This is a genomic window from Pseudomonas carassii (genome assembly GCF_036324045.1).
GTDB lineage: Bacteria > Pseudomonadota > Gammaproteobacteria > Pseudomonadales > Pseudomonadaceae > Aquipseudomonas > Aquipseudomonas peradeniyensis.
The window spans coordinates 1-55,606 of record NZ_JAZDCT010000036.1; the positions used below are offsets into that span (position 1 = coordinate 1).

The 55,606-nt window shown below is 64.4% G+C and carries 52 protein-coding genes and 1 other RNA gene (1 of these 53 cut by a window edge); 26 read left to right on the plus strand and 27 right to left on the minus strand.

Features of this window, described 5'->3' with window-relative positions:
- Positions 1 to 33: 33 nt before the first annotated feature.
- From V0R62_RS21940 to V0R62_RS21955, 4 genes are all read right to left on the minus strand, one after another.
- Entirely contained in the window at positions 34 to 531 is a 498-nt protein-coding gene (locus V0R62_RS21940; RefSeq protein WP_330105210.1) for a GreA/GreB family elongation factor, read from the minus strand.
- Positions 532 to 600: 69 nt separating this feature from the next.
- Entirely contained in the window at positions 601 to 957 is a 357-nt protein-coding gene (locus V0R62_RS21945; RefSeq protein ID WP_330105239.1) for a hypothetical protein, read from the minus strand.
- 195 nt (positions 958 to 1,152) lie between these two features.
- A complete protein-coding gene (locus V0R62_RS21950; RefSeq protein ID WP_330105211.1) occupies positions 1,153 to 3,006 on the minus strand; it encodes an Lnb N-terminal periplasmic domain-containing protein in 1,854 nt (617 codons plus the stop codon).
- 78 nt (positions 3,007 to 3,084) lie between these two features.
- Positions 3,085 to 3,573, minus strand: a complete 489-nt coding sequence (locus tag V0R62_RS21955; RefSeq protein WP_028691183.1) for a DUF3015 domain-containing protein — start codon at positions 3,571 to 3,573, stop codon at positions 3,085 to 3,087.
- Positions 3,574 to 3,827: 254 nt separating this feature from the next.
- On the opposite strand from V0R62_RS21955, the gene V0R62_RS21960 reads away from it, so the two are divergent.
- From V0R62_RS21960 to V0R62_RS21980, 5 genes are all read left to right on the plus strand, one after another.
- Positions 3,828 to 6,266 (plus strand): Lon protease family protein, encoded by a 2,439-nt coding sequence (locus tag V0R62_RS21960; protein ID WP_330105212.1) that lies wholly within the window; start codon positions 3,828 to 3,830, stop codon positions 6,264 to 6,266.
- Positions 6,267 to 6,429: 163 nt separating this feature from the next.
- Positions 6,430 to 6,768 (plus strand): PA4575 family protein, encoded by a 339-nt coding sequence (locus V0R62_RS21965; RefSeq protein ID WP_023631147.1) that lies wholly within the window; start codon positions 6,430 to 6,432, stop codon positions 6,766 to 6,768.
- 250 nt (positions 6,769 to 7,018) lie between these two features.
- Positions 7,019 to 7,507 carry a TIGR00645 family protein gene (locus V0R62_RS21970; protein WP_023631146.1) on the plus strand — a complete coding sequence of 163 codons (489 nt, stop codon included), beginning with the start codon at positions 7,019 to 7,021 and terminating at the stop codon, positions 7,505 to 7,507.
- Between the two features lie 181 nt (positions 7,508 to 7,688).
- Complete coding sequence (locus V0R62_RS21975; protein WP_330105213.1) at positions 7,689 to 7,994, plus strand: DUF6482 family protein; 306 nt, start codon at positions 7,689 to 7,691, stop codon at positions 7,992 to 7,994.
- An 85-nt stretch (positions 7,995 to 8,079) separates the two neighbouring features.
- The gene (locus tag V0R62_RS21980) at positions 8,080 to 8,697 is read left to right on the plus strand and encodes an FKBP-type peptidyl-prolyl cis-trans isomerase (RefSeq protein ID WP_046857187.1); all 618 of its coding nucleotides are present in this window, start codon (positions 8,080 to 8,082) and stop codon (positions 8,695 to 8,697) included.
- A gap of 75 nt (positions 8,698 to 8,772) precedes the next feature.
- On the opposite strand, the gene V0R62_RS21985 is transcribed toward V0R62_RS21980, so the two are convergent.
- Positions 8,773 to 9,018 (minus strand): PA4570 family protein, encoded by a 246-nt coding sequence (locus V0R62_RS21985; RefSeq protein WP_028691179.1) that lies wholly within the window; start codon positions 9,016 to 9,018, stop codon positions 8,773 to 8,775.
- Positions 9,019 to 9,169: 151 nt separating this feature from the next.
- On the minus strand, positions 9,170 to 9,511 hold the full coding sequence (locus tag V0R62_RS21990) for a zinc ribbon domain-containing protein YjdM (RefSeq protein ID WP_330105214.1): 342 nt from the start codon (positions 9,509 to 9,511) through the stop codon (positions 9,170 to 9,172).
- A 254-nt stretch (positions 9,512 to 9,765) separates the two neighbouring features.
- Between V0R62_RS21990 and ffs the strand changes: the two genes are divergently transcribed.
- From ffs to V0R62_RS22050, 12 genes are all read left to right on the plus strand, one after another.
- An RNA gene (ffs, locus tag V0R62_RS21995) (signal recognition particle sRNA small type) lies at positions 9,766 to 9,862 on the plus strand.
- 1,193 nt (positions 9,863 to 11,055) lie between these two features.
- A complete protein-coding gene (sbnA, locus tag V0R62_RS22000; RefSeq protein ID WP_330105215.1) occupies positions 11,056 to 12,078 on the plus strand; it encodes a 2,3-diaminopropionate biosynthesis protein SbnA in 1,023 nt (340 codons plus the stop codon).
- Entirely contained in the window at positions 12,056 to 13,057 is a 1,002-nt protein-coding gene (gene sbnB / locus V0R62_RS22005) for a 2,3-diaminopropionate biosynthesis protein SbnB (RefSeq protein ID WP_330105216.1), read from the plus strand. The genes sbnA and sbnB overlap by 23 nt, the downstream gene beginning before the upstream one ends.
- A 33-nt stretch (positions 13,058 to 13,090) precedes the next feature.
- Positions 13,091 to 14,329 (plus strand): phenylacetate--CoA ligase family protein, encoded by a 1,239-nt coding sequence (locus V0R62_RS22010; protein ID WP_330105217.1) that lies wholly within the window; start codon positions 13,091 to 13,093, stop codon positions 14,327 to 14,329.
- A 2-nt stretch (positions 14,330 to 14,331) separates the two neighbouring features.
- Positions 14,332 to 16,242 carry an asparagine synthase (glutamine-hydrolyzing) gene (asnB, locus tag V0R62_RS22015; RefSeq protein ID WP_330105218.1) on the plus strand — a complete coding sequence of 637 codons (1,911 nt, stop codon included), beginning with the start codon at positions 14,332 to 14,334 and terminating at the stop codon, positions 16,240 to 16,242.
- A gap of 18 nt (positions 16,243 to 16,260) precedes the next feature.
- The gene (locus tag V0R62_RS22020) at positions 16,261 to 17,268 is read left to right on the plus strand and encodes an aspartyl/asparaginyl beta-hydroxylase domain-containing protein (protein ID WP_330105219.1); all 1,008 of its coding nucleotides are present in this window, start codon (positions 16,261 to 16,263) and stop codon (positions 17,266 to 17,268) included.
- The gene (locus V0R62_RS22025; protein WP_330105220.1) at positions 17,265 to 18,512 is read left to right on the plus strand and encodes a GNAT family N-acetyltransferase; all 1,248 of its coding nucleotides are present in this window, start codon (positions 17,265 to 17,267) and stop codon (positions 18,510 to 18,512) included. The genes V0R62_RS22020 and V0R62_RS22025 overlap by 4 nt, the downstream gene beginning before the upstream one ends.
- A 25-nt stretch (positions 18,513 to 18,537) precedes the next feature.
- The gene (locus V0R62_RS22030; RefSeq protein WP_330105221.1) at positions 18,538 to 19,857 is read left to right on the plus strand and encodes an ATP-grasp domain-containing protein; all 1,320 of its coding nucleotides are present in this window, start codon (positions 18,538 to 18,540) and stop codon (positions 19,855 to 19,857) included.
- Positions 19,854 to 21,038 carry a DUF1015 family protein gene (locus V0R62_RS22035; RefSeq protein WP_330105222.1) on the plus strand — a complete coding sequence of 395 codons (1,185 nt, stop codon included), beginning with the start codon at positions 19,854 to 19,856 and terminating at the stop codon, positions 21,036 to 21,038. The genes V0R62_RS22030 and V0R62_RS22035 overlap by 4 nt, the downstream gene beginning before the upstream one ends.
- Positions 21,039 to 21,087: 49 nt before the next feature.
- Complete coding sequence (locus tag V0R62_RS22040) at positions 21,088 to 22,302, plus strand: MFS transporter (protein ID WP_330105223.1); 1,215 nt, start codon at positions 21,088 to 21,090, stop codon at positions 22,300 to 22,302.
- Between the two features lie 383 nt (positions 22,303 to 22,685).
- Complete coding sequence (locus V0R62_RS22045; protein WP_330105224.1) at positions 22,686 to 23,081, plus strand: hypothetical protein; 396 nt, start codon at positions 22,686 to 22,688, stop codon at positions 23,079 to 23,081.
- 23 nt (positions 23,082 to 23,104) lie between these two features.
- On the plus strand, positions 23,105 to 25,054 hold the full coding sequence (locus V0R62_RS22050) for a hypothetical protein (RefSeq protein WP_330105225.1): 1,950 nt from the start codon (positions 23,105 to 23,107) through the stop codon (positions 25,052 to 25,054).
- Between the two features lie 30 nt (positions 25,055 to 25,084).
- Here the strand turns inward: V0R62_RS22050 and V0R62_RS22055 are convergent, their stop codons facing one another.
- Positions 25,085 to 25,489, minus strand: a complete 405-nt coding sequence (locus tag V0R62_RS22055) for a helix-turn-helix domain-containing protein (protein ID WP_330105226.1) — start codon at positions 25,487 to 25,489, stop codon at positions 25,085 to 25,087.
- A gap of 84 nt (positions 25,490 to 25,573) precedes the next feature.
- On the opposite strand from V0R62_RS22055, the gene V0R62_RS22060 reads away from it, so the two are divergent.
- The 3 genes from V0R62_RS22060 (at position 25,574) to V0R62_RS22070 (ending at position 27,858) form a co-directional block, all read left to right on the plus strand.
- On the plus strand, positions 25,574 to 26,074 hold the full coding sequence (locus V0R62_RS22060; RefSeq protein ID WP_330105240.1) for a DUF2938 domain-containing protein: 501 nt from the start codon (positions 25,574 to 25,576) through the stop codon (positions 26,072 to 26,074).
- A 133-nt stretch (positions 26,075 to 26,207) separates the two neighbouring features.
- Entirely contained in the window at positions 26,208 to 27,125 is a 918-nt protein-coding gene (locus V0R62_RS22065; RefSeq protein WP_330105227.1) for an EamA family transporter, read from the plus strand.
- 34 nt (positions 27,126 to 27,159) lie between these two features.
- Complete coding sequence (locus tag V0R62_RS22070) at positions 27,160 to 27,858, plus strand: hypothetical protein (protein ID WP_330105228.1); 699 nt, start codon at positions 27,160 to 27,162, stop codon at positions 27,856 to 27,858.
- Here the strand turns inward: V0R62_RS22070 and V0R62_RS22075 are convergent.
- The gene (locus V0R62_RS22075) at positions 27,833 to 28,636 is read right to left on the minus strand and encodes a substrate-binding periplasmic protein (RefSeq protein ID WP_330105229.1); all 804 of its coding nucleotides are present in this window, start codon (positions 28,634 to 28,636) and stop codon (positions 27,833 to 27,835) included. The genes V0R62_RS22070 and V0R62_RS22075 overlap by 26 nt on opposite strands.
- Positions 28,637 to 28,767: 131 nt before the next feature.
- Here V0R62_RS22075 and dnaX point away from each other — a divergent pair, with 131 nt between their 5' ends.
- The 3 genes from dnaX (at position 28,768) to recR (ending at position 31,925) form a co-directional block, all read left to right on the plus strand.
- Complete coding sequence (dnaX, locus tag V0R62_RS22080; protein WP_330105230.1) at positions 28,768 to 30,834, plus strand: DNA polymerase III subunit gamma/tau; 2,067 nt, start codon at positions 28,768 to 28,770, stop codon at positions 30,832 to 30,834.
- Between the two features lie 64 nt (positions 30,835 to 30,898).
- Positions 30,899 to 31,234, plus strand: a complete 336-nt coding sequence (locus tag V0R62_RS22085; RefSeq protein WP_028692865.1) for a YbaB/EbfC family nucleoid-associated protein — start codon at positions 30,899 to 30,901, stop codon at positions 31,232 to 31,234.
- Positions 31,235 to 31,322: 88 nt separating this feature from the next.
- Positions 31,323 to 31,925, plus strand: a complete 603-nt coding sequence (recR, locus tag V0R62_RS22090; RefSeq protein WP_330105231.1) for a recombination mediator RecR — start codon at positions 31,323 to 31,325, stop codon at positions 31,923 to 31,925.
- A gap of 246 nt (positions 31,926 to 32,171) precedes the next feature.
- Here recR and V0R62_RS22095 read toward each other — a convergent pair whose 3' ends face one another.
- The 16 genes from V0R62_RS22095 to ccoN (V0R62_RS22170) all read right to left on the minus strand — a co-directional run bounded on the left by V0R62_RS22095 (position 32,172) and on the right by ccoN (V0R62_RS22170) (position 47,739).
- Positions 32,172 to 32,720 carry an adenine phosphoribosyltransferase gene (locus V0R62_RS22095; protein WP_050706580.1) on the minus strand — a complete coding sequence of 183 codons (549 nt, stop codon included), beginning with the start codon at positions 32,718 to 32,720 and terminating at the stop codon, positions 32,172 to 32,174.
- A gap of 52 nt (positions 32,721 to 32,772) precedes the next feature.
- Positions 32,773 to 33,507, minus strand: coding sequence for a Crp/Fnr family transcriptional regulator FnrA (fnrA, locus tag V0R62_RS22100; protein ID WP_011533044.1), 735 nt, complete (start codon positions 33,505 to 33,507; stop codon positions 32,773 to 32,775).
- A 187-nt stretch (positions 33,508 to 33,694) separates the two neighbouring features.
- On the minus strand, positions 33,695 to 35,077 hold the full coding sequence (hemN, locus tag V0R62_RS22105) for an oxygen-independent coproporphyrinogen III oxidase (protein WP_330105232.1): 1,383 nt from the start codon (positions 35,075 to 35,077) through the stop codon (positions 33,695 to 33,697).
- Positions 35,078 to 35,205: 128 nt separating this feature from the next.
- Positions 35,206 to 35,889 (minus strand): sulfite exporter TauE/SafE family protein, encoded by a 684-nt coding sequence (locus V0R62_RS22110; protein WP_279888615.1) that lies wholly within the window; start codon positions 35,887 to 35,889, stop codon positions 35,206 to 35,208.
- The gene (gene ccoS, locus V0R62_RS22115; RefSeq protein ID WP_050706577.1) at positions 35,882 to 36,094 is read right to left on the minus strand and encodes a cbb3-type cytochrome oxidase assembly protein CcoS; all 213 of its coding nucleotides are present in this window, start codon (positions 36,092 to 36,094) and stop codon (positions 35,882 to 35,884) included. Before ccoS ends, V0R62_RS22110 begins: the two co-directional genes overlap by 8 nt.
- Positions 36,076 to 38,547: a heavy metal translocating P-type ATPase gene (locus tag V0R62_RS22120; RefSeq protein ID WP_330105233.1), complete on the minus strand. Its 2,472-nt coding sequence runs from the start codon at positions 38,545 to 38,547 to the stop codon at positions 36,076 to 36,078. The genes ccoS and V0R62_RS22120 overlap by 19 nt, the downstream gene beginning before the upstream one ends.
- A gap of 84 nt (positions 38,548 to 38,631) precedes the next feature.
- Positions 38,632 to 39,162 carry a FixH family protein gene (locus V0R62_RS22125; protein ID WP_186715623.1) on the minus strand — a complete coding sequence of 177 codons (531 nt, stop codon included), beginning with the start codon at positions 39,160 to 39,162 and terminating at the stop codon, positions 38,632 to 38,634.
- 15 nt (positions 39,163 to 39,177) lie between these two features.
- Positions 39,178 to 40,593 carry a cytochrome c oxidase accessory protein CcoG gene (gene ccoG / locus V0R62_RS22130; protein WP_330105234.1) on the minus strand — a complete coding sequence of 472 codons (1,416 nt, stop codon included), beginning with the start codon at positions 40,591 to 40,593 and terminating at the stop codon, positions 39,178 to 39,180.
- 304 nt (positions 40,594 to 40,897) lie between these two features.
- Entirely contained in the window at positions 40,898 to 41,878 is a 981-nt protein-coding gene (gene ccoP, locus V0R62_RS22135; protein WP_330105235.1) for a cytochrome-c oxidase, cbb3-type subunit III, read from the minus strand.
- A complete protein-coding gene (locus V0R62_RS22140; RefSeq protein ID WP_186715629.1) occupies positions 41,875 to 42,066 on the minus strand; it encodes a cbb3-type cytochrome oxidase subunit 3 in 192 nt (63 codons plus the stop codon). Before V0R62_RS22140 ends, ccoP (V0R62_RS22135) begins: the two co-directional genes overlap by 4 nt.
- A 5-nt stretch (positions 42,067 to 42,071) precedes the next feature.
- On the minus strand, positions 42,072 to 42,680 hold the full coding sequence (ccoO, locus tag V0R62_RS22145; protein WP_186715631.1) for a cytochrome-c oxidase, cbb3-type subunit II: 609 nt from the start codon (positions 42,678 to 42,680) through the stop codon (positions 42,072 to 42,074).
- Entirely contained in the window at positions 42,680 to 44,122 is a 1,443-nt protein-coding gene (ccoN, locus tag V0R62_RS22150) for a cytochrome-c oxidase, cbb3-type subunit I (RefSeq protein WP_186715633.1), read from the minus strand. The genes ccoO (V0R62_RS22145) and ccoN (V0R62_RS22150) overlap by 1 nt, the downstream gene beginning before the upstream one ends.
- Positions 44,123 to 44,554: 432 nt before the next feature.
- Positions 44,555 to 45,496: a cytochrome-c oxidase, cbb3-type subunit III gene (ccoP, locus tag V0R62_RS22155; RefSeq protein WP_330105236.1), complete on the minus strand. Its 942-nt coding sequence runs from the start codon at positions 45,494 to 45,496 to the stop codon at positions 44,555 to 44,557.
- Positions 45,493 to 45,687, minus strand: coding sequence for a cbb3-type cytochrome oxidase subunit 3 (locus tag V0R62_RS22160; RefSeq protein WP_011533056.1), 195 nt, complete (start codon positions 45,685 to 45,687; stop codon positions 45,493 to 45,495). The genes ccoP (V0R62_RS22155) and V0R62_RS22160 overlap by 4 nt, the downstream gene beginning before the upstream one ends.
- A 5-nt stretch (positions 45,688 to 45,692) precedes the next feature.
- Complete coding sequence (gene ccoO / locus V0R62_RS22165) at positions 45,693 to 46,301, minus strand: cytochrome-c oxidase, cbb3-type subunit II (protein ID WP_110739384.1); 609 nt, start codon at positions 46,299 to 46,301, stop codon at positions 45,693 to 45,695.
- 13 nt (positions 46,302 to 46,314) lie between these two features.
- Positions 46,315 to 47,739, minus strand: coding sequence for a cytochrome-c oxidase, cbb3-type subunit I (gene ccoN, locus V0R62_RS22170; RefSeq protein WP_186714778.1), 1,425 nt, complete (start codon positions 47,737 to 47,739; stop codon positions 46,315 to 46,317).
- Positions 47,740 to 47,788: 49 nt separating this feature from the next.
- On the opposite strand from ccoN (V0R62_RS22170), the gene V0R62_RS22175 reads away from it, so the two are divergent.
- Complete coding sequence (locus V0R62_RS22175; protein ID WP_330105237.1) at positions 47,789 to 48,481, plus strand: alpha/beta family hydrolase; 693 nt, start codon at positions 47,789 to 47,791, stop codon at positions 48,479 to 48,481.
- A gap of 66 nt (positions 48,482 to 48,547) precedes the next feature.
- Here the strand turns inward: V0R62_RS22175 and ppnP are convergent, their stop codons facing one another.
- The gene (gene ppnP / locus V0R62_RS22180) at positions 48,548 to 48,832 is read right to left on the minus strand and encodes a pyrimidine/purine nucleoside phosphorylase (RefSeq protein ID WP_038705716.1); all 285 of its coding nucleotides are present in this window, start codon (positions 48,830 to 48,832) and stop codon (positions 48,548 to 48,550) included.
- A 73-nt stretch (positions 48,833 to 48,905) separates the two neighbouring features.
- Positions 48,906 to 49,457 carry an exonuclease domain-containing protein gene (locus tag V0R62_RS22185; protein WP_050706567.1) on the minus strand — a complete coding sequence of 184 codons (552 nt, stop codon included), beginning with the start codon at positions 49,455 to 49,457 and terminating at the stop codon, positions 48,906 to 48,908.
- 188 nt (positions 49,458 to 49,645) lie between these two features.
- On the opposite strand from V0R62_RS22185, the gene V0R62_RS22190 reads away from it, so the two are divergent.
- On the plus strand, positions 49,646 to 50,446 hold the full coding sequence (locus V0R62_RS22190; protein ID WP_408005723.1) for a substrate-binding periplasmic protein: 801 nt from the start codon (positions 49,646 to 49,648) through the stop codon (positions 50,444 to 50,446).
- Positions 50,447 to 50,649: 203 nt separating this feature from the next.
- Here V0R62_RS22190 and V0R62_RS22195 read toward each other — a convergent pair whose 3' ends face one another.
- The gene (locus V0R62_RS22195; RefSeq protein WP_028692886.1) at positions 50,650 to 51,177 is read right to left on the minus strand and encodes an RNA polymerase factor sigma-70; all 528 of its coding nucleotides are present in this window, start codon (positions 51,175 to 51,177) and stop codon (positions 50,650 to 50,652) included.
- Between the two features lie 319 nt (positions 51,178 to 51,496).
- Between V0R62_RS22195 and V0R62_RS22200 the strand changes: the two genes are divergently transcribed.
- Positions 51,497 to 55,606, plus strand: partial view of a non-ribosomal peptide synthetase gene (locus tag V0R62_RS22200; RefSeq protein WP_330105238.1) — the start only. It continues 8,838 nt past the right edge of the window; the window shows 4,110 of its 12,948 coding nt (coding positions 1-4,110); the start codon lies at positions 51,497 to 51,499; its stop codon lies beyond the right edge, outside the window.

The window sequence follows — 55,606 nt, forward strand, 5'->3', positions numbered from 1 at the left end:
CCGCGAAAGGGCTGCAAAGCAGCCCCATGGCCCTCAACCGTCAACCTCGATTTCAATAATCTCGATCATCTGATCCCCCACCGGCCTTCGCCACAACACCTCATCCCCAGGCCCCGCCCCCAGCAACGCCCGCCCCAGCGGAGAGCCCCAGTTGATCAGCCCGTGCAGCGCATCTGCCTGGTCTTCGCCCACCAGTTGCACCTGATGCTCCCGGCCATCCTCATCGACGAAACGCACCCGACTGCCAATCTGTACCTTCTCCGTGGACGTGGCCGCAGGCACCACCTGTGCACTCTGCACGCGGGCGTTGAAGTAGCGCAGGTCGCGCTCGGTATCGGCCAATCGCTGTTGGTCGGCCCGCTCGCCCTGCGCCTGCAGTTCGCCGCGCAGCGCATTCAGCGCGGCCAGTCGTTGCTGCAACTGGGCAAGACCGGTGGCGGTGACATAGTTGGGCTGGTCGCTGACCCGTCGCTCCACCGGCTGGCTGGCCTGGGCGGCGGCCTGGTCCTCGTTGACGAATGCTCGGCTCATGCAGGGGCCTCCTTGTGTTGGAGACCATGGTGGCAGGTTGCGGGTTGCAACAGTTGTCCGTTTGCGACGTCACTTGCGGCGATAGGCGCGGGCGGCGTCCTGGTCCTTTTCCTGTTGCCAGTCGCGGTCGCGCTCGTCCCAGTAGCGTTCGCGGTACTCGCGCAGGTCTTCGTTGGACTGCATCGCCTGGCACTGGCGGAAGCCGTCGTCCCAGCCGCTTTCGTACTGGCGATTGTGCAGGTAGCGCGGCACATCCTTGCGAAAGTCGCCAGCCATCAGCCCGGCGGCCTGGCGACCGCTGCTGCAGCCATCCTGGAAGCCGTCGGCGTAAGCGGGGGGATAGCCCTGGTTGACCATCTGTTCATGGGTGGTCTCGCATCCCGCCAGCAGTAACACGACGCACAATCCCAACCCGTACCGCAACATGGCCACCAGACCCTCGGAGTGATAGCGCAAAGTCTAGGAGGGGAATTGTCGGCGCGATGTCAAAACACTGTCGAAGGATTGCACCTGGACCGCTTTGCGGTCCTTTCGCGGCGCAAGGCCGCTCCTACAGAAGAATGCACTCCCCTGTAGGAGCGGCCTCGTGCCGCGAAAGGGCTGCGCAGCGGCCCCACGGTTTCAATACTGATACCACTTGAGCTCCAGCATCACCTCGTTCTGCGCCGTGGCCAGGTGACTGAACTGGCGCGAAGCGCTCAACCTCAGCCCCAGGTCCCGGCTGATCTCCCACTGCTGGTTCAGGCTGACGCTACGCCTTACCTCGCCATTGGTGAAGTAGTCGCCCTTGGCTTCCAGCGTCAGGTTGCCCAGCCCATTACGCCATAGCAGCCCGCCATTGAACCCGGCCGCCGGCGAGATGAACTCGGCGAAGTCGTTGTGGTGTTCCACCCGCACTGTGCCCAGGGCGAAGCTCAGCAGGTCGTCGCTCAACTGCCAGGTACCGCCGGCGCCACCGTTGACATGGCTGACCAGCACCTTGTCGTCGTGCTTGCCCGGCACCCGCTCCAGGCCACCGGCGACCTGCCACGACCAGGGCTTGAGCAACTCATTGCGCGGGGTCAGCGAGCGGATGGTGGCCAGGTCCAGGCGCTGCACCTGCCAGTCGTTGCCCTCGTACTGGCGCAGCTTGAGCTGGAGGATCTCGATCTGCGCGCCCAGCGGGAAGCCGTACAGGTTGTCGTTGAGGTCGTGGTAGGCCATGCGCAGGCCGTACTCGGCATAGGCGCGGTCCTCGAGGGTCCCGACGCCCAGTTGCCAGGTGCGCGACTGATGGCCGTCCTCGGGCAGGCCCGGACGCTCGATCGCCAGCGCTGGCGGCGGGTTGCGGTTGATCGCCCTGAGCAGCTCGAAACTGCGTGCGGCCTGGGCCGAGTCGCGTTCCTGGCCGTTGGCCCTGTAGCGCTCCAGGCGGTAGGCGGCATCCTGCACCAGCGCCTGGCGCTCGCGGGGCAGGGCGGTGAAGTCGGGGCTCTGCAGCTGGGCGGTGTCGGCGCTGATGGCCAATACCTGCTGTTTCTCCTCATGGTCCAGCGGCTCGGCGCGGGCCAGCAGCTCGCGCTCGCGGGAGGGGCGGTAGCGTACGTCGGAGACCAACCCCGACTGCTTGACCGCCTTGACCGTGTCGGTGGGGATCGCGGTCAGCGGGAACTGCGAGGTCAGGTCCAGGCTCGGGCGTGCCACCTGCAGCAGTTCCAGCAGGCGGTAGGAGCAGTTCTCGTCGAAGAAGAAGTAGTCGAACTTGACCTGCCTGAGCTCCCACACGTGCTCGACCATGCGCCCGGTTTCCTGCGGCGTCAGGTCCAGCTGGTATTCCCACAGGTCGCGGTTCTCCAGGCTGCGGTACTCGGAGAGTTTCTCCTGGTAGGGCATGATCGCGAACAATCCGGGGTAGCCGCCCATCAGGCCTTTCCAAGCATAGAGGATGCTGTTGTCGCTGCCTTCGATGTAGGCGCCGAAGTTGATCGCGTAGCTCAGCAGCGTGGTGTCGTCGCGGCGGCTGCTGGACTGGTCGATGCGCAGCAGCGTGTGGCCGAACATCGACGACGGGCTGTTGAGGTAGGCCGCCGGGAAGATCAGCGTCGCGCTGTGCGGGTCGATGGACGTGTACCAGGTCTTGAACTCCTGGCAGTCCGGGCTCGGCAGGTCGGTCAGGCCCAGCTGCTCGCTTAGCCAGCGGGTACGCGCGGGAAACACGCACTGGGCATGCTTGTCGCCCAGGCTGGCCGGGGCGTACAGGGCGGCGACCGTGGCCTGCAGCTCCTGGTCTGGATGGTGGGCGCCATCCTCGGCGAGGAAGAAGCGTCGATCGTCCACATAGCTGCGCCAACCGCCGAGCTTGGCAGTCTCGTAGTGCCCGAGGGCGATCCAGTAGGGCGTGGCCGCCAACTGCTGGACGCGGGCCGGGTCGAGCTGGGGTGCGGCATGAAGCGGTGCGCTGACGATCAGCGCCAGGGAAGCGAGGCGTTTGAGCATGTCGGGCAACTACATCCTGATGATGCCGGAAGGTGAAGCGCCAAGCCCGCCCCGCAACCGGGGCGGGAGGCGTGGAACTCAAGCCTCGGTGGCGTACTTGGCCAGTTGCGGGTCGCTCTTGAGCACGGCCAGGGTGTTGGAGTGGACAGTCTCGGCAGTCACGTCGGCGCTGCTGAAGATCTGCTGGAAGTGCTCGTGGGTGACGGCGGCGAAGCGCGCGCGGTCTTCAGGTGCCACACCGAGGACCACGGCATAGGTGGTCAGGGCTTCGCCCTGGCCCTGGGCCATGTCTTCGGAGAGCTCGTTCATCATGCCATTCATGGCGAACCAGGATTTGCCGCCATAGGTGAGCGCGGCCTTGGTCGAGCAGCCGTTGGTGCCCGAGGTCATGCCGAAGGTTGCGTTGCCGGAGGTGCCGTTGGTGGTGGAAGCCAGGAAGTGGGCCGGTGTGCCGCGCTGGCCCTCGAACAGCAGGTTGCCCCAGCCGCAGTTCGGGCCGCCCGGCGCTTCGGCCATGGCGTTGATCGAGACAGCGGCGAACAGAGTACCCAGAAGAATCCGTTTCATAGCGTTGTTCTCTTTCTCAAGTGACGTACCAATGGTCAGGGTTCTGGCAACGCGGTTGCCAGGGCGGGAGGATTTCCATCCCCCTGCGCAGCTTGGAGTTTAGGCACGATCCAAAGGTTGCGTTGTTTATTGCGAAAAATTGCTTGCGCGATCGGCCATGTTGGGCTGTGACATAAAGTCCCAAGGAGCCTTGCCGCTGCGCGCCGGCAGCGCCAGAATGCCTTTCATCCGCCCCGCCGAAGTAAGGAAACCCAATGCCCGATCCTGTCGCCTCGCGCCTGCGTCTCGCGCCCGAAGCCCTGACCCGGCGTTTCTCCGCTGAACAGTTCGCTTTCTCCAACACCGACGACCTGGAGCCGTTTCGTGGCGTCCTGGGCCAGGAACGTGCCGTCGAGGCCCTGCAGTTCGGCGTGGCCATGCCGCGCCCCGGTTACAACGTGTATGTGATGGGCGAGCCCGGCACGGGCCGCTTCTCGTTCGTCAAGCGTTACCTCAAGGCCGAAGGCAAGCGCCAGCACACCCCGGCCGACTGGCTGTACGTCAACAACTTCGAGGACTCCCGCGAGCCTCGCGCCCTCGAGTTGCCGTCCGGCAGCGCCCATGAGTTCATCAACGACATGAACGGGCTGATCGACAACCTGCTGGCCACCTTCCCGGCGGTGTTCGAGCACCCGTCGTACCAGCAGAAGAAGAGCGCCATCGACCGTGCCTTCAACCAGCGCTACGACCGGGCGCTGGACGTGATCGAGCGGGCCTCGCTGGAAAAGGACGTGGCGCTGTACCGCGACAGCAGCAATGTCGCCTTCACCCCCATGGCCGATGGCAAGGCGCTGGACGAGGCCGAATTCGCCCAGTTGCCGGAGGAGGTGCGCGAGCGCTTCCATGAAGACATCGCCGCGCTCGAGGATCGCCTGAACGAGGAGCTGTCCAGCCTGCCGCAGTGGAAGCGTGAGTCGAGCAACCAGTTGCGCCAGCTCAACGAAGAGACCATCACCCTTGCCCTGCAGCCGCTGTTGGCGCCGCTGTCGGAGAAATACGCGGAAAACGCCGCGGTGTGCGCCTACCTGCAATCGATGCAGTTGAACCTGCTGCGCACCGTGGTCGAACAGCTGGTCGACGACAGCAAGACCGACGCCGTGGCGCGCAAGATGCTCGAGGAGCAGTACGCGCCCAACCTGGTGGTCGGCCACCCTGGCAAGGGTGGTGCGCCGGTGGTGTTCGAGCCGCACCCGACCTACGACAACCTGTTTGGCCGCATCGAATACAGCACCGACCAGGGCGCGCTGTACACCTCCTACCGCCAGCTGCGCGCGGGGGCATTGCACCGCGCCAACGGCGGCTTCCTGATCCTGGAAGCGGAGAAGATGCTCGGCGAGCCGTTCGTCTGGGACGCGCTCAAACGCGCCCTGCAATCGCGCAAGCTGAAGATGGAGTCGCCGCTGGGCGAACTGGGCCGCGTCGCCACCGTCAGCCTGACGCCGCAGATGATCCCGCTCAGCGTCAAGCTGGTAATCATCGGCTCGCGCCAGCTGTACTACGCGTTGCAGGACCACGACTCGGACTTCCAGGAGATGTTCCGGGTGCTGGTGGATTTCGACGAAGACATGCCCATGGTCGACGAGAACCTGGAGCAGTTCGCCCAGTTGTTGCGTACCCGTACCAACGAAGAAGGCATGGCGCCGCTGACCAGCGACGCGGTGGCGCGCCTGGCCACCTACAGCGCGCGCCTGGCTGAGAACCAGTCGCGGCTGTCGGCGCGGATCGGCGATTTGTTCCAGCTGGTCAGCGAGGCGGATTTCATCCGCCAGCTGGCCAACGAGGCCATGACCGACGCCGGCCACATCGAGCGCGCGCTCAAGGCCAAGGCCCAGCGCACCGGTCGGGTCTCGCAGCGGGTGCTCGACGACATGCTCGCCGGGATCATCCTGATCGACACCGAAGGCGCGGCAATCGGCAAGTGCAACGGCCTGACCGTGCTCGAGGTCGGAGACTCGGCGTTCGGCATGCCGGCGCGGATTTCCGCCACGGTCTATCCGGGCGGCAGCGGCATCGTCGACATCGAGCGCGAAGTCAACCTCGGGCAGCCGATCCATTCCAAGGGGGTGATGATCCTCACCGGCTACCTGGGCAGCCGCTATGCCCAGGAATTCCCCCTGGCGATCTCGGCGAGCATCGCCCTGGAGCAGTCCTACGGCTACGTCGATGGCGACAGCGCCTCGCTGGGCGAGGCCTGCACGCTGATCTCGGCGCTGTCGCGCACCCCGCTCAAGCAGTGCTTCGCCATCACCGGCTCGATCAACCAGTTCGGCGAGGTGCAGGCGGTCGGCGGAGTCAACGAGAAAATCGAAGGCTTCTTCCGCCTCTGCGAGGCCCGTGGCCTGACCGGCGAACAGGGCGTGATCATCCCGCGGGCCAACGTCGCCACGCTGATGCTCGACGAGCGGGTGGTGCAGGCGGTCGAGGCCGGGCGCTTCCATGTCTACGCCGTCAGCCAGGCCGACGAGGCGCTGAGCCTGCTGGTCGGCGAGGAAGCCGGCGCGGTCGACGACAAGGGCGAATTCGCCGAGGGCAGCGTCAACGCCCGGGTGGTCGAGCGCCTGCGGGTGATCGCCGAGATGATCAGCGAGGAAGAGATCAAGGAGGCCGAGAAGGAGCGCATGGAGGAGGTCATCGCCCAGGCCAAGCCTGCCTGAGTCAATAAACCGGCGTTGGCGGCCATGTGCTACCGTTCAGCGCCGGTTTTCCAACTTTTTCCTCAGCTCGGCTAAAGTGGAACTTAAGGACGTTGTCAGGGTTCAGGATGGAAACAGCCTGAGGGTTTCAGGCTGAACAGGGCTTTACAGAGGGGACGCCGCCATGCGCAACCTCAGCCTCACCCGCCAGTGCCTGGGCCTGGTGACCCGCATCGAATGCAGCATCCGTCCGCTGGCTGGGGACAACGGCATGTGGACCTTGCTGTTCGCCGCCGGCATGGCCGGCGAACAACCCTCGGCGATCAAGGCCCAGGGCCCGTTCCATGGGCCGATGGTGGCCGAGTCGGTGATGAACGCCATCGTCGACAGCCTCACCCTTCATGGTTATCAGGTCGCGGAGGACCCGCAGATCTGGTGCCTGCACCTGCAGGCGCAGTTGCGCCGGATCAACGGTGAGCGTTGCCGCAATCTTGGGGACTATCAGTTCCATCCGGAAACCTGAACGCAGTCCCTGTAGGAGCGGCCTCGTGCCGCGAAAGGGCTGCGCAGCAGCCCCGACGATTTCTGCTTTCATGCTGAGACCCTGGGGCCGCGTTGCGGCCCTTTCCGGCCGGTCCGACGCCTCGGCAAGGCCGCTCCTACAGTAAGGCCGTGGTTCGCGCACAGAACCAGCCGCAGGCTTTTGCTGTCACAGGTGGCTGGCTATACTCGCGCTCGCTTTTCCAGTCACTTCACGAGTCCCCCTACTGTCCATGGAACGTATCCTCGAAAACGCGATGTATGCCTCGCGCTGGCTGCTCGCCCCGATCTATTTCGGCCTCTCGCTGGGCCTGCTGGCATTGGCCCTGAAGTTCTTCCAGGAAATCATCCATGTCCTGCCCAACGTCTTCACCCTCGCCGAAGCCGACCTGATCCTGGTGATCCTGTCGCTGATCGACATGTCGCTGGTCGGCGGCCTGCTGGTGATGGTGATGATCTCCGGCTACGAGAACTTCGTCTCGCAGCTGGACATCGACGAGAGCAAGGAAAAGCTCAACTGGCTGGGCAAGATGGACTCCTCTTCGCTGAAGATGAAAGTCGCCGCCTCCATCGTTGCCATCTCCTCGATCCACTTGTTGCGGGTGTTCATGGATGCGCAGAACATCTCCACCGACTACCTGATGTGGTACGTGATCATCCACATGACCTTCGTCATCTCGGCGTTCGTCATGGGTTACCTGGATCGTATTACCAAGCACTGATTCGTTTGGGCGCCATCGCGGGGCAAGCCCGCTCCCACGCATACCTTGAGGGTTGCGTGGGAGCGGCGGTGCGCCGATGCGACTTGCCCCGCGATCTTTCTGACCGACGGCAGCTTGTGCTTTCGCCGTTGTCGTACAAAAAATGATCACTCATGCGTGGTTCCCGCAGCGAGGTGCGCCCATGAACCTGCATCAGCTCAATACCGAGGCCAGGGCTGGCCATGTCGACGAACTCAACCTGATCGCCATCGAAGGCGGTGACTACCTGCTCGAGGCCCGGGTCAAGGGCCGTGCCCACCCATTGGACGATGCGCGTGGCAAGCGTCTGCGTGTGCACTCGGTCGAGGACGCCCGCCTGCTCCTGCAATCGATTCCCCTGCTGTCGATGAACCTGGTGCATTGGTCCGTGCAGGATGAGATGTGTGGCCTGGGTCTGCACCCGGAAGAAGACCTCAAGGTCCCGATTTCCCAGCGTTCGGCCTGGTAGCTGCTTCGCGCGGCGCCAGTGTGCTAGGCTGCTCGCCCTTTTCATTAGGGCGCGGATGCAGTGCGCCCTTAAGTGGAGCAAGCCAATGTCCGAACTCAACCTGTCCACCGACGAATCCCGCGTCAGCTACGGCATCGGCCGCCAGCTGGGCGGCCAGCTGCGTGACAACCCGCCACCAGGCGTCAACCTGAACGCCATCGTTGCCGGCCTGACCGACGCCTTCAACGGCGCTGACAGCCGCGTCAGCGAAGAAGACCTGTCGGCCGCCTTCAAGGTCATCCGCGAAGTGATGCAGGCCGAAGCCGCTGCCAAGGCCGAAGCCGCCGCTGCCGCCGGCAAGGAATTCCTGGCTGACAACGCCAAGCGTGAAGGCATCGTGACCCTGGCCTCGGGCCTGCAGTACGAAGTGCTGACCGCAGGCGAGGGCGCCAAGCCGTCCCGCGAAGACAACGTGCGTACCCACTACCACGGCACCCTGATCGACGGCACTGTGTTCGACAGCTCCTACGATCGCGGCCAGCCGGCCGAATTCCCGGTCGGTGGCGTGATCGCCGGCTGGACCGAGGCCCTGCAACTGATGAACGCCGGCAGCAAATGGCGTCTGTACGTGCCGAGCGAGCTGGCCTACGGCGCCCAGGGTGTCGGCAGCATCCCGCCGCACAGCACCCTGGTGTTCGACGTCGAGCTGCTCGACGTTCTGTAATGCCCGTTCGCCGGCAAGCCGGCTCTTACAGATAGTGAATGCCTCCTGTAGGAGCCGGCTTGCCGGCGAAGCTGTTCAGTTCCAATCCGTTCCCCCTGGGCGCAACGCCCGCGCATAGCAGAACAGAAACAGATTCCTCACCAGCTCCTTGAGCACCCCGGGTTCACTCGAATTCAGCCCCGTGAGGTCCAGGTCACCCTGGTCACGCAGTTCGTCGAGCGCGTCTTCCTCGAGCACGGCGCACACTTCGCCGGTCTCGCGATGCAGGATGCGCAGGTAGGGGTGGGGGCGGTCGAGCCAGGCGTCGATCAGATAGGTCATGGCTACTCTCCTTGGATAGCGTTTCCAATGAGAATAATTCTTATTATCAAAATAGCAAGGGACTATTGGAAGAATTCTTCCGAATGGTGCAGACGATCCTGTTGCAGGATCTGTCAGGGCCGCCCGCAGGGCAGCCCCGAGGGGCAGGAGATCAGACCTTGCGCACGAACTCGGACTTGAGCTTCATCGCGCCGATGCCGTCGATCTTGCAGTCGATGTCGTGGTCGCCATCGCACAGACGGATGTTCTTGACCTTGGTACCGACCTTGACCACCAGGGACGAACCCTTGACCTTGAGGTCCTTGATCACGGTGACGGTGTCGCCGTCCTGCAGGACGTTGCCGACCGAGTCCTTCTTCACCACGTCGTCGCTGGCGGCATCGGCTTCGCCGCTGGCCGACCACTCGTGGGCGCATTCGGGGCAGATCAGTTGGGTGCCATCCTCATAGGTGTATTCGGAGTTGCATTTGGGGCAGGGTGGCAGAGTGCTCACGGCGTTTCCTTTCAAGTACAGGCGGGTAAAGGCGCACATTGTATAAGGTTTTGGTGCTGGCTGCACAAATGCATCGCGGGGCAAGCCCGCTCCCACCCCCCGGGGGGGGGGGGGGGGGGGGGGGGCCCCGCCCCGCGATAGATTTGCCACAAGTCCTTGAGAAATGATGGTTTTTTCACGATCAAAGGTTGTAACTTCGCTCCGGCGCTGTACAATGGCGCGGCTCGTCAGCTGACGAGCCGTCGTGGTGGCCCCATCGGTCCCCCCGCATTGATTACCCGTTAACCTGGTCAGGCCCGGAAGGGAGCAGCCATAGCGGGAACATCGAGTGCCGGGGTGTGGCTGGTGGGGCCGCCTCCATTTCAGGGGTATGAAAATCTCCTGCCTCTTCTCTCCCCATTTGCTTCGCGAGTGGTGGCTGAAACCTGCTCATTACGCCATTCACTGGCACACCGAGCCATACCAAATCGGCAATCAACTAAAGTTGCTTTGCCCACTCCGACTTGCAGTGTGTTAACTGAACGGTTCGTGAGTTTCCGACCGCTTGAGCCCGCATGTGTCACTTAGACAAGGATGAAAAGCGGTAGGGCTTGCCGTGATGATGACAAGGCCGATGTGAAAATATGTTTTTTTTACGTGGCAAATAAAGGGTTGCAAGTCTTCATCTGGGTCATGGACCAGAACGTACAGCACGCGTTTGCGGGTGGGCTCGATTAAGTTGCCGCTGAACGTTCAGGGCTTGAGCAACGTGTCGATTTCTAATGTTGCCATTGAAGTTTCAATACGGTCGAGTGTGTCGGGTCTTCAAGTGCGTGGATCCGCTCGGATGGTCGTGAGCGTCATGAAAATGAGTAAACGACGGGGGAGTGCGAAGACTATTCGCTTATGAATATCCATATGCGTGGATAGTAGCTATGAAATTTGTTCATCGAAAATAGACATTGGCCGTCCGAACACTAGGCGAGGTTCCCTTGTGTCTGATTGGGTAGCTTTTTTCGAGCGTAATGGCTGTGATAGAGCGGTTTTCGGCAAATTCATTTGACGTTTTAGTTCGTGATCTCGAGGCGTGACTCAACTAAGTCGGGATGAATAGTTTGGCGCTAGGGTTAGAAGAAAAAGTTTGTTGACAGCGGGATTCTCACTTCACTAGTTTGAAAAAACAGACGGGTTGTCTGGCCGGTCACACCGGATTCACGTCACTGAAACAGTTCATTCTTAATCCTCCAGCGCCTGCTGGTGGGTAATGGCGATGAATCAGAAAGTTCAGGGCGATAAAGGGAGTTAGAGAAAATGATTACCCATGCCTCGTGCGCGGTCTGGCGGTATTTTATCGCCTCTTTGCCAGGTTCTGCCCATCGTTTTGATCTCCAATGCCGTGTTCGTCGTCTGGGGCTGATGATTGCCCCGGGTGACACTTGGTTGTGTGGTTAGCACTCCCCGAAAACAACGTGTGATGTTCGGACGACCTGCGACCGATCCGCGCCTTTGTGCACGGCAAGAAAGTGTCTTGTGAAGTACAGGTCCATCTTTCCTGGAGAGATCCAATGATTTACCAACATGCCTATGACATTGTGCTGGATGAAGTATTTCTTGAACTTGACGAACTCACGCCTGGCAGTTCGTTCTTCCTCAAGATTGAGGGACTCAACCCTGCGGGGTCGCTGAAACTCAAGACAGCGGTCAACCTGATCAATGATGCCGAGCGGCGTGGCGTGCTTGAGCCAGGTGGACATTTCATTGAGTCATCTTCCGGTAACCTGGGTATCGCTCTGGCCGTGGTGGCGGCCAGTCGTGGTTACCACTTCACCTGCGTCACCGACCCCAACGCCTTGCGGCACAGCACCGATATCATTCGTGCCTTGGGGGCTGAACTGGTGATGGTGGACTGGCGCGACGCCAACGGTGGTTTCCTGGCCAGTCGCATCGACTACATCCGCCAACGGGTCGAGCGTGAGCCGGGGCTGCTATGGCTCAATCAGTACGCCAATCCGGCCAACCCTGAGGCCCATACCAACCATACCGCCCGTTCGCTGCATCGAGCCCTGGGGCCTCTGGACTATCTCTTCGTCCCTGCAGGCACCACCGGCACGTTGATGGGGTGTGTCGCCTACTTCGAGCAGTACTCGCCGCAGACCCGCATCATCGCAGTCGATGCCCTCGGCTCTGTGACCTTTGGCGCGCCACCAGGCCCACGCTTCATTCCGGGCGTCGGCACCAGCCGTCGCCCGGAAATATTCCAACCCGGTTCGGTGTGGAAGGAGGTGCTGATCGCCGAAGAAGACGCCATCCGTTGCTGCCGCTGGCTGGCCCGCGACCATGGTCTGCTGGCCGGTGGCTCTACCGGCTCGGTCATTGCTGCCGTGCAGCAACTGGCTCCGGAGCTCGACTCCGGCTCGCGTATCGCCGCGCTGTCGCCAGATATCGGTGAACGCTACATCCAGACCATCTTCCGCGACGAATGGGTCGCCCAGCATTTCGATCTGGGTCGTATCGAGGCCCAACCCCGCCCTGCCGTTCAAACACCTGCAATCGAGGAAAGTGCTGATGCCTTCGTTCTACATCATTGATGGCCAGGTCGCTCGCGACGTCATCGAGGCCTCCCATGCCCAGGTCGTCGAGCGCGTGAAGCAGACCTATCTGCTCCACGAGCGTGGTGACACCCTCAACCCGGACAGCTATTTCCTGCGTTTTCCGGACAAACCCGAGGCTCGCATCATCGCTCTACCGGCCTACCTGGGCGGTGAGAGCGGGATCGCCGGCATCAAGTGGATCGCCAGCTTTCCCGGCAACATTGCCCACAACCTGCCGCGTGCCTCGGCAGTGCTGCTGCTCAACGACTACGAGACCGGTTACCCGTTTTCCTGTCTGGAGGCATCGACGATCAGCGCTGCGCGCACTGCGGCTTCGGCTGTGCTTGGTGCCGAACACCTGAACGGTTCGCGCAAGGTTGCGAGTATCGCCATCGTCGGCGCAGGAGTAATCGCCCGGACCATCGCCGATTTCTTTGTCTCCCAGCAGTGGCAGGTGGGTGAGTTCATCATCCATGACCATTCACCCACCTACGCGCAAGCCCTGGTCGACCATTTGCACGGCAAGGACCAGCGCGCACGTAGCGTCACTAACCAGGATGAGGCGCTGGCTGCGCCGCTACTGGTGTTCGCCACTACTGCGGGCACCCCTCATGTGCACGAAGTGAGTGCGTTGCACCCAGGCCAGGTGGTGCTGAACATTTCGCTACGGGATCTGTCGGCCGACATCATCGAGGCTTCGCACAACATCGTCGATGACGTGGAGCATTGCCTGAAATCCAACACCTCGCCGCACCTGGCCGAGCAGAAGCTCGGGCACCGTCGCTTCATCAACGGCACCTTGGCCCAGCTCATCGAGGGCAAGGTTGTTCTGGACGATAGCCGACCGAAGATCTTCTCACCGTTCGGCCTGGGCATCCTCGACCTGGCGGTGGGGTTGCACGTGCACGAGCAGGCCCTGGCCTTGAACCGAGGCCTTGCCATCGACAACTTCTTCGCTGGCGCCCAGCGCTGGTAAACGACTTTGCCTGTGACATTCGAAGGATCGAACATGACCACCGACATTGCGCTCACCGACACCGAAAAACTGGCGGTCGCCCGCCTGGCCAGCCAATACGCCGAATTGTTCCCCTGGTACAAACAGCGCCTGGTCGGCCTGGCCGGCCAGATTCACAGCCTCGATCAGTTACCGCTGATCGATGAGGCGACGCTGATCGACCATTACTACACCGCCAGCCATGACCAGTTGCCGGACAGCTCGGCCTACCTCACCTCCGGCACCGCCACTGGGGCACGCAAGAAGATTCTCTACGCGGTTGACGACGACGAGGCCTATCTGGAGCAGCGCCGTACCCTGTTCGCTGGCTTCCTGCGTGATCTTCCGCCTGGCTCGGTGGCCGTGGCCGACCTGGGCACCGGGCATGCCGCAGCCTCTGCCCGGCGGATCTTCCAGGACCTGCAGTACCAGGCCCACGACATCGATTTCTCGCGACCGATCGAGGAGCACATCGAGGCGCTCAATCGCTGGCAACCAGATGTGTTGTTCACCATGCCGATGATCCTCGATCGCCTGACCCAGGCCGAACAGCCCCTCGACATCCGGCCCAGGAAGATCATCGTGGTGGGCGATGTCGCGCCCATTGCCTGGCGTCGCGAGGTGGCAGGGCGCTTCGGCATCGACACCGACGACGTACTCGACATCCTCGGCTCGATCGAGATCGGCGCCATTGCCCATTACTGCGCCGAAACTGGCCTGTACCACTTCCACGACCACATTCTGCCCGAAGTGCTGAGCCTGGATGTGTTGTTCCCCTATAGCCATGCACAACCCAGTCCGGCCGGTAGCGGCATTCTGTTGCTGACTTCGTTGACGCGCCGCTATTTCCCTGCCCTGCGTTTCGTCACCAACGATGTCATCAGTGGATTGCGGGTCATCGAGTGGCAAGGACGACGCACCTACGCTTTCGATCGCATCGAAGGTCGCCATGGTGGCGAGATCAAGCATGGTGAGCGGATCAGCAGTCATGACCTTTGCGAGGCTGTTGCCCAGGTATTCCCGGGGGCTCCGTTCGAGGTGCGCAACGATGGCCAGCTGGATATCCGGGTAGTAGTGCCGCAGGTCACGGCGAGTCAGCAGGAGCAGGTGCGCGCGCTTTTGGCCGAGGCGGCGCCGGACGTCGCCCAGATGCTTGCTTCCGGGCTGGTCCAGCCGATCACTGTCACCGCCATCGGACTGACTGACTTGAAGTCCACCAACGCCAAGCGGCGCTTCAACCTGAAAGGGGTCTGAGCATGTGCGCAATCGCAGGAGAAATAACCCTTGCACCGACGGCCCTGTCCGCGCACTTCGTGCGTGCGGCCTGCGCCCGGATGCTCCATCGCGGGCCGGATGAGGCGGGCTTTTTCAACAGCCCACAGGCCAGTCTGGGCATGCGGCGTCTCAAGGTCATCGGCCTGAACGGCGGTTCACAACCCAGTCGTAGCCTGGATGGTGACGTGGTCTGCGTGTTCAACGGCGAGATCTACAACCACAAGCGCTTGCGCCAGGTGCTGGCTGAGCGTGGTCGCGTAGTCGAGGGCAGCAGCGATGCCCATGTCATCCCGGCGTTGTATCAGGAGTTCGGCTTGGACTTTGTCCATCAGCTGGAGGGCATGTTCGCCATCGCCCTGTACGACACCGTCAACAAACGCCTGCATCTGTTTACTGATCGCGCCGGAAAGAAACCGATATTCTACAGCCAGGTCGGCAGCGGCCTGGCCTTCGCCTCGGAGTTGCCAGCGCTGATGGCGCATCCGGACATTGATCGCGCCATCGACCCGTTGGCCATCGACCAGTATCTGAGCTATCGCGTGGTGCCGGCCCCTCACACCATCTATGCCCAGGCCCGTAAACTGGAGCCCGGCTCGCGGCTGAGTTTCACTCCAGGCGAGGCACCGCAGGTCGAGCGTTACTGGCGTGCGGACTTCTCGCGTACCGACGACAGCATCGGCATGCAGGAGGCAGTCGACGGTGTCGAACAACGGCTGCTGGCGGCGGTCGAGGATCGGCTGGAGGCCGAGGTACCGCTCGGCGCGATGCTCAGTGGCGGACTGGATTCCAGCTTGGTGGTGGCCATGGCCAAGCGTCTGCGCCCCCAGCCCCTGCACACGTTCTCGGTCGGCTTCCAGCAGGACGCCTTCGACGAATCGCCATTCGCTCGGCGGGTCTCGCGTTTTTGCGGTACCGAGCATCACGAATACCAGATCAGCGCGGATGACGTGCGCGTGGCGGTCGATGCAATCCTGACCCACATGGGCGAACCGTTTGCATTCCCCTCGGCGATCGCCAGCTACTACATGTATCGCCTGGCCCGGCGCGAAGTCACAGTGGTCCTGACCGGAGACGGATCCGATGAAATTTTCGCCGGCTACAACCGCTACAAAATCACTACCCAGCTGCCAGCCCTGAAATTGTCCGACCAGAAGAAGGTCGACCTGCAAGGTCTGGCCCAAGCCAACGGAAGCCTGGCCGAGCAGTACCAGGCAGTGTTGATCGATGGCGTGCGACAAGGCCTCAAGCATTCGCTGTATAGCCAGGCCTTCGCCCAGCGCTTGCCCGAGCCCGCGCCCTTCAACTACCTGAGTGAACGCCTGGCCGCCAGCCAGGGGCAGCCACACCTGCTCAATCGACTGATGCAGATGGACTATGGCTTCTGGTTGCCTGATGCCCAGTTGGTCAAGATCGACCGTATGGCCATGGCCCATTCGGTCGAGCCGCGTAGTCCGATGCTCGACCAGCGCGTGGTGGACTACGTGACCCGCCTGGCCCCGGGCCTGAAGCTGCAGGACGGCAACGAGAAGGCCGTGCTCAAGAAAGTTGCGGCGCGAGGCTACCTGCCCGACGACATCATTCATCGGCGCAAGCAGGAACTGGCCGTGCCCCTGGAACATTGGCTGGCTACTCACCTGCGTGAAGATATCCAGGCGACCTTGACCAGTGAGCGGGCCCTGTCGCGCGGTTACTTCGATGCAGACCGCCTGCAGGCCATGGTCGCTGCCTTCCAGCCCGACCACACCTATGCGTTGTGGACCCTGTACATGCTCGAACGCTGGCACCAGCTGGCGGAGCAGGGGTTTGATCGCCCGGTGCGCCACAGCGAGCAGGAGCAGTTGCAACCGGCCAGCAGCCGCCACGCCACCGAGTCCCTGAGCCACAGCCTCTGAGTCAAGGAGAAAGACCTGATGAATGGAATCCTCAACACCCGGATGCCCAGCGAGGCCGCGCAGTTGGCCTTTACCTTTGACGCCGAGCGCCTGAAGGGCGAACTGGCGGCGTTGCGCCAGCACCAGTGGAGCCTGCAGCGACCCTATGGCAATGATATCGGCACGGTAACCGAAGCCGACTGGCGGTGTCTGTCGATGCGCAGCCCGGGCGGCGATCCGGCCCGAACCGATCCGGGTGGCCCGGGCACCCTGGAGTTTGCCGATACGCCCTGGCTGGAGCGGGCGCCCTATGTGCGCGAAGTGCTGTCCAACATCCCGGCACCGCTACGCTCAGTGCGCTTCATGGCCTTGGGGCCTGGGGCCAAGGGGGTCGAACACAGCGATACCAAGTATGGCCCGCAGTGGGGGGTGGCCCGTCTGCACATCCCGCTGACCACCAATCCAGGCGCAATTCTGGTGCTCGACGGCAAGCGCCACTGGTGGCAGCCGGGGGAATTCTGGTTCGGTGACTTCAGCCGAATGCACTGGGTGGAGAACAGTGGCGAGGAGGTGCGTATACACCTGGTGATCGATGTGCTGTTCGTGCCCGAGTTGGCGGCGATCTTCCCCGAACAGTGGCGTGACTACTTCGCCCGCGGTGATGCGTTGTATGCCCGCAGCGAACAACCCCTGGCCTCTGACCAGCTGAAGTCGTTCAGTGGCCGCTTCCGCGTGCCGGCCTCGTTCCTGGACTGGGAGGAGGAGGATGGGCAATTCCTCCAGCCGCAGCCACAGGTCGATGTCCGCACCTATGTGGAAGACGGCGAGTTGTACCTGGAGGACCAGGGGCAGACCTGTTTTCGTCTCATCCACCTGGGTGGCAACGAGTTCCGCTTTGCCGGCTGGAGCGAGGAGCGCTCCCTGGCCTGGTCCGAGGATCGCCAGTCGATTCACCTGCGCACCCACTATGGCGTCAAACGCCTGGAACGGGACGTGGTGTTTTCGCCACAGACCCAAGCGGTCAATCTGGAGCCCAGTGCAAAATGATCGATCAATACTTCATCGATGTGGGCTGGTCACGCGGCGTTGCAACGCCGCCCGCAGCGTCGGTATCCGACTTGCCGGCAGCCTTTGCCATGGCCACCGGGGCGGTCGAGCCCCGGGTCTGGGATAACCAGTTGGCGCAGGCGCACTTCTATTCGAGCGCCGGCTGGCTGAACTTCTGCCGTCAGGACGTCCAGGGGCTCACCGGTGCGGTGCATGTCGGCAGCAGCCAGGCGCCACTGGCAGCGGTGGCGGTCACTGCGGTCACGGCCGAGACCAATCCGTTCTATCGCTGGGCCGACATCCTCGGATCGCGCAACCTGCCTTCGCCTGCCAGCAGTGGTCTGATGCTTGGCGCCCGGCGCGGTTACCAGACGCACCTGCTTGGGCAGCCGGGTTCCAGTGCCGAGCAGCGGGCACGCCTGCTGCTGCCGCAGGTTCGCGGGTTGGCCGCCGATCTGGCACATGGCCCGCTGACGGTTGCGGGGCAGGGGAGTCCTGCGTGCATCGCCCTGCAACTGGGAGCAGGTGACGTCCAGGCGCTGCGCGCCAGTGGCGTGCGCAGCCCCGCCGTCCTGACCCAGCTCGATGCCTGGATCGAGGTGCCGGAAGGCGGCTGGGAGGGCTATCTGGATAGCCTCGAGTCGAAGGCGCGCATCACCAGCGTGCGCCGGGAGCGCCGACAGTTCGAGGCCAGCGGCCTGACCATCGTCGAGCGCAGCCTGAAGGACACCAGCGAGATCGTCGGGCGTCTGCTGGCACAGACCGAGAACCGCTATGGCAACCCGGTACCGGCCGAGCTGCTGGCCGCTGAGTTTGCCACCCAGGCGCGGCTGATGGATGCGCAGGCCACCGTGCTGTTGTGCCAGGACGAGCAGGGCTACGTCGCCGGATTCTCGTTGCTCTACCATCTGGGCGACACCCTCTACCTGCGTGCGGCAGGTTTCGACTATGAGCGCCTGCGCGGGGCCTACGAGTACTTCAACCTTGTCTATTACAAACCGCTGGAAATTGCCGCCCGGCTCAATGCGCGCTGGATGCATGCCGGTATAGAGGCCGCGGAGGCCAAGGCGGCCCGTGGTGCCCAGTTGCGCGGGCTGTGGTTGCTGGACCTGAGTGAGGACAGCTTGCTGGAGGGCTGCCCGAGCCAGGTGGCCGAGGCCAATCGGCAGTTCCTGGCCGATCACGCGACGCCGTCGAAAACCATTCTGCGGGCCCTGGCCCCGGATGTTCAGGCATGCCTGTAACTTCATTCCAGTCTAGGGGGACATCATGCAAGCCAAACCTTCCAAGTCTCTGATACCCGCGGTACTGATCACCTCTGATCTCACCATCCTGTGCCGTCATCCACTGGTGGTTGAGGAAATTCTCAGTCGCGGCCTGGCCCCGGTAGTTGTTTTCGGTCCCCAGACCGATGCTGCCGAGCTTGCCGATTACCGCAACGATTCGGGCAAGCCGCTGGCCGGTATCCATCACATCGCGCATGTGGCCGACTACCACACCAACACCTTGCTCGAGGTGCTGTTGCGCCTGCAGTCCGAGTTCGACTTCAAGGCCTTGCTCAACTGTGGTGAGCTGTTCGTGGAAAGTGCCGGCCTGGTGGCCGAGAGCCTGGGTTTGCCGGGGCCGGGCACCCGCACTGCGCTGACCTGCCGCAACAAGCTGTTGCAGCGTATCAGCGCCCCGGATCTGGCGCCGGCATGGTCGACGCTGTCGTTGGACAATGTGGCGCAAGCGGTGGCCCGTACGGGGTTCCCGGCGATCATCAAGCCGACCGGTCGTATGTCCAGCTCCGGCGTGCTGCGTGTGGACGACGAGCCCACCTTGCGCCGCGCCCTGGCCGGCTATCAGGCTGACGAGGTGTTGCTGCTGGAGGCGTGCGTCGAGGGACCGGAGTTTTCCATAGAATCGCTGGTCCATGAGGGGCAGGTCGTGTGGTCGGGTATCACGGCCAAGCGCACCAACGAGGGTGACACGCCGTTCTTCACCGAGACCGGACATACCTCCCCGGCACCGGGTCTTGCGACGGCTGACGAGCAGGCGCTGATCGAGGCCAATGCCTATCTGCTGCGCCAGATCGGTTTTCGCAGCGGTATGGCCCATGCCGAGTTCCGCCTGGGGCGTGATGGTCGCGCGGTGTTGATGGAAATCGCCGCACGTCCGCCAGGAGACGCCATCATGATGATGTGGCACCTGGCCTGTGGCCAGTCCCTGGAGCCGGCCCTGGTGGCCCTGGCCTTGGGTGAGTCGCCACAATTGAGCAAGCCTCGGCGTCGCACCTGTCAGCACTATATGGAACACCCCCACGGCATTCTCCAGGATGTCCAGGTCGAAGGACTTGTGCCGGCATGGATCATCAGCGACGTTGCCTGGCCTGAACGCCTGCCGGTGGCGGCCGACGCGCCGGCGAGGTGTTGCGCGGTGCTGGTCAGCCGTCGCCGTGGCGACCTGCTCGGCAAACAGAGCGAGTCGGGACAGCGTTCGGTATCGCTGGTGGTCGACGGTCCGCTGGAAGATGACCTTGACGGGCTGGTGAGGCACTGGAGCCAGGCGATCGAGATTGTCACCGCACACCCGGTGCCGGTGTCATGAAGCCCTTGCATCTGCGAGCCATGAAGCGCGCCTGGCTGGCCAATGGTCCCGTGCCTGGGCCCAATGTCGACGCCTTGGCGGGTGTCGGGCAGATCCGCGAGGCGCTGTCGGGCAGTTGCCAGCCCAGCTTGCTGGCTATCCAGTATCCACAGCATACGGTCGGGGCACGCGAACGTGGCGAAAGCCTGGATCAGGCCATGATCGGTCTGCGCCAGGCTCTGGCCGAACTCGTGCGCGACACCTATGAGGAGGTCAGCGACCTGGTGGTGATCTACCACGTCAGTGGCCACGATGGCGAACTATGGGGCGTCATGTGCCTGGTGGACCCGACCGAGGTGCGTGATGACGGTTTTCGTACGGTGTCGCTGACCGAGGATACCTACGACGACATCGTCGCCGAGCGGGCCGCCGTGCTCCGCGATCTGGAGTGCGCCACCAGTGCCGTGCTACTGACGCCAATGGCGCTGACCGACGAGCTGACGCGTCTGGTCCGCGACGAGGCCCGGCGTCAGGGGGCGGCCAGCCTGGTGCTGGTCGACGATCAGCACCGGCGTCATTCGTTATGGCAGGTCAACGACGAAAGACGGCAGCAGGCGCTGCTGCGCGAGGCCGGTACCCATCCGCTGCTGGTGGCTGATGGCAATCACCGGGTGGCGGCGACACTGGCCGCCGATCTGGGGGGCTTGCTTGCCTTGGTCACCGCCGGGCCGGACCTGCGCCTGGGCGCGTTCCATCGCTGCCTGACCGGCACTGGGCTGGACACGGATGCCCTGATCGAGACTTGGCGCCAGGCCGGTTTCCAAGTCACCGACCCGGTGCCCGCCGCCGCTCCAGATACCCCGGGAACGATGGTGGTGCTGACCCGCGAGCGCGCTTTTGCCGTGCATTTTCCGCAGCTGCTGGATGCCGATGGCAATCTGCGGTTGGACCATGAAACCCTGGAGCTGGCCTTGCTCACTACAACCTTGCACCTTCAGCCTGGCGGTGGATCGCTGCAGCCCCTGCCAACGGCGCAGTTCGACGGGACCGTGCCGGAGAGCGCCGATGCGCTGTTCCTGATGGCCCCGGTACCGCTGGAGCACATGGTGACGGTGTACCGTCAGGGACGTCGAATGCCGCGCAAGAGCACTTATTTCACGCCCAAGCCGCATAGTGGAATACTCTTGGCGGCGCTGGTGTGAGGCTCCTCACCTGGCCCTAACTCGTTTACGTTCTAGAAGGATCTGGATCATGTCTGTTGAAACGCAAGTACCCACCCAAAGCGATACACGACGACTACTACCGGTTGCAGTGGTGGTCTTTCTCGGTCTGATGGCCATGGGCATGCCGCTGGCCTCCGTCCCGCTTTGGGTTCATGGGCAACTGGGCTACGGCATGTTGGTAGTCGGCTGTGTGATGGGCATCGAATCGGTGGCCACCTTGCTGACTCGGCACTTTGCTGGCACCGCCGCCGACAGGCGCGGCCCGAAATGGACCGTCATGCTCGGCCTGATTGGCAGTGCCACCTCCGGTGCCTGCTACCTTGTCGCGGCTCAGTTGGTTGATACGCCTCTGATCAGCCTGGCGGTGATTATCGCCGGGCGTATTGCCATGGGCTTCGCTCAGGGTCTGTTGTTCACCGGTGGCAGCACTTGGCCGATCGGCATGTTCGGTGCCGACAAGGCCGGCAAGGCGCTGTCCTGGATCGGTATCGCCATGTTCGGTGGCATTTCCGCAGGTGCCGCAGTGGCCGCATTGCTGGGTGAGGTGGTGAGCTTTGCATGGGTGTCGCTGGTGACCATGGTCATTCCCCTGGTGGGTCTGCTCATTGCCCTGCGCACACCGGGTGCCCGACTGGTCCATTCCGTGGAAAAATCCCTGGGAATGCGCGAGCTGCTGGGCAAGATCTGGCGTCCGGGCCTGGTTTTCGCCCTGGCCACGGTGGGTTATGTGACGGTATCTTCGTTCATCACTCTGACCTATGCCCAGTACCAGTGGAGCGGTGCCGGCTACGCCCTGGCGGCCTTCGGTGCGGGTTATGTCGGTGCCCGCCTGGTACTGGGCTCGCGCTCGGACACCGCGGTGGGGCCAAACATGGCCTTGCTGATGCTGGTTATCGAGACGGCAGGCCAGGCCATGCTGTGGATGGCGCCGTCACCTGGCTACGCCATTGTCGGTGCCGCGCTCAGCGGCTTTGGCGTGTCGATGATCTATCCGCTGCTGGCATTGGTGGCGATTCGCAACGTTCCGCACCACAGCCTGGGCCTGGCGATCGGTTTCTACGATGCCTGCTTTGACATCTCCATCGGCCTGGCCGCACCGCTTGCCGGTCTGTTGGCCCGCCAGGAGGGCATGTCGGTGGTGTTCCTGATCGGTACGGCGGCGACCCTGCTGGCGATGCTCGCGACGCTCTATGCCTATACCCATGCCGCCCGGGATACCCGTAGTCCTCATCTGGCCTCCTGAGCCCGCTTTGCCACCCGCGCACGTTGCGCGGGTGGCAGCCCGGGGTACTTTTCGCGCAAGGCCATGATGAATGGCGCGGCAGAACGGCCCCACCCATAAAGGAGGGCTGGAGCCTTCTCGGCTTCATGGCGTCGTTTCAGGTACACTTTGCTGCCTGAAACGAATGCCGGTACCCTTATTGCTACATCGGGCGCGGCTCACGGCCTGCCTGGTGGAGTGGTCGCACAGTTTGTGCGCAGGCTTTTTTCGAAGCCGCTCTCGACACACTACCCCGCCGGATTACTTCCCTCGAAACCCACAAGGCCCGTTTCGCCTGCACGATCATGCGCGGCGCTTTATCATGTGACCATAGTGTCAGTTGGTCCTGCCAGAGGAGTGTGACCGTGGAACATGTCGACGACCTCACTCGCCAGAAGATCCGCGAGTGGCAAATGCGCCGCCTGGAGATCAAGGACCAGATGGCCGCCAGCCCCGAGCGCGTGCTGGAGTTGTCGCAGGTGCTCGACCAGATGGAAGAAGAGCATGAGCGCATCCTCGAAGAAGCGATTGTGCCAGTGGCAGTAACGGCTGACGCGGCGGCCTTCGAGCTGCAGGTGCAGGTGTCGGCACAGTCGGTGCGTGACTTGCGCAAGCTGCTGGAACTGGCTCTGCATGAACTCGATGGCGTACTCGACGCAGCGCAGGCGGGTGTCAGCTATCCCGGCGACATGGCGGGGTCGTTGGGAGCCTACCGCTTCGAACTGGTGGTGGGGCAGGCCGCTGAATCCGACAAACCTTGAGTGATCCCCGGACCCGTACCGACATGCAGCCTGAGCATTTTGACTTTTCCCATCCGGTGTACCTGCCGATCAGCGCGCAGGTGTGCCAGGCTTTGCTGCAGACCGAGGGCGCGCCTGCGCTCGACACCCTGGGCGAGCCGGAGCTGGCGGCCGTACTGGTGATCCAGAACCTGGCCCAGGCACAAGGCCAGGTCGATGCGCGGGCAGCGGAAAAGGTGCTGGGCAAGCTGTTGGCGTGGGCGGTCGATGGCAGGCACTCGCCTGGCGTGGGCTTGCTGTCCGAGGCCCGTCGGCTGTTCGATGCGCGCAAGCTCTATTTCGGCCTCGAGGTGATCAAGGGCTCCAAGCTGCGCCTGCTCGATGCCGAGCAGGTACAGGCGCGGGAGTACCTGCTGGCGGACGGCAAGTGGGATTTCGACTACCGCATTCGCCTGCATCACAGTGACAACCCGTTCAGCCAGCGGGTGACCACCGGCTTCGACAGCGAGCGCTGGCTGACCGTCGAGCAGGACAAGCTGCTCAAGGTCATCCAGGCCAACCTCGACGAGGACATCCATGTGCAGGGCTATGCCGGGATCGGCAAGAGCTACCTGCTCGGAGCGCTGATGGACTGCCTGCCCCGTGGCCGGGTGCTGGCCCTGGCGCGCACGCCGGCCAAGCTCGGTACCCTGCGTCGGCGCATGGGGCTGGATGCCCAGGCCAAGGTCGGCATGACCTTCGGCCAGTTCGCCCGGGCCCTGCTCAAGGATACCCGGCCGGTTCCCGCCAGGACGGCGCAGCGCGGTCCCGGCAAACGCCGGCTGGCCGAGGAGCTGGGGATCGTCGGGCTGCGCCAGTACGACGCCGAGCATGCCCTGGATATCTGCCTGGAAGTGCTGCACAACTATTGCGAGTCACGGGACTACAGCCTGTCCAGCCGCCACTTGCCGCATTTTCGCCAGGCGCTGTCCGGCCTCGATGCCCAGGTGCTGCTCGAGTACGCCAGCCGCCTGTGGCGCTACCTGGAGGCTCAGCCGGCCTGGGGCGCGCAGACCGGGTTCGAGGCGTTGCTGCTGCTCAAACGTGCCAGCCTGGGCGGCTGCAGCGTGCCCGGGCGTTTCAGCCATGTGATCATCGACGAGAGCCAGGACGTGCCTGCCTCGTTGCTGCAGGTCATCGAGCGTGGCCGCCAGGTGCTGATCACCCTGGGTGACGAATACCAGAAGGCCACCGGCGAGGTGGTCAGGCGCGAGCGTCAGGTACGGCAGAAGGACATGGCCTTCGCCGTGCGCTCCGGGCCCAAGGTGGAGCGCCTGATCAACCCGTTGATCGGTGTGCACTCGAAAAAATCCAAGGTCGCGTTCGAGGCGGCGCGGCATGTCGATGTCGGCATCGAGCACTTCCCCGAAGGTTTTGTCCCGCCCGAGGGCTGCGTGGTACTGACCGCCTCGCGCTGGGACACGATGCGCTGGGCCATGGAGATGGCCGAGTCCAACTGCCTGCTGAACTTCCCCGACTGGCCGGACATGCGGCGCTTCATGGTCACCGCGATTGGCCTGTTCAGGGCGGGGTTCTACGCGCCGGGGCAGGACGCCGAAGGGCCGCATGGGTACTTCGCGCACCTGCTCGACTGGCAGCAGGTGCGTGAGTCCGAGCGTTTCGATGCCGCGTTCCAGTGGGTCGAAGCGCGGCTGGAGGCGGGTTTCAAGCTTGCCGACCTGACCGGGCTGGACGCGCGTGTCGCCGCGCAGCCCGCCAGCCTCATGCTATTGATGGCCGAGGAGGCCGGTGGCCTGGAGTTCGACCAGGTGCTGTTGACGCCGGAACTGATGACCACCCAGCGCTTCAAGGACGCCTACGCCTTCGATGCGCGGATCTGCGGGGTATACATTGCCCTGTCGCGGGCGCGGCGGCAGTTGTACCTGCCCTATGACGTAGAAGAGTGGATCAACTACCACAAGGGCCAGCCGTTCCGAGAGTTGCACGGTTACTGAACCCGCCGCCGTATTCTGGTCTGGCGGGCCTTATCGCGGGGCAAGGCGACTCCCACGCTTGCCCTTGCTGGCTGACACCTGCATCAATCGCTGGAAAGTCGGGCATTGCAGGTGATTCTCCTCGGGGCACACTGCCGCATGCCGCAGCCCTTTGCTCATCGCCTGCAGGCGCTTGATCTTCTGCTCGATCTCACCGGCCTTGGCCAGCAGCAGCGCTCGGTCGACCCGTTGCTCGTCCAGCATCGCCGCCACTTCGTCCAGCGAAAAGCCCGCCGCCTGGCCCAGGGCGATCAGGGCCAGGCGTTCTGGCGTATCCGCCGGGAATTGCCGGCGCTGGCCATGGCCGGCGAGCGATGTGAGCAGGCCCTTGTTCGCGTAGTAACGCAATGTCGACGCCGGCACTCCGGTGCGCCTGGCGACATCGGCAATGTCCATCGCGGCTCCCTTGACTTGAAGTTGACTTCAACTTGCATGCTGCTCGGCATCGACCTTTCCGTCAATCTGCCAAGGGCTTTCGACATGAGCGTTTCTTCTCTCGCATTTTCCATCCTGCTTGTCGGCATCGGCGCCACCCTGGTCATGGACCTGTGGACCCTGCTGCTCAGGCGCCTGGGCGTCACCACCCTGAACTACGCGATGGTCGGGCGCTGGGTTGGCCACCTGTTCGCGGGGCGCTGGCGGCATGCGGCGATCGGCAAGGCTGCGCCGGTCAGGGGGGAGCTGGCGTGGGGCTGGTTGTTCCACTACGCCACGGGGCTGGTGTTTGCGGCGCTGCTGGTGGCTATTGCCGGGGAGGGGTGGTTGCTGGCGCCGTTCCTGTGGCCCGCGTTGCTGTTCGGGGTGGTCTCGGTGCTGGTGCCATTGTGTGTGGTGCAGCCTGCGTTTGGGGCGGGGTATTTTGCCAGTCGTACACCGATGCCGCTCAGGAGCTGCCTGCGTAGCTTGGCCACGCATGGGGTGTTCGGTTTAGGCCTGTTCCTGAGTGCGGTAGTGCTGGCAGGGGTTCGTAGTTTTCCCTGACAGGTTAAACAGGCATGTTTAGGTCGACTCTCTAATTGCGGAGCGGTCTCACGATTTGCCCGGAGCCGTCTGGCATCGTTTTAGTGGCGGTGCGATTACTGTGCTGTTTCTAAATCGGCCTGGAGAAGCACAGATGAACATGAGTCGGCGAGACCTGTTTGCCGGTGTGCTGGTGACAGTCCTCTGGGGGTGCAACTTTTCCGTGATCGAACTGGGGCTCAAGACTCTGGATCCGTATCTTTTGACACTCCTGCGTTTCACATTCTGCGCCGTGCCGTTGGTGTTCTTCATCAGGCGTCCGGCCGGCGTTTCCCTTGCCGTGCTGGCCGGATATGGCGCGATGTTCGGAGCAGGCCTGTGGTGGATGGTCAATTTCGCCATGTACAACGGCCTATCGCCGGGCATGTCGTCGGTGTTCCTGCAGTTCAGCGCCTTTTTCACCATCGGTTGGAGTGCCTTGTTCCTGGGCGAGCGAATCAATGCCGTGCACGTGGGTGGCATGGCGTTCGCAGTTGCAGGGTTGTTGCTGATACTGCTTGGCAGTGAGCCCTCCACCTCGTTCGGCATCCTCCTCGTGTTGCTGGCGGCGATGGCCTGGTCCTTATGCAACCTGCTGGTCAAGGTCAAGCGACCTGGGCAGATGATGGCATTCATCATCTGGTCGAGCCTGTTCTCGGTGCCGGTGATTATGTTGCTGACGGTGGTGACGCAGGGGACGGCGCCCTTTGCCAGCCTTGTGCAAGGCCTGGCCTGGGAGGCGTTGTTCTCTATCGCGTTCCAGAGCTATGTCACCACGTTGTTGGGGTACTTGGTCTGGAACAACCTCATGAAAAAGTACCCGGCAACCCATGTCGCGCCGCTTTCACTGTTGGTTCCTGTTTCTGGCCTGCTGGCCTCATACCTGTTCTACGAAGAGGTACTGAGCGTTGCCCAGGGGCTTGCCATTGGCCTTGTACTGGTTGGTATCGCGGTCTTCCTGAATGCGCAGTCGTTGTCAGCGCTTGTGCTTTCCAGGCGAGCCCCGCGTTCGAGGGCCTCGCAAGGCAATTGAGGCGGCACTGTTCTGATACGCAAGGGAGACTGCGATGCTTGACATGAACAGGTACAGGTACGAGTACTTCTATGACATGGCCACGGTGATCGAAGGTGTTCTTCCCGAGACGCTCTGTGACGAACTGGCCAGCCGGGCCCAGGTTGTTATCGATGAAAAGGGCGTGGACTTGGTGCGGCACTCCGGCCTTGGTACGGATGCGGTGTCGGATCTGGGTGGCGACTATCACCATCATATTTTCAAAGGCGATGATGTCAGGCGCTGCCTGCCAGAACTCTATGCGATCTATCACGCATTGGTGCCACTGGTTAGTCTGGTCACATATACCGACACGGTGGTTTCGCCTTATCCGCTGTCTGATGTGAATATCAAGGCCTATCCACCTGGCGGTGGGACACTGGGGCTGCACTACGACACCAACGGTATTACGGTCCTGCTGTTCCTGACCAGCAACAGTGAGGCGCCATTGCGCATGCAGATCGAGCGCACCCATCCCAGCAAGAATGCGCCGTGGATCGAGCACAGGAAGATCTATGCGCGTAAGGGCGCGCTGCTGGTCATGCAGGGACGCAAGGTCCTGCATGATAGTGAACCGACGGTGAGCGAGCAGAAGCTTTCCGTCGTCTACAACTACTACGAGCGGCACGACACTTATCGACATGAGGATTTCGACAATTTCGTCTACTACGGTGCCAAACCGAAATGTCTCAGTGAGTCTTCCGGCCAGGAGTGATGCCGGCCGGATTTTCTGCCACCGGGAGCGAGGGAGCCCGGTGTTGGTCATCGGTATACCGCTCGACGATCCGCTGCATCTCCCCGGACTGCTTGATCCGTACCAGCGCCCTGAGCACGCCTTGGGTCGGCAGTTGGGGATCGTTGCGCACCATGCAGCCCAGCGCTTGCTCTTCCAGCACGGCCAAGGCCTGCAGGCGTTGTCCCGGGGGCAGGGAGCGGTTGTACCACTGCAATGACAGCTGGTTGCTGATCGCGTGGCGAAAGCGTCCGGCCTGTAGCTTCTGCAGGGCCAGTAGCTGGTTGCGGCTATCCTCGCGCTGCAGGTGGCCCTGGCTGAATAGAGGTTCCAGGGTGGGGTAGGTGTAGCCGAGCACGGTGCCGATGGCCTGGGGCGGCAGTGCTTCCGGGCGGGTGGGCCCGCTGTCGCCGGGGCGGCCGATCAGCAGGTCGCGCTGTTCTACGATGGGGATGCTCCACAGGTAGTCGCCCGGCCGGTCGGTCAGCCACTGGGTGGAGACATAGCAGCGCACGTCGATTTCACCGGCCTGCATCGCCTCCTGCAGGCGCAGGCGGGCCATCACGTGGTATTGCGGGCGGGCGTCGGTCTCCCGGGCAATGGCCTGCATCAGCTCGAAAAGGATGCCTTCCACCGGTTGCTGGTCCTCGGTGCGCATCAACGGCATGCTCCAGCTTTCGGCGACGGAAAAGCGCAGCACCGGCGGTTGCGCCAGGCCGTGGGTGGTCCACAGCAACAGGATGGCCAGGACTCGCCGCACGCCTCATCCTCCTTGATCCGCCGCCGGTGTGCCCGTTACTGAGCTTAGACGAGATCGGCAGGGTGCAATTTCGGCCCCGCTCCGCTAGCATTAGCGCTCTTTCCGCCCGCTCCGGTCACGATGGTTTTTTGATGAGTTATCAGGTTCTTGCACGTAAATGGCGTCCGCGCTCGTTCCGCGAAATGGTCGGCCAGACCCATGTGCTCAAGGCTTTGATCAACGCCCTGGACAACCAGCGCCTGCACCACGCCTACCTGTTCACCGGTACCCGGGGCGTGGGCAAGACCACCATCGCGCGGATCATCGCCAAGTGCCTGAACTGCGAGACCGGCATCACCTCTACCCCGTGCGGCACCTGTTCGGTGTGTCGGGAGATCGACGAAGGCCGTTTCGTCGACCTGATCGAGATCGACGCCGCCAGCCGCACCAAGGTCGAGGACACCCGCGAGCTGCTCGACAACGTGCAGTACGCGCCGAGCCGCGGGCGCTTCAAGGTCTACCTGATCGACGAAGTGCACATGCTCTCCACCCACTCGTTCAACGCCTTGTTGAAGACGCTGGAAGAGCCGCCGCCCTACGTCAAGTTCATCCTTGCCACCACCGACCCGCAGAAGCTGCCGGCGACCATCCTGTCGCGCTGCCTGCAGTTCTCGCTGAAGAACATGAGCCCGGAGCGGGTGGTCGAGCACCTGACCCATGTGCTGGGCGCCGAGAACGTGCCGTTCGAGGAGGATGCCCTGTGGCTGCTCGGTCGCGCCGCCGATGGCTCGATGCGCGACGCCATGAGCCTGACCGACCAGGCCATCGCCTTTGGCGAGGGCAAGGTGCTGGCCGCCGATGTGCGGGCGATGCTCGGCACCCTCGACCATGGCCAGGTGTACGGTGTGCTGCAGGCGTTGCTCGAGGGTGATGCCCGGGCATTGCTGGAGGCGGTGCGTGACCTGGCCGAGCAAGGGCCGGACTGGAACGGCGTGCTGTCGGAAATGCTCAATGTGCTGCATCGGGTGGCCATCGCCCAGGCGTTGCCCGAGGCGGTCGACAACGGCCAGGGCGACCGTGAGCGCGTGCTGGCGCTGGCCCAGGCACTGCCGGCCGAGGATGTACAGTTCTATTACCAGATGGGCCTGATCGGTCGTCGCGATCTACCGTTGGCGCCGGACCCGCGTGGCGGCTTCGAAATGGTCCTGTTGCGCATGCTGGCGTTCCGTCCGGCTGACACCGATGATGCGCCGAAGCCGGTACTAAAGCCGGTGGGGATCAGCCAGGCCACAGCTGATCCGGCCCAACCGGTGGCAGCGGCTGCTGTGGCCGTGGCGCCGCCCGTTGCCGCCAGCCCTGTCGCTGAAGCGGTCGCGCCGGTGCCCGTGGCTGAGCCACCCGTACAGCCCGTGCCGCCAGTCATCGAAGTGCCGGTCGTTGCCGAGGTTGCCGAGGCACCGCAATCGGAACCAGAGCCCGAGCCTGAGCCGCAGCCCGTCGAGGAGGTCATCGACCTGCCGTGGGAGGAGCCCGTTGCCGCGCCAGCGCCGGTTGCCCCCGAGCAGCCGCCCGAGCCTGCACCTGCGGTCGAGGCCGCCAACCCGCAGCCGGACTACGACGAGCCGCCGTTCGATCCGTCGGCCTACAGCCCGGCGGGCATGGAGCGCGATGACGAGCCGCCGGCGGACGAGGACTACTACGCGCCCGACAGCGACCCGGCCGGCTTCAGCTATCTGGATGAGTTGGCCGAGCACGTGCAGGAAGAGGCGCCCGCCCAGGCGCCGGAGCCGCTGCCGGCGGCCATGCCCGCGACCGGGTTGGCCCTGCAATGGCTGGAATTATTCCCACAGTTGCCTGTCTCCGGTATGACAGGCAACATCGCCGCAAACTGTACGCTGATCGCCGCCGATGGCGATGACTGGCTGTTGCACCTGGACCCGGGGCAGGGTGCGTTGTTCAACTCGACGCAGCAGCGCCGGCTGAACGACGCGCTCAACCAGCAGCTGGGTCGCGAGATTCGCTTGAAGATCGAGCTGATCCGACCCGAGCAGGAAACCCCGGCCCAGGCCGCCTCGCGCAAGCGCGCCGAGCGCCAGCATGACGCCGTGGTGTCGATCGAGCAGGATCCGCTCATCCAGCAGATGATCCGGCAGTTCGGCGCGACGGTCAGGCAGGATACTATTGAGCCTGTAGACGCCCTGGCCAGCCAGGGCCAATGAACGGATAACCATGCGGCCCGCCTGTGCGGGGCCGCATCACATGACCCAATCGAGGTATACCCCCATGATGAAAGGTGGCATGGCCGGCCTGATGAAGCAGGCCCAGCAGATGCAGGAAAAGATGCAGAAGATGCAGGAAGAGCTGGCCAACGCGGAAGTCACCGGCCAGTCCGGCGGCGGCCTGGTCAGCGTGGTGATGACCGGTCGTCATGACGTCAAGCGCGTCAGCATCGACCAGAGCCTGATGTCGACCGACGAGGACGACAAGGAAGTGCTCGAGGACCTGATCGCCGCCGCGCTGAACGACGCCGTGCGCAAGATCGAGCAGAACAGCCAGGACAAGATGGGCAGCATGACCGCCGGCATGCAACTGCCGCCTGGTTTCAAGATGCCGTTCTGATCCGGCTCACGCTGCACAATGGGGAGCAACGGCCAAGCGGTCGTTGCTCCCTTCTTCGTTCTGTTTACCGACTGACAGGCCTGCCTAGATGAGCTTCAGCCCCCTGATCCGCCAACTGATCGACGCCCTGCGCATTTTGCCCGGTGTAGGCCAGAAAACCGCCCAGCGCATGGCCCTGCAGCTGCTCGAGCGCGACCGCAGCGGCGGCACGCGCCTGGCCCAGGCCCTGAGCCAGGCCATGGAGGGCGTCGGCCACTGCCGCCAGTGCCGGACCCTGACCGAGCAGGAGCTGTGCCCGCAGTGCTCTGATCCACGCCGTGACGACAGTCAGCTGTGCGTGGTGGAAGGCCCGATGGATGTGTACGCGGTGGAGCAGACCGGCTATCGCGGTCGTTATTTCGTGCTCAAGGGGCACCTGTCGCCGCTCGATGGCCTGGGGCCGGAGGCGATCGGCATTCCGCAGTTGATGGCGCGGATCGAGGAGCAGGGGACCTTCAGCGAGGTTATCCTGGCCACCAACCCCACGGTGGAGGGGGAGGCGACTGCCCACTACATCGCCCAGCTGCTGGCCGAGAAGGGTCTGGCCGCCACGCGCATCGCCCATGGCGTGCCGTTGGGCGGGGAGCTGGAGCTAGTGGATGGCGGGACGCTGGCGCACGCCTTTGCCGGGCGCAGGCCGATTTCGCTGTAAGACCCAGCCCTTTCAAGGTGTCGATAGTTGGCGTTCGGCTTGGATTTGCCGGGGCTGCTTTGCAGCCCTTTCGCGGCACAAGGCCGCTCCTACAGGCGACTGCGCCCTCCTGTAGGAGCGGCCTTGTGCCGCGAAAGGGTCGCAAAGCGACCCCGGCAATCCTGAGTTGGAACGGTCATATCGAAAAAAACGCAGAACCTTGACGGGGGTGGCTGTAAGCCCACGCAAAGCATCGCGAGCGCGAACTCAGTACTCGCTCAGGGAAAACTCGGTCAGGCAGAAGGTCGGCACCCCGGCCGCCTGCAGGCGGCGCGAACCTTCCAGCTCCGGCAGGTCGATGATCGCCGCCGCCTCGAACACCTGGGCGCCGGTGCGACGCACCAGGTTGGCCGCGGCCAGCAGGGTGCCGCCGGTGGCGATCAGGTCATCGAAGATCAATACCGAGTCGCCGTCGCAGAGGCTGTCGGCGTGCACCTCCAGGAAGGCCTCGCCGTATTCGGTCTGGTAACCCTCCGACAGCACGTCGGCCGGCAGCTTGCCCTGCTTGCGGAACAGGATCAGCGGCTTGTTCAGCTGGTGGGCGATGATCGAGCCGATCAGGAAGCCCCGCGCGTCCATGGCGCCGATATGGCTGAAATCGGCCTCGACATAGCGCTCGATGAACTGGTCGGCGACATAGCGCAGCCCGCGCGGCGACTGGAACAGCGGGGTGATGTCGCGGAAGATCACGCCCGGCTTGGGGAAGTCCACTACCGGGCGGATCAGGGCTTTGAGGTCGAAGGTGTCGCTGTGCATGGGCGGGTATCCTGGAAAAACTCGGCGCCAGTATACCCTGTTCACGGGGCGATCAGGCTTCGAGCGCTCCACCGGCCAGCGCACACAGCTGGATCGGGTCGAGGATGTGCACTTCCTTGCCCTCGGCCTTGAGCAGGCCGTTCTGCTGGAAGCGGGTGAACACCCGGGACACGGTTTCCACCGCCAGGCCCAGGTAGTTGCCGATCTCGTTGCGCGACATGCTCAGGCGGAACTGGTTGGCCGAGTAGCCACGGGCGCGGAAGCGCGCCGACAGGTTGACCAGGAAGGTGGCGATACGCTCGTCGGCGGTCTTCTTCGACAGCAGCAGCATCATCTGCTGGTCGTCGCGGATCTCGCGGCTCATCACCCGCATCAGCTGGCGGCGCAGTTGCGGCAGCTGCACCGACAGTTCGTCGAGGCGTTCGAAGGGGATCTCGCACACCGAGGTGGTTTCCTGGGCCTGGGCCGACACCGGGTAGGCCTCGGTGTCCATGCCGGATAGGCCGACCAGCTCGCTGGGCAGGTGGAAACCGGTGATCTGCTCTTCGCCGGCATCGCTGAGGCTGAAGGTTTTCAGGGCGCCAGAGCGGACCGCATAGACCGAGCCGAAATTGTCACCCTGGCGGAACAGGAACTCGCCTTTCTTCAACGGGCGGCCGCGTTTGACGATTTCATCCAGTGCATCCATGTCCTCCAGGTTCAGGGACAGGGGCAGGCACAGGGGGGCCAGGCTGCAATCCTTGCAGTGGGCCTGGTTGTGTGGGCGCAGTTTTACTGGCTCGGACATTTCTTTCGATCCTTGTGGGAAAGCACACATAAGCCGTAAGGATAACCTGCGGCATGGGCTGTAGGCCAGTGTGCGCATTTTTGGTGCACGCTAGCGGCGGTGCGGAAGGTGTGTTCCGCCACCGTTCAACTGTCCATAGTGTGCCCCGAAAGGCGGGCTGTCCATGCGGTGAAACGCCTCAATCGCTTCAGATCACCCGGGAGAAACGCTGGCGATTCTGCTGCGCGAGGTAGGCGTCGAACACCATGCACACCGAGCGCGCCAACAGACGCCCGGCCGGCAGGATGCGGATGCCCTTGGCGTCCAGGCTGATCAGGCCGTCGCGCTGCATGGCTTGCAGCTGTGGCCACAGATCCTTGAAGTAGCCGCGAAAATCGATGGTGAAGGCCTGCTCGAACGCCTCGAAATCCAGTTCGAAGTGGCAGATCAGTTGCTGGATCACCGCCCGACGCAGGCGGTCGTCCTGGTTGCACAAAAGGCCGCGCTGGGTCGCCAGCTGGGCGGTGGAAAGGGTGTCCTGATAGGTGTTGAGGTCGCTGCTGTTCTGGCAGTACAGGTCGCCGATCTGGCTGATCGCCGACACGCCCAGGCCGATCAGGTCGCAGTGGCCATGGGTAGTGTAGCCCTGGAAGTTGCGCTGCAGGGTGCCTTCCTCCTGGGCGATGGCCAGCTCGTCGTCGGGCAGGGCGAAGTGGTCCATGCCGATGTAGCGGTAGCCGGCGGCGGTCAGCTGGTCGATGGTGGCGTGGAGCATTTCCAGCTTGGCCGCCGGCGCCGGCAGGTCGGCGCTGTCGATGCGCCGCTGGGGCATGAAGCGCTCGGGCAGGTGCGCGTAGTTGAATACCGACAGACGGTCGGGCTGCAGGCGGATCACTTCCTCGACAGTGCGGGCGAAACCTTCCGGGGTCTGCTTGGGCAGGCCGTAGATCAGGTCGAGGTTGATCGAGCGAAATTGCAGGGTGCGCGCGGCCTCGATCAGGGTGCGGGTCTGCTCCAGGCTCTGCAGGCGGTTGACCGCGCGCTGCACGGCCGGATCGAGGTCCTGCACGCCGAGGCTGACGCGGTTGAAGCCCAGCTCGCGCAGCAGGCCCATGGTCGACCAGTCGGCCTCGCGCGGGTCGATCTCGATGCCGTAGTCGCCGGAGTCGTCGTCCAGCAGGTGGAAGTGCTGGCGCAGCGTGGCCATCAGCTGGCGTAGTTCCACATGGCTGAGGAAGGTCGGCGTGCCGCCGCCGAAGTGCAGCTGCTCGACCACCTGTTTCGGGTCGAGGTGGCAGGCGATCAGCTGGATCTCCTGCTCCAGGCGCTGCAGGTAGGGCGCGGCGCGGCCACGGTCCTTGGTGATGACCTTGTTGCAGGCGCAGTAGTAGCAGATGTTGGCGCAGAACGGCACGTGCACGTAGAGCGACAGCGGGCGCGTGGCGCGGCGGCTTTCGCGCAGGGCGTGAAGCAGGTCGAACGAGCCCACTTCGCCGTGCAGTTGCACGGCGGTCGGATAGGAGGTGTAGCGTGGCCCGGCCAGATCGTAGCGACGAATCAGGTCGGCGTCCCAGCGTAGGTCGTCGAGCATGTGGGTGGTCCCCGGATAGAGCTGCAGTGTCCGGAGTCTAGGGGCGGATGTAAGAAGTCGTGTTGATTTGTATCAAGGTGAGTTGGCGACCGTCGCGGGGCTGGCGTGGGAGCGGGCTTGCCCCGCGATCAGTGCCCCATCAACCAGTGTTGATGCGGCCCTGGCAATGTCCACAGACCAAACAGGATCACGAGCAATCCGCCAGCCACGCGCACACCGCGCTTGCGCAACAGGGCGCCCACGCGCTCCGCCGCGAGCCCCGTGGCCAGCAACACCGGCCAGGTGCCGACGCCGAACGCCAGCATCAGCGCCGCGCTGTGCAGCGCATCGCCCTGGCTCGCCGCCCACAGCAGGGTGCTGTACACCAGCCCGCACGGCAGCCAGCCCCACAGGGCGCCCAGCAGCAGGGCGCGAGGCAGGCTGGACACCGGCAGCAGGCGGGTGGCCACCGGTTGCACATGGCGCCACAAGCCGCGACCGAGTGCCTCAATACGGGTCAGGCCGCTCCACCAGCCGGCCAGGTACAGGCCCATGGAGATCAGCAGCAGCGCCGCGATGACGCGCAAGCCGATGGCCAGCGGGCTGCTCGCCAGCGCCACGCCGGCAAGGCCCAGCAGCAGGCCGGCGGCGGCATAGCTGAGAATGCGCCCGAGGTTGTAGGCCAGCAGCAGGCGCAGGCGTCGGCCGCGCTGCTCGGGTGGGATGGCCAGGGTGAGGGCGCCCATCAGGCCGCCGCACATGCCCAGGCAGTGGCCACCGCCGAGCAGGCCCAGGACCAGCGCCGAGCCCAGGAGTGGAATCAGTTCAGGCACGTGGCGCGGGGTCCTTGTCGTCGGGCTGTTCGTCCCCAGGCTTCACGGCGGCCTGGTGGCGCGGGTCCTGGTCATCGAACAGGATGCTGTGGGCCGGGCCTTCGAGGTCGTCGTACTGGCCGCTGTCCACCGCCCAGAAGAAGATGTACACAGCGACGCCGACCAGCAGCAGGGCGGCGGGGATCATCACGTAGAGGGCGGGCATAGCGGTTTCCTTTCGAGCGACGCCGGCTCGCGTGCGGCCGGCGCCGCATCGGCGGGCAGCCGGGTCAGGCGCAGGGCGTTGAGCACCACGATCAGCGAACTGACCGACATGCCGATCGCCGCCCACACCGGGGTGATCCAGCCGAGCGCGGCGAACGGCAGCATGAGGCCATTGTACAGCGTCGCCCAGAGCAGGTTCTCGACAATGTTGCGGCGGGTCCGGCGGGCCAGGTCGAAGGCCTGCACCAGCGCCTGCAGGCGGTTGGACAGCAGCACCGCGTCGGCGCTGGTCTTTGCAAGGTCGGTGGCGCTGCCCATGGCGATGCTGATGTCGGCGGCGGCCAGCACCGGCACGTCGTTGACGCCGTCGCCGAGCATCAGCACCTTGCGGCCCTCGCCTTGCAGGGCCTTGAGGCGGGCGAGCTTGTCGTCCGGGCGCAGGCCGCCGATCGCCTGGTCGATGCCCAGTTGCGCGGCCACTTCCGCGACCATCGGCGAGCTGTCGCCGGACAGCAGCAGCGTTTGCCAGCCACGGGCCTTACAGGCGGTCACCAGGTCCTGGGCGTCGTCACGCAGGCGGTCGTCCAGGGCGAACCAGGCCAACGGCCCTTGCCGGTCGCCCAACAGCAGCCATTGCCCACGCGGTTCCGGCACGGCGGGCACCTCGGCGCCGCTGAGGGCGCAGACGAAGGCGGCCTGGCCGATGCGTAGGCGTTGGCCGGCCAGTTCGCCTTCCAGGCCCAACCCTGGCATGGCATTGACGCTTTCGGCGGCCTGGGCGGCGCGGCCGAAGGCGCGGGCGATGGGGTGCTCGGAGCGGTTTTCCAGGGCGGCGGCCAGCGCCAGGCACTGGTCGCCGTCCAGCCGGCCTAGCGGGCGCACGCTGCGCAGGGCCAGGCGGCCTTCGGTGAGGGTGCCGGTCTTGTCGAAGATCACCGTGTCGATCTGGTTCAGCCCCTCCAGCACATGGCCGCGGGTGATCAGCAGGCCGAGCTTGTGCAGGCTGCCGGTGGCCGCGGTGAGGGCGGTCGGCGTGGCCAGTGACAGGGCGCAGGGGCAGGTGGCGACCAGCATGGCCAGGACGATCCAGAACGCCCGTGGCGCATCCAGTTGCCACCAGACCACGCCGATCACGGCGGCGGCCACCAGGGTGAACAGCAGGAACCATTGCGAGGCGCGGTCGGCGATTTCCGCCAGGCGTGGTTTCTCCGACTGGGCGCGCTCCAGCAGGCGGACGATGGCCGACAGCCGCGAATCCTGGCCCAGGGCCTGGACTTCGACGGTGAGGGTGCTTTCGACGTTGAGGGTGCCGCCGGTCACCCGGTCGCCGACGCGGCGCGCCAGGGGCAGGTATTCGCCGGTCAGCAGCGATTCGTCGACGCTGGAACGGCCGTCGACGATCAGCCCGTCGGCCGGGATCACTGCGCCGGGCAGCACCTGCACCCGGTCGCCGCACTGCAGCTCACCGAGCAGGATGCGCTCGCCCTGGCCGTTGGTGTCCAGGCGCAGGCACGAGGCCGGCAACAGGTTGACCAGCTGCGCGGTGGCCGCCGCGGTGCGCTCGCGGGCGCGGCGTTCGAGGTAGCGGCCGGTGAGCAGGAACAGGGCGAACATGCCGACGGTGTCGAAGTACAGCTCGCCACTGCCGGTGATCGCGGTCCAGATCCCGGCGCAGTAGGCCAGGGCGATGGCCAGCGACACCGAGACGTCCATGGTCAGGTGGCGGGTGCGCAGGTCGCGGGCCGCGCCCTTGAAGAACGGCGCGCAGCTGTAGAACACGATGGGGGTGGTGAGGAACAGCGCGACCCAGCGCAGGATGGTGTGCAGCTCGGGCGACAGGTCGATGTTGAATTCCGGCCAGGTGGCCATGGTCGCCATCATCGCCTGGAACCACAGCAGCCCGGCCACGCCCAGGCGGCGCAGGGCGCTGCGGTTTTCCCGGGCCAGCTGTTCGGCAGCCTGGTCGGGCTGGTAGGGGTGGGCGGCGTAGCCGATCTGGCGCAGCTCGGCCAGCAGTTTGGACAGTGGCAGTTGCTGGTCGTCCCAACTGACCAGCAGGCGATGGTTGGACAGGTTCAAGCGGGCGTCGTCGACGCCGGGCAGGTTGCGCAGGTGCTTCTCGATCAGCCAGCCGCAGGCGGCGCAGCTGATGCCCTCGACCATCAGGGTGGTTTCGGCCAGCTCGCCGGCATGGCGCACGAAGGATTGCTGCACATCGCCGCGGTCGTACAGTGCCAGTTCATCCTGGAGCTGGCGGGGTAGGGCCTCGGGGTTGGCGCTGGTGTCGCTGCGGTGCTGGTAGTAGTGCTCCAGGCCGCCGGCGACGATGGATTCGGCCACTGCCTGGCAGCCGGGGCAGCAGAACTGTCGCGGCTCGCCGAGGACCACGGCGGTGAAGCGGCTGCCGGCGGGGACGGGCAGGGCGCAGTGGTAGCAGGGGGTGGGGTGGGTCATTTTGAGTCTATCTTTTGGCTTGGGATTGCCGGGGCCGCCTTGCGGCCCTTTCGCGGCACAAGGCAGCCCCAGCGGTATCGCGATTCATTGCTGATGCTCGGCCCCTTGCAGCGCCTCGTCCCCCAGCTGCAAGGTCACCCCATGCTCGACCTTCTCCTCCTCGAACAGCCGCCACACATGTTCATCCTGGCTGCCCAGCAGCTCGACGAAGCGCCGCCCCTGGACCTTGTCGTCGAGCTGGCCGACATAGCGGCCTTGCTCGGTACGGGTCAGCGGCACCTTGCGGTCCTTGTCCGGCTGGGTCGGCGAGATCAGGTTCAGCTCCAGCGTCTGCGGATCGCTGTTGCCGGTCAGGCGCACCTCCACTTCGCCGGTCAGCTCGTCCAGGTGCACGCTGGCCTTGAGGTTGAGGGTCTGGGCCAGCAGTTCGCGGTCCAGCGAGCGGTTGATGCCCTTGCCGGCCTCGTAATAGTTGTCGTTGACCAGGTTGTCCGGGTTGCGCACGGCGATGCTGACCATGGTCAAGCTCAGGCACACCGAGGTGGCCAGGATGCCGATGATGATCCAGGGCCAGAGGTGCTTGTACCAGGGGCTGGCGGCGGTGGCGGCAGGCATTGTTCGTCTTCTCTCTCAGCGGATCTGTGGGCCGATGAAACGGCTCTTGGCTTCAACCTGGCTGGCGCTGTCGTCGGCGTCCTTGAGGATGAAGGTGATTTCGTTGGTGGTCGAGGGCAGTTGTTCAGGGGCGACCGACAACTGCACCGGCAGGTTGACGATGTCGCCGGCGGTGACGCGGATCTCGCGCAGGCCTTCGAGCTTGAGGTCGGGCAGGCCGGCGGCGTCGAGCACGTAGACGTGGTCGCGCTGGTCCTTGTTCATCACCTTCAGGCTGTAGACGTTCTCGATCCGGCCCTGGGCGTTCTCGCGGTACAGCACGCGGTCCTTGGCCACGTCGAAACCTATCAGCGAGCGGGTGGCGAAAGCGGTGACCAGGGCGCCGATCATCACCAGCAGCACCAGGGCGTAGCCGATCAGACGCGGGCGCAGCATGTGGGTCTTCTGCCCGGACAGGTTGTGCTCGGTGGTGTAGCTGATCAGGCCCTTGGGGTAGTTCATCTTGTCCATGATGCTGTCGCAGGCGTCGATGCAGGCGGCGCAGCCGATGCACTCGATCTGCAGGCCGTCACGGATGTCGATGCCGGTGGGGCAGACCTGCACGCACATGGTGCAGTCGATGCAGTCGCCCAGGCCCTTGGCCTTGTAGTCGATGTCTTTCTTGCGTGGGCCGCGGGTCTCGCCGCGGCGCGGATCGTAGGAGACGATCAGGGTGTCCTTGTCGAACATCACGCTCTGGAAGCGCGCATACGGGCACATGTAGATGCACACCTGCTCGCGCAGCCAGCCGGCGTTGCCGTAGGTGGCCAGGGTGAAGAAGCCGACCCAGAAGTAGGCCCAGCCATCGGCCTGGCCTGTAAAGAACTCGATGGCCAGTTCGCGGATCGGCGCGAAGTAGCCGACGAAGGTCATGCCGGTGACGAAGCCGATCAGCAGCCACAGGCTGTGCTTGGCCAGCTTGCGCAGGAACTTGTTGGCGCTCATGGGCGCCTTGTCCAGCTTCATGCGCTGGTTGCGGTCGCCTTCGGTGATTTTCTCGCACCACATGAACACCCAGGTCCATACGCTTTGCGGGCAGGTGTAGCCGCACCAGACCCGGCCGGCGTACACGGTGATGAAGAACAGGCCGAAGGCGGCGACGATCAGGATGCCCGAGAGCAGGATGAAGTCCTGGGGCCAGATGGTGGCGCCGAAGATGTAGAACTTGCGTTCGGGCAGGTTCCACCAGACGGCCTGGTGGCCGCCCCAGTTCAGCCAGACGGTGCCGAAGTACAGCAGGAACAATACCGCGCCACCGACCATCCGCAGCCTGCGGAAGATGCCAGTGAAGGCGCGGGTGTAGATTTTTTCGCGCGAGGCGTAGAGGTCGACGGAATCCTTCCCTTTGCTGGCAGGCGGGGTGACGTCATGTACCGGAATTTGCTTGCTCATCATCAAGTCCCACGGCAGTGGAGAAATGCCGCGGCCAGTGCGTGCCGGCCGCAGTCTCGCGCGTTCTGCTAGCGCTCTGCGGCCCATGATACGCCTGAGATGGCGCGTGCGGGGCGCGCTGCGACCTTTAGTCGCGTTGGGTTCGTGGTGTGAATCGTGTTATGGCGGGTGTCAATTGATTCAGGTCATGAGGCCTGCAGGAATTGTGCTGTCAGTACCGGCCTCTTCGCGGGTAAACCCGCTCCCACAGGTACTTCACTGAACCTGTGGGAGCGGGTTTACCCGCGAAGAGGCCAGGCCTGCCTTACTCAGGCTGGGCCGGCGGCTCCGCCTGATGCGACAGGCTGTACACGTACGCCGCCAGCAGGTGCACCTTGTCATTACCCTGCATCTGCGCCTGGGCCGGCATCTGCCCCTGGCGGCCATAGCGGATGGTCTGCTGCAGCTGGGCGAAGCTCGAGCCGTAGATGAACGCCTGCGGATGGGTCAGGTTCGGCGCGCCCATGGCTGGTGTGCCCTTGCCTTCAGGCCCGTGGCAGGCCACGCAGTTGGTGGCGAAGATCTGCTGGCCCTTGACCGGGTCGGCCTTGGCGTCCTCGGGCAGCTTGCGGCCGTCGAGGTTGGTCAGCACGAAGGCCGCCACATCCGCCACGCCCTGCTCGCCGATCACCGTGGCCCAGCCCGGCATCACGCCGTGGCGACCGTTCATGATGGTGGTCTTGATGGTCTCCGGCTCGCCGCCCCAGCGCCAGTCGTTGTCGGTCAGGTTGGGGAAACCGTAGGCGCCGCGGGCGTCGGAGCCGTGGCACACCGAGCAGTTGGAGGCGAACAGGCGCGCGCCCATCTTCAGGGCCTGCGGGTCCTTGGCCACGTCCTCCAGCGGCATGGCGGCGAACTTGGCGAAGATCGGCCCGAAACGGGCGTCGGCCTTGGCCATTTCCTTTTCCCACTCGTGCACGCCGGTCCAGCCGGCCTGGCCGTTGGAGAACTCGGTCTTCTTGTCGTTGTCGACGTAGGCGTAGCCCGGCAGGATGCCTTTCCAGTTGCCCAGGCCGGGGTACAGCACCAGGTAGCCAAGGGCGAAGACGACGGTGCCGACGAACAGCCAGAACCACCATTTCGGCAGCGGGTTGTCGTACTCCTCGATGCCGTCGAAGGCGTGGCCGACGACTTCGTCGGTAATCTCTTCGCGCTGGCCCTTGCGGGTCGACAGCAGCAGCCAGGTCAAGGCGAAGATGGTGCCCAGGGTCAGGACGGTGACGTACAGACTCCAGAAGGTTGTCATTGTTGTTTGCTCCTAGAAGCTTTTGCTTGCTCGACGTGCCGGGTGGCGTCTGGATCGTCCGCGAACGGCAGTTGCGTCGCTTCGTCGAATTCCTGCTTGCGCCGCGGGCTGAATACCCACAGCGCCAGGCCCACGAAGGCCACCAGCACCACGACGGTGCCCAGGCCGCGAATCATCCCGATATCCATCAGCGTCACCGTTTGCTTTTGATGAGGGTGCCAAGGCCTTGCAGGTACGCGACGATGGCGTCCATTTCGGTCTTGCCCTTGACCGCGTCGCGGGCACCGGCGATGTCTTCGTCGGTGTACGGCGTGCCCAGGGTGCGCAGCACTTCCATCTTCTTGGCGGTGTCCTTGCCGTCGAGCTTGTTCTCCACCAGCCACGGGTACGACGGCATCTTCGATTCCGGTACCACGTTGCGCGGGTTGTACAGGTGCGCGCGGTGCCAGTCGTCCGAGTAGCGGCCGCCGACCCGGGCCAGGTCCGGGCCGGTACGCTTGGAGCCCCACAGGAACGGGTGGTCCCACACGCTTTCGCCGGCCACCGAGTAGTGGCCATAGCGTTCGGTCTCGGCGCGGAATGGCCGGATCATCTGCGAGTGGCAGCCCACGCAGCCTTCGCGGATGTAGATGTCGCGGCCTTCGAGCTCCAGCGCGGTGCGTGGTTTCATGCCCTCGACCGGCTTGTTGGTGACGTCCTGGAAGAACAGCGGGACGATCTGGGTGAGGCCACCGACGCTGACGGCGATGACCATGAAGAAGGCCATCAGGCCAATGTTCTTCTCGACTGCTTCATGCTTCATCAGTGGGCTCCCACGACGACGATCTTGGCGGCTTCCTCAGCCTGAACCGGGTTGGCGGCGCGCACGGTACGGAACACGTTGTAGGCCATCAGCAGCATGCCGGAGGCGAAGAACGCACCGCCCAGGGCGCGGACGATGAAGCCCGGGTGGCTGGCCTGCAGGGCTTCGACGAAGGAGTAGGTGAGGGTGCCGTCGTCGTTGATGGCGCGCCACATCAGGCCCTGGGTGATGCCGTTGACCCACATCGAGGCGATGTACAGCACGGTGCCGATGGTGGCCAGCCAGAAGTGCGCGTTGATCAGGCCGACGCTGTGCATCTGATCGCGGCCGTAGAGTTTCGGGATCATGTGGTAGACCGCGCCGATCGAGATCATCGCCACCCAGCCGAGGGCGCCGGCGTGGACGTGGCCGATGGTCCAGTCGGTGTAGTGCGACAGCGAGTTGACCGTCTTGATGGCCATCATCGGGCCTTCGAAGGTGGACATGCCGTAGAACGCCAGGGAGACGACCAGGAAGCGCAGGATCGGGTCGGTGCGCAGCTTATGCCAGGCGCCCGAGAGGGTCATCATGCCGTTGATCATGCCGCCCCAGCTCGGCGCCAGGAGGATGATCGACATCACCATGCCCAGCGACTGCGCCCAGTCCGGCAGCGCGGTGTAGTGCAGGTGGTGCGGGCCTGCCCAGATGTACAGGGTGATCAGCGCCCAGAAGTGCACGATCGACAGGCGATAGGAGTAGATCGGGCGTTCGGCCTGCTTGGGCACGAAGTAGTACATCATCCCCAGGAAGCCGGTGGTGAGGAAGAAGCCCACGGCGTTGTGCCCGTACCACCACTGGATCATCGCGTCGGTGGCGCCGGCGTAGGCCGAGTAGGACTTGAACAGGCTCACCGGCAGGGAGATGTGGTTGACGATGTGCAGCATCGCGGTGACCACGATGAAGGCGCCGTAGAACCAGTTGCCGACGTAGATGTGCTTGGTCTTGCGCTTGACGATGGTGCCGAAGAACACCAGGGCGTAGGTGACCCAGACGATGGCCAGCAGGATCGCCAGCGGCCACTCGAGCTCGGCGTATTCCTTGGTGGTGGTGAAGCCCATCGGCAGGGTGATCAGCGCGCCGACGATCACCGCCTGCCAGCCCCAGAAGGTGAAGGCGGCCATGCTGTCGGAGATCAGCCGGGTCTGGCAGGTGCGCTGCACCACGTAGTAGCTGGTGCCGAACAGGGCGCAGCCACCGAAGGCGAAGATCACCAGGTTGGTGTGCAGTGGGCGCAGGCGGCCGAAGCTCGTCCATGGCAGGTCCAGGTTGAGCTGGGGCCATACCAGTTGCGAGGCGATGAAGACGCCGAGCCCCATGCCAAGGATCCCCCAGACCACCGTCATGATGGCGAACTGGCGGACGACCTTATAGTTATAAGCAGTCGGACTGATTGCAGTGCTCATTCTAAGGTTCCACGGTTTGGGTGTTCTTGTTGGTTGGTAAATCGGCGCCAGTATCGATAACCACCAGGGTTATGGCAACGCAAGGAAACCTGCGCCGACCCGTGTCCAGACCCTTTTCACCGCCGTCCCGCGGCTTTTGGGCTGGATGATTGTACACAAATAAATATTTGTAATGTGTACCGTTTTCCATGTTTTTCTGATCGTTCGGTCAAGCTTTTTAATCGGGGACGGGCACGCAAGGCGTCATCCCAAAGCCGCAGGCTCGTGAGCGTGGAGTCGATGCGTGATGTCAGGCTGTGCACCACGTCTGTTCCGGTCGCTGCGAGCGGAGCCACTGTGGCAACAAGCTTAGTTGTGTTCGGAGGGGGTGCAAGGCGGGGAGGGGCGAGGGAGGGAGTCGTGGGAGCGGCGCACTACCGCTCCCACGGGGTTTTACTTGGCGGTTACCGTTTCTGCTGCTTGCTCTTGCGACAGGCTATACACATAGGCCGCCAGCAGGTGGACCTTGTCGTTGCCCTGGATATCGTGCTGCGCCGGCATCTGGCCCTGACGGCCATAACGGATGGTCTGCTGCAGCTGGGCGAAGCTCGAGCCGTAGATGAACGCCTGCGGATGGGTCAGGTTCGGCGCGCCCATGGCCGGGGTGCCCTTGCCTTCAGGCCCGTGGCAGGCCACGCAGTTGGTGGCGAAGATTTCCTGGCCCTTGGCCGGGTCGGCCTTGACGCCTTCCGGCAGGCTGCGGCCATCGAGGTTGGTCAGCACGAAGGCCGCCACGTCGGCCACGCCCTGCTCGCCGATCACCGTGGACCAGCCCGGCATGATGCCGTGGCGGCCGTTCATGATCGAGGCCTTGATGGTCTCCGGCTCGCCGCCCCAGCGCCAGTCGCTATCGGTCAGGTTGGGGAAGCCATAGGAGCCCTTGGCGTCGGAGCCGTGGCACACCGAGCAGTTGGAGGCGAACAGCCGGCTGCCCATCTTCAGCGCCTGCGGATCCTTGGCCACTTCCTCCACCGGCATGGCGGCGTACTTGGCGAAGATCGGGCCGAACTTGGCATCGGCCTTGTCCATCTCCCTCTGCCACTCGTCTACCTGGGTCCAGCCATTCTCGTAGCCGGGCAGGATGCCTTTCCAGTTGCCCAGACCCGGGTAGAGGATCAGGTAGCCGACCGAGAACACCAGGGTGCCGACGAACAGCCAGAACCACCATTTCGGCAGCGGGTTGTCGTACTCCTCGATGCCGTCGAAGCTGTGGCCCATGGTCTGGTCGGTGGTGTCGCTGCTCTGGCCCTTGCGGGTGGCGAGCAGCAGCCAGGTCAGGCCGATCAGGCTGCCGAGGGTCAGTACGCTGATGTACGTACTCCAGAAGGTGGTCATTGCCGGGTACTCCTCATTGCAGCAGGTTCCTGCCCGGCGGGGGGCAGGCGGTCGTCGACGAAGGGCAGCAGGCGCGCTTCGGCGAAATCACGGTCGCGGCGACGGTTGAACACCCAGAGCGAGAGGCCGATGAAGGCGATCATCACCACCAGGGTGCCCAGGCCACGGATCATGCCGATGTCGATGTCCATCGCACTCACCTCTTGTTCTTGATCGCGGTGCCGAGCACCTGCAGGTAGGCGACCAGCGCATCCATCTCGGTCTTGCCCTTGACCGCGTCCTTGGCACCGGCGATGTCGTCGTCGGTGTAGGGCACGCCGAGGCCGCGCAGGACGCGCATCTTGACGTCGGTGTGGCTGTTGTCGACCTGCGCGGCCACCAGCCATGGGTACGACGGCATCTTCGATTCCGGTACCACGTTGCGCGGGTTGTACAGGTGCGCGCGGTGCCAGTCATCCGAGTAGCGGCCGCCGACCCGGGCCAGGTCCGGGCCGGTACGCTTGGAGCCCCACAGGAACGGGTGGTCCCACACGCTCTCGCCGGCCACCGAGTAGTGGCCGTAGCGCTCGGTCTCGGCACGGAACGGCCGGACCATCTGCGAGTGGCAGCCCACGCAGCCTTCGCGGATGTAGATGTCGCGGCCTTCGAGCTGCAGGGCGGTGTAGGGTTTCATGCCCTCGACCGGCTTGTTGGTGACGTCCTGGAAGAACAGCGGGACGATCTGGGTCAGGCCGCCGATGCTGACGGCGAACACCATCAGCAGGGCCATCAGGCCTATGTTTTTCTCAACGACTTCATGGTTCATCAGGCTCTACTCCTCAAGCCAGCTGGGCGTTGGCGGTGGCTTGCTCGGCGGCCGGGGCGCGCACGGTGCGCCAGGTGTTCCAGGCCATCAGGAACATGCCGCTGAGGAAGATCACGCCGCCGACGAAGCGCACGACGAAGCCTGGGTGGCTGGCCACCAGGGTTTCGACGAACGAGTAGGTCAGCGTGCCGTCGCTGTTGACCGCGCGCCACATCAGGCCCTGGGCGATGCCGTTGACCCACATCGAGGCGATGTAGAGCACGGTGCCGATGGTGGCCAGCCAGAAGTGCGCGTTGATCAGCCCGAGGCTGTACATGCGCTCCTTGCCGAACACTTTCGGGATGGTGTGGTACAGCGCGCCGATGGAGATCATCGCCACCCAGCCGAGGGCGCCGGCGTGGACGTGGCCGATGGTCCAGTCGGTGTAGTGGGACAGGGCGTTGACCGTCTTGATGGCCATCATCGGGCCTTCGAAGGTGGACATGCCGTAGAACGCCAGGGAGACGACCAGGAAGCGCAGGATCGGGTCGCTGCGCAGCTTATGCCAGGCGCCCGAGAGGGTCATCATGCCGTTGATCATGCCACCCCAGCTCGGGGCCAGCAGCACCAGCGACATGATCATGCCCAGCGACTGCGCCCAGTCCGGCAGCGCGGTGTAGTGCAGGTGGTGGGGACCTGCCCAGATGTACAGGGTGATCAGGGCCCAGAAGTGGACGATCGACAGGCGATACGAATACACCGGGCGCTCGGCTTGCTTGGGCACGTAGTAGTACATCATCCCCAGGAAACCGGCGGTCAGGAAGAAGCCCACGGCGTTATGCCCGTACCACCACTGCACCATGGCATCGGTGGCGCCGGCGTACAGCGAGTAGGACTTGGTCAGGCTGACCGGTACTTCCAGGTTGTTGACGATGTGCAGGATCGCCACGGTCAGGATGAAGGCGCCGAAGAACCAGTTGCCCACGTAGATGTGCTTGGTATTGCGCTTCATCAGCGTACCGAAGAACACCACGGCATAGGCCACCCAGACGATGGTGATCAGGATGTCGATCGGCCATTCCAGTTCGGCGTATTCCTTGGTGCTGGTGTAGCCCAGCGGCAGGCTGATCGCCGCCAGCAGGATCACCAGTTGCCAGCCCCAGAAGGTGAACGCGGCCAGGCGTGGCGCGAACAGGGTGGTCTGGCAGGTGCGTTGCACCGAATAATAGGAAGTGGCGAACAGGGCACAGCCGCCGAAGGCGAAGATCACCGCGTTGGTGTGCAAGGGTCGCAGGCGGCCGAAGCTGGTCCACGGCAGGTCGAGGTTGAAGGCGGGCCAGGCGAGCTGGGCGGCAATGAAGACGCCGAGCCCCATCCCGACGATGCCCCACACCACCGTCATGATGGCGAATTGGCGGACCACCTGATAGTTGTAGGCGGTACTGCTGGTTGTGTTCATGTATGGGTTCCCATCCACGGTTATAGGCAGGCTAAACAGCGAGGCAAGCATGATTAATGGGCAAAGTGCCGGTATTGACGGGGATCAATGGGCGAAGATCGGAAATGTCCCAGGCTTGCGCTGCGATCCTCCGAAAATGGCGGAGGATCGCGGCATTTCCAGCTGCCTGATCCTGGCCCATGGCGCCGGTGCGCCAATGGACAGCGGGTTCATGGAGGACATGGCGCAAAGGCTGGCGGGGCAAGGGGTAGGGGTGGTGCGCTTCGAGTTCCCGTACATGGCCGAGCGGCGCCTGAACGGCGGCAAGCGGCCACCCAATCCGCAGAAGGTGTTGCTCGAATGTTGGCGGACTGTATACGACCAGCTGCGACCATTGGTCGCAGGGCGGTTGGCCGTTGGCGGCAAGTCCATGGGCGGGCGCATGGCCAGCCTGCTGGCGGACGATTTGGGCGCCGATGCGCTGGTGTGCCTGGGGTATCCGTTCTATGCGGTGGGCAAGCCTGAGAAGCCGCGGGTGGAGCACCTGGCCGGGCTGCGCACGCGAGCGTTGATCGTGCAGGGCGAGCGGGATGCCCTGGGCAATCGTGAGGCGGTGGCGGGGTATGAGCTATCGCCGGCGATCGAGGTGAGCTGGCTGGTGGCGGCGGATCATGACCTCAAGCCGTTGAAGGCGTCGGGGTTCAGTCATGAGCAGCACATGCAGGCGGCGGCGGAGCGGGTGGCGGCTTTTCTGCGGGTGTAATCATCGCGGGGCAAGCCAGCTCCCACGAGGGTGGGAGCTGGCTTGCCCCGCGATGAGGGCCTCACCTTAGTCGCGGTACTCGCACAGGTAAGCGGTATCCACGGCCACCTTCAGCTGGAACTTGCTGTCGGCGGCCACGTTGAACTTGTCGCCCGCGTTGAAGGTTTCCCAGTTGTCGCTACCTGGCAGCTTCACGCTCAGGGCACCGGAGACCACGTGCATGATCTCGCGCTTGGCGGTGCCGAACTCGTATTCGCCCGGGGCCATCACGCCCACGGTGGCCGGACCTTCCTTGCCTTCGAAGGCGATCGACTTGACGGTGCCATCGAAGTATTCATTGACCTTGAACATCGGGCGACTCCTGAAAAAGGACTGAAAAAAGGGCTGGCCAGTATGCCCAAGGCCCGCCCCTGCGTCATCTGTTTCAGGTGCTGCCCGGTGGCAGGCTCAGGGGCAGCAGGCGCGCGGTGTTGCGGGCGTCTTCCAGGGCCCGGTGCTGCTGCCCGGTAAACTGCAGGCCGGCCAGTTGCAGGGCGCTGTTCAGGCCCGCCGGGCGCTGCAGGTGGCGGGCCTTGGCGAAGCGTTGCTTGAGGTTGATGTGCGGCAGTTGCTCCAGCAGGCTGCGCACATGGTGTGCCTGCCATTCCTGCAGCAGTTGCTTGCGGTCGTAGTCCCCCCAGCTGACCCAGGCCTGCAACTGCGCCTGGTGATGGCCCAGCCAGCGTTCGAACGCGGCCCAGACCTCGGGGAAGGGCGCGGCGGCATCGACCTCGGCCTGGCCGATGTGGGTCAGCTCGCGACAGAAGGGGGTCAGCTGCGGCCGCCGCCGGGGCCGCACGAAGCGCTGGAAGTGATCGACCTCGCGCCCGTCGCGGGTGACCAGGCTTGCGCCGATTTCAATGATTTCCATCTCCGTGACCGGCCAGCCGCCGTCGTCGGTGGTGGCTTCCAGGTCGATCACCAACCAGTGGCCCATGCCAGGCTCCCTATCAATGCCAAAAAGCCTGCGCGCTCGCCGCGGCGCGTGCACAGGCCAGTAGAGCGTAGCCAAACTCGAGGTCCACGACATCCCCTGGCACTTTGGCATATTCGGCGGTTGTGCCTGTGCAGGAAAACGCCTAGCTTAGGTGCATTCAGGCCTTTACCCGTGATGAGTGCCCCGACTTGATTCCACTGCCCAATGCCAAGCTGTCGTCCTCCCTGTTGCTGCTCGCGACGGTTTTGCTGAGTGCCGCGACACAGGCCGAGGTGGTGCGGGAAGTGAAGATCGGGGCGGCGCATTTCCCGCCTTACACCGTGCGTCCGGAGCAGGGGGCCGATACCGGTCTGCTGCCGCAACTGGTGGAGTCGCTGAACCGCTCGCAGTCCTTGTACCGTTTCGTCCTGGTGCCCACCTCGATTCCCCGGCGCTTCGGCGATTTCCAGCAGGGCCGCACCGACATGGCGATCTTCGAGAATCCGCAGTGGGGCTGGCAGGAGATCGAGCACAAGGCGGTGGACATGGGGCTGGAGGATGCCGAGATCTTCGTCAGTCGCCAGCAGGCCGGGCGTGACCAGCATTACTTCGACGACCTTGAGGGCAAGCGCCTGGCGCTGTTCAATGGCTATCACTACGCCTTCGCCGATTTCAACGCGGACCCGGCCTGGTTGAAGAAGCGCTACCGTGCCACGCTGACTTACTCCCACGACAGCAACCTGAACATGGTCGAGCGTGGGCGTGCCGACATCGCCCTGGTCACCCGCTCGTACCTGAGCGACTTCCTCCAGCGCAACCCGGACAGCGCCGGCCAGCTGCTGGCGTCGCAACGGGTCGACCAGGTCTACCACCACTACGCGCTGTTGCGCCCGGGGGCGGCGATCACTCCCGAGGCCTTTGCCAGCCTGTTGCGCCAGCTGCGGGAAAATGGCGAGTTGCTGCGCATCTTCCAGCCCTACAAGATCACCGTCGAAGCACCGCACGACTAAATTTCGGCGAAGTCGCCGCGTATTCAGTATTGAGTGTGCAGGATTCTGCAGTACCCAAGACAAACGCGCGCCCTGTAGGAGCGGCCTTGCCGAGGCGTCGGACCGGTCGGAAAGGGCCGCAAAGCGGCCCCGGCGATCTTTGCGTCAACACTGAGTTCTGGGAGCGCGCCCTGTAGGAGCGGGCTTGCCCCGCGATGACGGTGTCAGCCCAAGCGGCTGCTCTTGCGACAATGGATCAGCGCATCGCGGATCATGAAGTTGACCAGCGTCGGCGACACGCCCAGCTCCTTGGCGATGTCCTTCTGCGGCACGCCATGCAGGCGGTACATCTCGAAGGCGTAGCGGGTGCGCTTGGGTAGCTCGTCGAGAGCGTCGGCGATGTGTTCCAAGGTGGCGAGATTGATGTGGGTGGCTTCGGGCGAGGCATTCTGGATGACTACATTCATCCCTTCCTCTTCGCTGCCGGTGTATTTCAGCTCCATGGCCTGCTTGCGGTAGTGATCGATGGCCAGGTTGCGCACGATCTGGAACAGGTAGCTGAGCTGGGCCTTGAAGGAAGAGGTGATCTGCGGGGCGGCGCTAAGCCTGAAGAAGGCGTCCTGCACCACATCCTCGGCGCGGGAGCGGCAGCCGGTGATGCGCGCGGCGATCTTCACCAGGATGCTGCGGTTGTCGACGAATGCCTGGAGTAATGGTGAATCGCACTTACTTGTGGATAGTTGTTCCGCCATGGAAATCACCTTGTCTCGAAGAGGAGGGGGAGCGCACCGCTGGGGCAGGCTTCCTACGACGTGCGACAAACTATTCGTAATGATAATGATTGTCAAATACGAAAGTTAATGAGTTTTGATCCATTTTGGTTCTAAGCTCGAGGCTGTGAACTGCTTCACTCCATCCCTCTGCGCCCGGCCTTCCCGGGCCGTCCGACAGGCCTAATTTCTTCCCCGGCCCATCCGTTCCCCTGTGTACATCTCGGCTGCCGAACACTGCCCGCCTGTCATGCGCGGGCCAGTCAGGCGCGACTCACCCAGACACTGGCAGGAACATTCCATGACGGACGCCTTCGAACTCCCGCACTCGCTGGTCCAGGCCCTGGCGCAGCGCGCCGCCCAGACCCCAGAGCGCATCGCCTTGCGCTTCCTGGCCGACGCGCCCGGCGAGCCGGCGGTGCTCAGCTACCGGGACCTCGACCAGCGCGCGCGGACCATCGCCGCGGCGTTGCAGGCCCGGGCCGGGTTCGGCGAGCGTGCCGTGCTGCTGTTCCCCAGCGGCCCGGACTATGTCGCGGCCTTCTTCGGCTGCCTGTACGCCGGGGTGATCGCCGTGCCGGCCTATCCGCCGGAGTCTTCGCGCCAGCATCATCAGGAACGCCTGCTGTCGATCATCGACGACGCCGAGCCGCGCCTGCTGCTGACGGTAGAAGCGCTGTGTGACAGTTTGCAGGGCCTCGAAGCCCTGGCTGGCGCCAGCGCTCCGGGCCTGCTGGCCGTGGATCGTCTCGACCCGCAGTTGGCCGAGCAGTGGCGCGAGCCTGAGCTCAAAGGCAATGACATCGCCTTCCTGCAGTACACCTCCGGCTCCACTGCGCTGCCCAAGGGCGTGCAGGTCAGCCACGGCAACCTGGTGGCCAACGAACAGCTGATCCGCCAGGGGTTCGGCATCGACTTGAACCCGGACGACGTGATCGTCAGCTGGCTGCCGCTGTACCACGACATGGGCCTGATCGGTGGCCTGCTGCAGCCGATCTTCAGCGGCGTGCCTTGCGTGCTGATGTCGCCGGGCTACTTCCTCGCCCGACCGCAGCGCTGGCTGCAGGCGATCAGCGAGTACGGTGGCACCATCAGCGGCGGCCCGGACTTCGCCTACCGACTGTGCAGCGAGCGGGTCAGCGAGGCCGCGCTCGCCGGCCTGGACCTGAGCCGCTGGCGTGTGGCCTATTCCGGTTCCGAGCCGATTCGCCAGGACAGCCTGGACACCTTCGCCGAAAAATTTGCCGCCTGTGGCTTCGACGCCAGCAGCTTCTTCGCCAGCTATGGCCTGGCCGAGGCCACCCTGTTTGTCAGCGGCAGTCGCCGTGGCCAGGGCATCGGCGCCCTGGAACTGGATGCCGAGGCCTTCGCCGCCAACCGTGCCGAGCCGGGCAAGGGCAGTGTGCTGATGAGCTGCGGCTATCCGCAGCCGGGCCACGCGGTGCGCATCGTCGAGCCGCAACAGCTGCAGGTGCTGGCTGACAACCAGGTGGGCGAGATCTGGGCCGGGGGGCCGAGCATCGCCCTGGGTTACTGGCGCAACCCCGAGGCTAGCGCCCGCACTTTCGTCGAGATGGACGGCCAGACCTGGCTGCGCACCGGCGACCTGGGCTTCATGCGCGACGGCGAGGTATTCGTCACCGGGCGCCTGAAGGACATGCTCATCGTCCGTGGCCAGAACATCTACCCGCAGGACCTGGAAAAGACCTTGGAGCGTGAGGTCGAGGTGCTGCGCAAGGGCCGGGTGGCGGTATTCGCCGTCGATGACCAGGGCGAGGAGGGCATCGGCGTGGCGGTGGAGATCAGCCGCAACGTGCAGAAGGCACACACGCCCGAGACGCTGATCAACACCCTGCGCCGGGTCATCGCCGACGCCTGTCGTCAGGCCCCGGCCGTGGTCCTGCTGCTCAACCCCGGCGCGCTTCCCAAGACCTCCAGCGGCAAGCTGCAGCGCTCGGCCTGCCGCCTGCGCATGAACGACGGTAGCCTGGATATCTATGCGAGGTTCCCGACGGCGCAAACGGAGCAGGGTAATGGCGTGGCTGGTGACGACCTGCAGGCACGGATCGCCGGTATCTGGCGTGAGCTGCTCAAGGTCGAATCGGTGGCGGCGGACGATCACTTCCTGCTGCTGGGCGGCAATTCCATCGCCGCCACCCAGGTGACCGCGCGCCTGGGCGACGAGCTGGGCCTGCAACTGAGCCTGCGCACCCTGTTCGAAGCGCCGACCCTGGCCGAGTACAGCGCTGCCGTGGCGGCCATCCTTGACGAAGGCGGCAGCGCAGCCGGCGTGATCCGCAACCAGGACCGCGACCAGGCGTTGCCGCAGTCACTGGCACAGAATCGTCTGTGGCTGTTGTGGCAACTGGAGCCGCAGTCCGCCGCCTACAACATCCCCGCCGGTCTGCACCTACGCGGCGAGCTTGACGAGGCGGCGCTGCAGGCGAGCTTCCAGGCCCTGGTCGCCCGCCATGAATCCTTGCGCACGCTGTTCGACGAGGTTGACGGCCAGGCCGTGCAGCGCATCCTGCCGGACCAGTCGTTCAGCCTGCGTCATCTGGACCTCGAAGGGCTGTCGCCCGCCGAGGTGGCCGCGCGCCGCGAGGACGAGGCGCAGCAGCCGTTCGACCTGCGCCAGGGCCCGCTGCTGCGGGTGACCCTGGCCCGCCTGGACGATGAAGAGCACCAGCTGTGGGTGACCCTGCACCACATCGTCGCCGACGGCTGGTCGCTGAACATCCTGCTGGATGAGTTCGCCCGCCTGTACGCCGCACAGGGCCAGGCCGTGCAACTGCCCGAATTGACGCTGGGTTACGCCGACTACGGCCAATGGCAGCGCCAGTGGCTGGCCGACGGCGAGAGCGCCCGTCAGCTCGGCTACTGGAAAAACAAGCTGGGTGATGATCTACCGGTGCTCGACCTGTGCACCGACCAGCCCCGCGCCAGCCAGCAGCACACCCGCGCCGCGCGCCACAGCCTGAAGGTGCCGGCGGCGCTGACCAGCGCTCTCAAGGACCTGGCCCGCGACCAGCAGGCCAGCCTGTTCATGGTCCTGCTGGCCGGCTGGCAGGCCCTGCTGCACCGCTACAGCGGCCAGGGCGACATCCGCGTCGGCGTGCCCAACGCCAACCGCCCGCGCCTGGAAACCCAGGGCATGGTCGGCTTCTTCATCAACACCCAGGTGCTGCGCGCCGAGCTCGATGGCCGTCTGCCGTTCGCCGGGCTGCTGGCCCAGGCGCGCCAGGCCACCCTGGAGGCCCAGGCCCATCAGGACCTGCCGTTCGAACAACTCCTCGAGGCGCTGCCGCAGGCCCGTGAACAGGGCCTGTTCCAGGTCATGTTCAACCACCAGCAGCGCGACCTGTCGGCCCTGCGCCGCCTGCCCGGGCTGCTGGCCGAAGAGCTGCCGTGGCACAGCCGCGAGGCTAAGTTCGACCTGCAACTGCACAGCGAGGAAGACCACCAGGGCCGCCTGACGCTGGCCTTCGACTACGCCGCCGGGTTGTTCGAGGCGGCTACCGTCAAGCGTCTGGCCAGCCATCTGCTGGCCTTGCTCGAGCAGGTCTGCGCCGAACCGCAACTGGCCCTTGGCGAGGTGCGCCTGCTCGACGAGCAGGGCCGCGCGCAACTGCTCGGCTGGGGGCAGGCGCCGATGGCGAACGCGCCGCGCCTGCTGGTCGAGCAACTCAATGAACAGGCCCGCCTGACTCCCGAACGCACCGCGCTGGTGTGGGAAGGCGGTCAGCTCAGCTATGCCGAGCTGCACCAGCAGGCCAACCGCCTGGCCCATTACCTGCGCGACAAGGGCGTCGGCCCGGACACCTGCGTGGCCATTGCCCTCGAGCGTTCGCCGCAGTTGCTGGTCGGCCTGCTGGCCATCCTCAAGGCCGGCGGCGCCTATGTGCCGCTGGACACCGACTACCCGGCCGAGCGCCTGGCCTACATGCTGGCCGACTGCAAGGCCGGCCTGCTGCTCAGCCACGGCAGCCTGCTCGACAAGCTGCCGCAGGTGGACGGCATCAGCGCCATCGCCCTCGACCAGTTGCACCTGGACAGCTGGCCGAGCCAGGCCCCCGGCCTGCACCTGCACGGCGACAACCTTGCCTACGTGATCTACACCTCCGGCTCCACCGGCCAGCCCAAGGGCGTGGGCAACACTCACGCGGCCCTGGCCGAGCGCTTGCAGTGGATGCAGCAAACCTACGCGCTGGACGACAGCGACGTGCTGATGCAGAAAGCGCCGATCAGCTTCGACGTGTCGGTCTGGGAGTGTTTCTGGCCGTTGGGCACCGGTTGCCGGCTGGTGCTGGCCGGCCCCGGCGAGCACCGTGACCCGCAGCGCATCGCCCAGCTGATCCAGCAACACGGGGTGACCACGCTGCACTTCGTGCCGCCGCTGCTGCAGGTGTTC

What these genes read in the sequence shown, in the direction of transcription:
- V0R62_RS21980 (WP_046857187.1), top strand. Translation starts at nt 8,080, where the DNA reads ATGTCCGAACTCAACCTGTCCACCGACGAATCCCGCGTCAGCTACGGC.
- sbnB (WP_330105216.1), top strand. Translation starts at nt 12,056, where the DNA reads ATGCCTTCGTTCTACATCATTGATGGCCAGGTCGCTCGCGACGTCATC.
- ccoS (WP_050706577.1), bottom strand. Translation starts at nt 36,094, where the DNA reads ATGCCCGCCCTCTACGTGATGATCCCCGCCGCCCTGCTGCTGGTCGGC.
- V0R62_RS21985 (WP_028691179.1), bottom strand. Translation starts at nt 9,018, where the DNA reads ATGACCTATCTGATCGACGCCTGGCTCGACCGCCCCCACCCCTACCTG.
- V0R62_RS22020 (WP_330105219.1), top strand. Translation starts at nt 16,261, where the DNA reads ATGAATGGAATCCTCAACACCCGGATGCCCAGCGAGGCCGCGCAGTTG.
- hemN (WP_330105232.1), bottom strand. Translation starts at nt 35,077, where the DNA reads ATGCTCGACGACCTACGCTGGGACGCCGACCTGATTCGTCGCTACGAT.
- V0R62_RS21955 (WP_028691183.1), bottom strand. Translation starts at nt 3,573, where the DNA reads ATGAAACGGATTCTTCTGGGTACTCTGTTCGCCGCTGTCTCGATCAAC.
- V0R62_RS21945 (WP_330105239.1), bottom strand. Translation starts at nt 957, where the DNA reads ATGTTGCGGTACGGGTTGGGATTGTGCGTCGTGTTACTGCTGGCGGGA.
- V0R62_RS22160 (WP_011533056.1), bottom strand. Translation starts at nt 45,687, where the DNA reads ATGGACATCGACATCGGCATGATCCGTGGCCTGGGCACCCTGGTGGTG.
- fnrA (WP_011533044.1), bottom strand. Translation starts at nt 33,507, where the DNA reads ATGTCCGAGCCAGTAAAACTGCGCCCACACAACCAGGCCCACTGCAAG.
- V0R62_RS21960 (WP_330105212.1), top strand. Translation starts at nt 3,828, where the DNA reads ATGCCCGATCCTGTCGCCTCGCGCCTGCGTCTCGCGCCCGAAGCCCTG.
- V0R62_RS22195 (WP_028692886.1), bottom strand. Translation starts at nt 51,177, where the DNA reads ATGGCGGAACAACTATCCACAAGTAAGTGCGATTCACCATTACTCCAG.
- V0R62_RS22120 (WP_330105233.1), bottom strand. Translation starts at nt 38,547, where the DNA reads ATGACCCACCCCACCCCCTGCTACCACTGCGCCCTGCCCGTCCCCGCC.
- V0R62_RS21950 (WP_330105211.1), bottom strand. Translation starts at nt 3,006, where the DNA reads ATGCTCAAACGCCTCGCTTCCCTGGCGCTGATCGTCAGCGCACCGCTT.
- V0R62_RS22040 (WP_330105223.1), top strand. Translation starts at nt 21,088, where the DNA reads ATGTCTGTTGAAACGCAAGTACCCACCCAAAGCGATACACGACGACTA.
- V0R62_RS22125 (WP_186715623.1), bottom strand. Translation starts at nt 39,162, where the DNA reads ATGCCTGCCGCCACCGCCGCCAGCCCCTGGTACAAGCACCTCTGGCCC.
- ccoN (WP_186714778.1), bottom strand. Translation starts at nt 47,739, where the DNA reads ATGAACACAACCAGCAGTACCGCCTACAACTATCAGGTGGTCCGCCAA.
- V0R62_RS22085 (WP_028692865.1), top strand. Translation starts at nt 30,899, where the DNA reads ATGATGAAAGGTGGCATGGCCGGCCTGATGAAGCAGGCCCAGCAGATG.
- V0R62_RS22010 (WP_330105217.1), top strand. Translation starts at nt 13,091, where the DNA reads ATGACCACCGACATTGCGCTCACCGACACCGAAAAACTGGCGGTCGCC.
- sbnA (WP_330105215.1), top strand. Translation starts at nt 11,056, where the DNA reads ATGATTTACCAACATGCCTATGACATTGTGCTGGATGAAGTATTTCTT.
- V0R62_RS22030 (WP_330105221.1), top strand. Translation starts at nt 18,538, where the DNA reads ATGCAAGCCAAACCTTCCAAGTCTCTGATACCCGCGGTACTGATCACC.
- V0R62_RS22035 (WP_330105222.1), top strand. Translation starts at nt 19,854, where the DNA reads ATGAAGCCCTTGCATCTGCGAGCCATGAAGCGCGCCTGGCTGGCCAAT.
- V0R62_RS22095 (WP_050706580.1), bottom strand. Translation starts at nt 32,720, where the DNA reads ATGCACAGCGACACCTTCGACCTCAAAGCCCTGATCCGCCCGGTAGTG.
- V0R62_RS22065 (WP_330105227.1), top strand. Translation starts at nt 26,208, where the DNA reads ATGAACATGAGTCGGCGAGACCTGTTTGCCGGTGTGCTGGTGACAGTC.
- V0R62_RS22055 (WP_330105226.1), bottom strand. Translation starts at nt 25,489, where the DNA reads ATGGACATTGCCGATGTCGCCAGGCGCACCGGAGTGCCGGCGTCGACA.
- V0R62_RS22060 (WP_330105240.1), top strand. Translation starts at nt 25,574, where the DNA reads ATGAGCGTTTCTTCTCTCGCATTTTCCATCCTGCTTGTCGGCATCGGC.
- ccoP (WP_330105236.1), bottom strand. Translation starts at nt 45,496, where the DNA reads ATGACCACCTTCTGGAGTACGTACATCAGCGTACTGACCCTCGGCAGC.
- ccoP (WP_330105235.1), bottom strand. Translation starts at nt 41,878, where the DNA reads ATGACAACCTTCTGGAGTCTGTACGTCACCGTCCTGACCCTGGGCACC.
- V0R62_RS21975 (WP_330105213.1), top strand. Translation starts at nt 7,689, where the DNA reads ATGAACCTGCATCAGCTCAATACCGAGGCCAGGGCTGGCCATGTCGAC.
- asnB (WP_330105218.1), top strand. Translation starts at nt 14,332, where the DNA reads ATGTGCGCAATCGCAGGAGAAATAACCCTTGCACCGACGGCCCTGTCC.
- ppnP (WP_038705716.1), bottom strand. Translation starts at nt 48,832, where the DNA reads ATGTTCAAGGTCAATGAATACTTCGATGGCACCGTCAAGTCGATCGCC.
- recR (WP_330105231.1), top strand. Translation starts at nt 31,323, where the DNA reads ATGAGCTTCAGCCCCCTGATCCGCCAACTGATCGACGCCCTGCGCATT.
- V0R62_RS21965 (WP_023631147.1), top strand. Translation starts at nt 6,430, where the DNA reads ATGCGCAACCTCAGCCTCACCCGCCAGTGCCTGGGCCTGGTGACCCGC.
- ccoO (WP_186715631.1), bottom strand. Translation starts at nt 42,680, where the DNA reads ATGAAGCATGAAGCAGTCGAGAAGAACATTGGCCTGATGGCCTTCTTC.
- V0R62_RS22140 (WP_186715629.1), bottom strand. Translation starts at nt 42,066, where the DNA reads ATGGATATCGGGATGATTCGCGGCCTGGGCACCGTCGTGGTGCTGGTG.
- V0R62_RS22175 (WP_330105237.1), top strand. Translation starts at nt 47,789, where the DNA reads ATGATTAATGGGCAAAGTGCCGGTATTGACGGGGATCAATGGGCGAAG.
- V0R62_RS22050 (WP_330105225.1), top strand. Translation starts at nt 23,105, where the DNA reads ATGCAGCCTGAGCATTTTGACTTTTCCCATCCGGTGTACCTGCCGATC.
- V0R62_RS22185 (WP_050706567.1), bottom strand. Translation starts at nt 49,457, where the DNA reads ATGGGCCACTGGTTGGTGATCGACCTGGAAGCCACCACCGACGACGGC.
- dnaX (WP_330105230.1), top strand. Translation starts at nt 28,768, where the DNA reads ATGAGTTATCAGGTTCTTGCACGTAAATGGCGTCCGCGCTCGTTCCGC.
- ccoN (WP_186715633.1), bottom strand. Translation starts at nt 44,122, where the DNA reads ATGAGCACTGCAATCAGTCCGACTGCTTATAACTATAAGGTCGTCCGC.
- V0R62_RS21970 (WP_023631146.1), top strand. Translation starts at nt 7,019, where the DNA reads ATGGAACGTATCCTCGAAAACGCGATGTATGCCTCGCGCTGGCTGCTC.
- ccoO (WP_110739384.1), bottom strand. Translation starts at nt 46,301, where the DNA reads ATGAACCATGAAGTCGTTGAGAAAAACATAGGCCTGATGGCCCTGCTG.
- ccoG (WP_330105234.1), bottom strand. Translation starts at nt 40,593, where the DNA reads ATGAGCAAGCAAATTCCGGTACATGACGTCACCCCGCCTGCCAGCAAA.
- V0R62_RS22070 (WP_330105228.1), top strand. Translation starts at nt 27,160, where the DNA reads ATGCTTGACATGAACAGGTACAGGTACGAGTACTTCTATGACATGGCC.
- V0R62_RS22025 (WP_330105220.1), top strand. Translation starts at nt 17,265, where the DNA reads ATGATCGATCAATACTTCATCGATGTGGGCTGGTCACGCGGCGTTGCA.
- V0R62_RS21940 (WP_330105210.1), bottom strand. Translation starts at nt 531, where the DNA reads ATGAGCCGAGCATTCGTCAACGAGGACCAGGCCGCCGCCCAGGCCAGC.